This is a genomic window from Proteus sp. HMSC14B05 (genome assembly GCF_001808035.1).
Classification (GTDB): domain Bacteria; phylum Pseudomonadota; class Gammaproteobacteria; order Enterobacterales; family Enterobacteriaceae; genus Proteus; species Proteus mirabilis.
This window is the reverse complement of sequence record NZ_KV791979.1, coordinates 1-44,706: the sequence shown is the minus strand read 5'-3', so window position 1 is coordinate 44,706 and position 44,706 is coordinate 1. Positions and strand designations below refer to the sequence as shown.

The 44,706-nt window shown below is 38.6% G+C and carries 35 protein-coding genes, 1 tRNA gene and 2 riboswitches; of the genes, 16 read left to right on the top strand and 20 right to left on the bottom strand.

The genetic code is table 11. From position 1 onward, the window contains the following. The 3 genes from HMPREF3129_RS18845 to fliZ form a co-directional block, all read left to right on the top strand. The coding region (locus HMPREF3129_RS18845; protein WP_254668234.1) for a flagellin at positions 1-143 on the top strand (143 nt) is incomplete at its 5' end. A 442-nt stretch (positions 144-585) separates the two neighbouring features. Next, entirely contained in the window at positions 586-1,308 is a 723-nt protein-coding gene (locus tag HMPREF3129_RS04360; RefSeq protein WP_004248319.1) for an RNA polymerase sigma factor FliA, read from the top strand. Between the two features lie 58 nt (positions 1,309-1,366). Next, complete coding sequence (gene fliZ / locus HMPREF3129_RS04355; protein ID WP_004243493.1) at positions 1,367-1,897, top strand: flagella biosynthesis regulatory protein FliZ; 531 nt, start codon at positions 1,367-1,369, stop codon at positions 1,895-1,897. A 143-nt stretch (positions 1,898-2,040) separates the two neighbouring features. On the opposite strand, the gene putA is transcribed toward fliZ, so the two are convergent. Next, the gene (putA, locus tag HMPREF3129_RS04350; protein ID WP_036918532.1) at positions 2,041-6,009 is read right to left on the bottom strand and encodes a trifunctional transcriptional regulator/proline dehydrogenase/L-glutamate gamma-semialdehyde dehydrogenase; all 3,969 of its coding nucleotides are present in this window, start codon (positions 6,007-6,009) and stop codon (positions 2,041-2,043) included. A gap of 471 nt (positions 6,010-6,480) precedes the next feature. On the opposite strand from putA, the gene putP reads away from it, so the two are divergent. Further along, on the top strand, positions 6,481-7,965 hold the full coding sequence (gene putP / locus HMPREF3129_RS04345; protein ID WP_036918530.1) for a sodium/proline symporter PutP: 1,485 nt from the start codon (positions 6,481-6,483) through the stop codon (positions 7,963-7,965). Between the two features lie 408 nt (positions 7,966-8,373). Here putP and HMPREF3129_RS04340 read toward each other — a convergent pair. Beyond that, a tRNA-Lys gene (locus HMPREF3129_RS04340) sits at positions 8,374-8,449 on the bottom strand. Positions 8,450-8,707: 258 nt separating this feature from the next. Here HMPREF3129_RS04340 and cycA point away from each other — a divergent pair. From cycA to HMPREF3129_RS04325, 3 genes are all read left to right on the top strand, one after another. Next, complete coding sequence (gene cycA / locus HMPREF3129_RS04335) at positions 8,708-10,120, top strand: D-serine/D-alanine/glycine transporter (RefSeq protein WP_004243480.1); 1,413 nt, start codon at positions 8,708-8,710, stop codon at positions 10,118-10,120. Positions 10,121-10,441: 321 nt separating this feature from the next. After that, entirely contained in the window at positions 10,442-10,876 is a 435-nt protein-coding gene (locus tag HMPREF3129_RS04330) for a universal stress protein (protein ID WP_004243479.1), read from the top strand. 130 nt (positions 10,877-11,006) lie between these two features. Further along, positions 11,007-11,825 (top strand): MBL fold metallo-hydrolase, encoded by an 819-nt coding sequence (locus tag HMPREF3129_RS04325; protein WP_036918527.1) that lies wholly within the window; start codon positions 11,007-11,009, stop codon positions 11,823-11,825. A gap of 108 nt (positions 11,826-11,933) precedes the next feature. Here the strand turns inward: HMPREF3129_RS04325 and HMPREF3129_RS04320 are convergent, their stop codons facing one another. Further along, a complete protein-coding gene (locus tag HMPREF3129_RS04320) occupies positions 11,934-12,377 on the bottom strand; it encodes a universal stress protein (RefSeq protein ID WP_004248314.1) in 444 nt (147 codons plus the stop codon). A 241-nt stretch (positions 12,378-12,618) separates the two neighbouring features. Between HMPREF3129_RS04320 and psiE the strand changes: the two genes are divergently transcribed. Together psiE and rlmA are read left to right on the top strand one after the other, a co-directional pair. Next, complete coding sequence (gene psiE, locus HMPREF3129_RS04315) at positions 12,619-13,032, top strand: phosphate-starvation-inducible protein PsiE (protein ID WP_004248313.1); 414 nt, start codon at positions 12,619-12,621, stop codon at positions 13,030-13,032. 120 nt (positions 13,033-13,152) lie between these two features. Next, complete coding sequence (gene rlmA, locus HMPREF3129_RS04310) at positions 13,153-13,965, top strand: 23S rRNA (guanine(745)-N(1))-methyltransferase (protein WP_070486828.1); 813 nt, start codon at positions 13,153-13,155, stop codon at positions 13,963-13,965. Between the two features lie 53 nt (positions 13,966-14,018). Here rlmA and mntP read toward each other — a convergent pair whose 3' ends face one another. The 4 genes from mntP to pabB form a co-directional block, all read right to left on the bottom strand. Continuing rightward, positions 14,019-14,603, bottom strand: coding sequence for a manganese efflux pump MntP (mntP, locus tag HMPREF3129_RS04305; protein ID WP_004248311.1), 585 nt, complete (start codon positions 14,601-14,603; stop codon positions 14,019-14,021). Positions 14,604-14,663: 60 nt separating this feature from the next. After that, a riboswitch (yybP-ykoY riboswitch) is annotated at positions 14,664-14,802 on the bottom strand. A 456-nt stretch (positions 14,803-15,258) separates the two neighbouring features. Continuing rightward, complete coding sequence (locus tag HMPREF3129_RS04300) at positions 15,259-16,620, bottom strand: L-serine ammonia-lyase (RefSeq protein ID WP_004248310.1); 1,362 nt, start codon at positions 16,618-16,620, stop codon at positions 15,259-15,261. A 185-nt stretch (positions 16,621-16,805) separates the two neighbouring features. Beyond that, positions 16,806-17,366, bottom strand: coding sequence for a CoA pyrophosphatase (locus HMPREF3129_RS04295; RefSeq protein ID WP_004250809.1), 561 nt, complete (start codon positions 17,364-17,366; stop codon positions 16,806-16,808). Beyond that, complete coding sequence (pabB, locus tag HMPREF3129_RS04290; protein WP_017827495.1) at positions 17,353-18,747, bottom strand: aminodeoxychorismate synthase component 1; 1,395 nt, start codon at positions 18,745-18,747, stop codon at positions 17,353-17,355. Before pabB ends, HMPREF3129_RS04295 begins: the two co-directional genes overlap by 14 nt. 112 nt (positions 18,748-18,859) lie before the next feature. Between pabB and HMPREF3129_RS04285 the strand changes: the two genes are divergently transcribed. Both HMPREF3129_RS04285 and yebF read left to right on the top strand, forming a co-directional pair. After that, a complete protein-coding gene (locus tag HMPREF3129_RS04285) occupies positions 18,860-19,042 on the top strand; it encodes a YoaH family protein (RefSeq protein ID WP_004243469.1) in 183 nt (60 codons plus the stop codon). A gap of 97 nt (positions 19,043-19,139) precedes the next feature. Then, a complete protein-coding gene (gene yebF, locus HMPREF3129_RS04280; protein WP_004248304.1) occupies positions 19,140-19,535 on the top strand; it encodes a protein YebF in 396 nt (131 codons plus the stop codon). 116 nt (positions 19,536-19,651) lie between these two features. On the opposite strand, the gene HMPREF3129_RS04275 is transcribed toward yebF, so the two are convergent. Then, the gene (locus HMPREF3129_RS04275) at positions 19,652-19,876 is read right to left on the bottom strand and encodes a DNA polymerase III subunit theta (RefSeq protein ID WP_004243467.1); all 225 of its coding nucleotides are present in this window, start codon (positions 19,874-19,876) and stop codon (positions 19,652-19,654) included. Between the two features lie 1,346 nt (positions 19,877-21,222). Here HMPREF3129_RS04275 and HMPREF3129_RS04270 point away from each other — a divergent pair. Further along, on the top strand, positions 21,223-22,692 hold the full coding sequence (locus HMPREF3129_RS04270) for an alanine/glycine:cation symporter family protein (protein ID WP_004243466.1): 1,470 nt from the start codon (positions 21,223-21,225) through the stop codon (positions 22,690-22,692). Positions 22,693-22,822: 130 nt separating this feature from the next. Then, positions 22,823-23,707 (top strand): peptidoglycan recognition protein family protein, encoded by an 885-nt coding sequence (locus tag HMPREF3129_RS04265; protein WP_004250813.1) that lies wholly within the window; start codon positions 22,823-22,825, stop codon positions 23,705-23,707. Positions 23,708-23,774: 67 nt separating this feature from the next. On the opposite strand, the gene brnQ is transcribed toward HMPREF3129_RS04265, so the two are convergent. The 3 genes from brnQ to HMPREF3129_RS04250 form a co-directional block, all read right to left on the bottom strand. Then, complete coding sequence (gene brnQ, locus HMPREF3129_RS04260; protein ID WP_004243464.1) at positions 23,775-25,127, bottom strand: branched-chain amino acid transport system II carrier protein; 1,353 nt, start codon at positions 25,125-25,127, stop codon at positions 23,775-23,777. Positions 25,128-25,428: 301 nt separating this feature from the next. After that, positions 25,429-26,235 carry a sugar-phosphatase gene (gene yidA / locus HMPREF3129_RS04255; RefSeq protein ID WP_070486824.1) on the bottom strand — a complete coding sequence of 269 codons (807 nt, stop codon included), beginning with the start codon at positions 26,233-26,235 and terminating at the stop codon, positions 25,429-25,431. Between the two features lie 123 nt (positions 26,236-26,358). Continuing rightward, positions 26,359-26,745, bottom strand: a complete 387-nt coding sequence (locus tag HMPREF3129_RS04250; protein ID WP_020945857.1) for a helix-turn-helix domain-containing protein — start codon at positions 26,743-26,745, stop codon at positions 26,359-26,361. A 217-nt stretch (positions 26,746-26,962) separates the two neighbouring features. Here HMPREF3129_RS04250 and mgrB point away from each other — a divergent pair, with 217 nt between their 5' ends. After that, positions 26,963-27,259: a PhoP/PhoQ regulatory lipoprotein MgrB gene (gene mgrB / locus HMPREF3129_RS19115; RefSeq protein ID WP_004243459.1), complete on the top strand. Its 297-nt coding sequence runs from the start codon at positions 26,963-26,965 to the stop codon at positions 27,257-27,259. 146 nt (positions 27,260-27,405) lie between these two features. Beyond that, positions 27,406-28,788, top strand: a complete 1,383-nt coding sequence (locus HMPREF3129_RS04240) for an amino acid permease (RefSeq protein WP_004248300.1) — start codon at positions 27,406-27,408, stop codon at positions 28,786-28,788. A 101-nt stretch (positions 28,789-28,889) separates the two neighbouring features. Here the strand turns inward: HMPREF3129_RS04240 and pagP are convergent, their stop codons facing one another. Then, complete coding sequence (pagP, locus tag HMPREF3129_RS04235) at positions 28,890-29,528, bottom strand: lipid IV(A) palmitoyltransferase PagP (protein WP_004243456.1); 639 nt, start codon at positions 29,526-29,528, stop codon at positions 28,890-28,892. A gap of 519 nt (positions 29,529-30,047) precedes the next feature. Further along, positions 30,048-30,136: riboswitch (TPP riboswitch) on the top strand. Positions 30,137-30,186: 50 nt separating this feature from the next. Between pagP and thiD the strand changes: the two genes are divergently transcribed. Then, positions 30,187-30,984 carry a bifunctional hydroxymethylpyrimidine kinase/phosphomethylpyrimidine kinase gene (gene thiD, locus HMPREF3129_RS04230; RefSeq protein ID WP_004248297.1) on the top strand — a complete coding sequence of 266 codons (798 nt, stop codon included), beginning with the start codon at positions 30,187-30,189 and terminating at the stop codon, positions 30,982-30,984. A gap of 53 nt (positions 30,985-31,037) precedes the next feature. On the opposite strand, the gene fbaB is transcribed toward thiD, so the two are convergent. From fbaB to HMPREF3129_RS04190, 8 genes are all read right to left on the bottom strand, one after another. After that, positions 31,038-32,087: a class I fructose-bisphosphate aldolase gene (gene fbaB, locus HMPREF3129_RS04225; RefSeq protein WP_004243453.1), complete on the bottom strand. Its 1,050-nt coding sequence runs from the start codon at positions 32,085-32,087 to the stop codon at positions 31,038-31,040. 49 nt (positions 32,088-32,136) lie between these two features. Next, a complete protein-coding gene (yegS, locus tag HMPREF3129_RS04220; RefSeq protein ID WP_004243451.1) occupies positions 32,137-33,030 on the bottom strand; it encodes a lipid kinase YegS in 894 nt (297 codons plus the stop codon). Between the two features lie 308 nt (positions 33,031-33,338). Beyond that, entirely contained in the window at positions 33,339-34,718 is a 1,380-nt protein-coding gene (gene trhP / locus HMPREF3129_RS04215; RefSeq protein ID WP_004243450.1) for a prephenate-dependent tRNA uridine(34) hydroxylase TrhP, read from the bottom strand. Between the two features lie 119 nt (positions 34,719-34,837). After that, positions 34,838-35,545: an envelope stress response regulator BaeR gene (gene baeR, locus HMPREF3129_RS04210; RefSeq protein ID WP_036918522.1), complete on the bottom strand. Its 708-nt coding sequence runs from the start codon at positions 35,543-35,545 to the stop codon at positions 34,838-34,840. Positions 35,546-35,610: 65 nt separating this feature from the next. Then, the gene (gene baeS, locus HMPREF3129_RS04205) at positions 35,611-36,987 is read right to left on the bottom strand and encodes an envelope stress sensor histidine kinase BaeS (protein ID WP_004243448.1); all 1,377 of its coding nucleotides are present in this window, start codon (positions 36,985-36,987) and stop codon (positions 35,611-35,613) included. Beyond that, positions 36,984-40,067, bottom strand: a complete 3,084-nt coding sequence (gene mdtC, locus HMPREF3129_RS04200; protein ID WP_036918519.1) for a multidrug efflux RND transporter permease subunit MdtC — start codon at positions 40,065-40,067, stop codon at positions 36,984-36,986. The genes baeS and mdtC overlap by 4 nt, the downstream gene beginning before the upstream one ends. Continuing rightward, a complete protein-coding gene (locus tag HMPREF3129_RS04195; protein ID WP_004243446.1) occupies positions 40,064-43,195 on the bottom strand; it encodes an MdtB/MuxB family multidrug efflux RND transporter permease subunit in 3,132 nt (1,043 codons plus the stop codon). Before HMPREF3129_RS04195 ends, mdtC begins: the two co-directional genes overlap by 4 nt. After that, positions 43,195-44,430 (bottom strand): MdtA/MuxA family multidrug efflux RND transporter periplasmic adaptor subunit, encoded by a 1,236-nt coding sequence (locus HMPREF3129_RS04190; protein WP_004243444.1) that lies wholly within the window; start codon positions 44,428-44,430, stop codon positions 43,195-43,197. Before HMPREF3129_RS04190 ends, HMPREF3129_RS04195 begins: the two co-directional genes overlap by 1 nt. Positions 44,431-44,706: the final 276 nt, after the last annotated feature.

The following is a 44,706-nucleotide window of genomic DNA, read 5'->3' as shown; positions in this document are numbered from 1 at the left end:
CTTCACGTAGCCGTATCTTAGATGCTGACTATGCGACAGAAGTGTCCAATATGAGTAAAAATCAAATCTTGCAACAAGCAGGTACTGCTGTACTGGCTCAAGCAAACCAAGTACCACAAACTGTTCTGTCTCTGTTACGTTAATCCTTCATTAAACTCATCTTCAGATCCCACCCACAGCCATTTTGGTTGTGGGTGTTTTTTCATCAAAACAATTGTTTTTTTTATTAATTATGGATAGGTATTCCCATTGATGGGTTGTAGGTAAAAATAGATAAAAGATAAGTAATATGATTTATATGTTATTTTTTTATCAACAAAATACAGATTTGATGAATACATTTCTTTCAATAAGACAAAATATCAATTTATTTAACGGTTTTTCTGCGGATTAGTATGACCCATCTTAAGGTACAGTATGTACTTGTAATGCAATAACAAATTAAATTATCAATGAAAACCCAATTTTCGCTGAAAATTTAGCATAGGTGAAAAAGAGGGGCTTTTGCTTCACTGTTCAGCCGATTGCTAACACTATTTCGTCGGATAATGGTTTCCGGTCTTTTATCCAAAGGTGTCTTTTGTTGTGAGTGATTTGTATACCGCCGAAGGCGTGATGGACAAAAATAGCCTCTGGGAGCGATATGTCCCTTTGGTTCGCCATGAAGCATTACGATTACAGGTCAAGTTACCTGCGAGTGTTGAATTGGATGATCTTTTGCAAGCAGGGGGGATTGGCCTACTGAATGCCGTTGAGCGTTATGACTCAATGCAAGGTGCCGCCTTTACTACTTATGCTGTGCAACGTATTCGAGGCTCTATGTTAGATGAGCTACGAAGTCGTGATTGGGCGCCCCGCAGTGTGCGCCGTAATGCAAGAGAAGTGACACAATCCATTCATCAGTTAGAGCAGGATCTAGGACGACCACCATCAGAACAGGAAGTTGCTGATCATTTGCAGATTGAGTTAGCAGAATACCGGCAGATCCTATTGGATACAAATAACAGCCAGTTGTTCTCTTATGACGAATGGCATGAAATTTACGGTGAAAGCTGTGAACCGTCTCAAGACGAAGATCACGATGACAATCCTTTACAAATGTTATTGGAAAGTGATATTCGCCAAAGAGTCATAGACGCGATAGAATTGCTTCCCGAAAGGGAAAAAATGGTTCTTACCCTGTATTATCAGGAAGAACTTAATTTGAAAGAAATAGGCGCAGTGCTTAATGTCGGGGAATCCCGCGTAAGTCAGCTACACAGCCAAGCAATCAAAAGGCTGCGAGCACGCTTAAACCCAGAGAAATAGAAGTTTTGCTTATTTTTGTTTTTATTTATTAAGACTACAACACAGGGCTTTATCTCTTATGTCTGTTTCAACACAAAAGAAACGGCCGCTAAGCCGTTACATTAAAGACTATAAACACAGCCAAACTCATTGTTTGCATTGCCATAAGGCGCTTGATCGGATTTCTCTCGTATTCAATCGCCAAGTTATCAATAAAGAAGCCATTTCTGAAATGACAGATTTAATTGATGATGAAACATGGGAAACCTTGCAAGGAAAGTTTTCTGCGCTGTGCCGTTTTTGTAGTGAGATTTACTGTAATAGTGAAACTGATTACTTTGACATTATGTCTTTTAAGCAGTATTTGTTCGAACAAACGGAGATGAGCCACAGTACTGTTCGTGAGTATGTGGTTCGTTTACGTCGACTCGATGAATTGCTGACTTCCACTAATTTTCCTCGTCAAGAATTTACGACAGAGAAAATTCAGTCAGACTTGAGTAAAAAGCTCACTCCCTCCGCATTTAGTAACTACAACATTGCCCTACGTAAGTATGAGCAATATCTTGATTGGTGCCAAGCGCCAACCTCGATGAGTAGTGGTCACTAATCGCATTCAAGAGAGACCTAAAAAAAGGGGTAACATTATGTTGCTCCTTTTTATTTTTTATTCCAGAAATAAAAAAACCACCTTTAATAGATAAGTAAGTTAAAGGTGGTCTCAAAAATAAAGTGAGAAAGAGAACGCTGGGTTTAACTGATTGTCATTAAGCTGGCATTGCCTCCGGCAGCGGCGGTATTGACGCTTAATGCTCGTTCATGCAATAAACGCTCTAATAACAATGCTGTCTCACCACGTGAGAAGCCTTGTACTGAAATAATAGCCCCTTTACGTTGTGCAATTTGCTGACAAGTTTCTTTTAACTGATCACTATCGCCATGATAAATAACGGCATTAATGCTTAGTGACTCATCTTGCCAGTTGTCCGTGAGTGTGATTGCTTTTCTGATCATATCAGGCAATTCACGATAGGTTTTTTGCGAGAAAACAGCATTATGGACAATAGCATGGCATCCTGATGCAAAGACTCCCGCTAACTGAGTAAATATATCTTGCTCATTATCTGAGAGGCAAAGCACCTTACCACAAGGGACTAATTGATAGGTATTTCGCTCGCCAGTAGGCCCCGGCAATACGCGCAATGTGCCAGCTTGTGATGCATTGGCGTATTCTTCTAGCGCCTGATAATGTGCAGGTTCCGTTTTATTTGCTAACCACGTCATATAGTGATGATAGGTTTGTAATAAATTTTGTCGCATAGAGGCATCAAGGGGTAATGTTTCATCTTGACGTGCTAAGGTTTGTGTTATGGCATTTTCAGGACGTTTTGATAATAAACGATACAGATAAGCAGGGCCTCCAGCTTTTGGCCCCGTACCCGATAAACCTTCACCACCAAAAGGTTGTACCCCGACAACAGCACCTACCATATTGCGGTTTACATATAAATTTCCTACTTTTGCATGAGTCGCTACATAAGCGATAGTTTCATCAATACGGGTATGAACCCCCATCGTTAATCCATATCCAGTCGCATTAATTTCAGCTAATAAAGCAGGCAGATCTTGGCTTGAATAACGTACGACGTGCAGTACAGGGCCAAAAATCTCTTTTTTAAGTGAACTAATTTTATCTAACTCAATTAAGGTAGGAGGAACAAAAGTACTGTTATTTTCAGCCTGTTTAGTAAGTTGATTATAGGTTGCTTGATAAACGTCAAAACCCGCTGTGCGCATAGTTTGAATATGTTTTTCAATACCCGCTTTTGCCTCTTTATCAATTACAGGGCCGATATCTGTTGATAAGAGACTTGGATCACCTATTATGGCTTGTGCCATTGCACCTTTTAACATTTCAATCGTGCTATCAGCCACTTCTTCTTGAATACAGAGAATACGCAAAGCAGAACAACGTTGACCCGCACTATCATAAGCAGAGGCCATAACGTCAGTGACCACTTGTTCCGTTAAGGCAGAAGAGTCGACAATCATAGCGTTTAAGCCACCTGTTTCAGCAATTAAAGGAACAGGGCGACCTTCGCTATCGAGTCTACCCGCTAAGGTTTTTTGCAAAATGTGGGCAACTTCGGTAGAGCCTGTAAACATCACACCACGCACGCGTTCATCTGCCACTAATTGTGCACCAATGGTCTCCCCTTGACCCGGTAAGAGTTGTAATGCACTGCGAGGTACTCCTGCTTGATAAAATAGTTCTACGGCTTTAAAAGCAATCAGAGGGGTTTGCTCCGCAGGTTTGGCCAGTACGGTATTACCTGCCGCTAACGCCGCTGCAATTTGTCCACTAAAGATGGCTAATGGGAAGTTCCAAGGACTAATACAGACAACAGGGCCTAAAGGACGATGGGTATTATTATCAAAATCATTTGCCACTTGTGCTGAGTAATAATAAAGAAAATCAATCGCCTCACGCACTTCTGCAATAGCATTACTATAGGTTTTACCCGCTTCTCTGACTAAGACCCCCATTAATGGACCCATTTGCTGTTCCATCAGTTCTGCTGTGCGGACTAAAAACGCCGCTCTTTCCGCAGGTGGGGTTGCAAACCAAATTTCACCATTTTCTTGGGCAATATCTAAAGCAAAATTAGCTTCGGCGGCCGTTGTTTCACGTACTGTACCGACGACATCGGTGTGATTTGCCGGATTGAGTATAGATTGTGGTGCAATTACTTCTTCTGCACTATTACACTCACCACCAATGAGCGGATGGCTGTGAATTTTTTCCATCGCAGAGGTCAGTAATGCACTGGATAATGAGGCTAAACGATGCTCATTAGACATATCAATCCCCGGTGAATTTTTACGCTCATCACCATAAAGCTGCATTGGGAGCGGGATTTTAGGATGTGAAAGTCCGATTTGTCCTTCAGCTTGCGCAATTTTATTGATCTCTTTAACCGGATCGGCAACTAATTCATCTAAGGAGATGGTGGTGTCAGCGATACGATTTACAAACGAGGTATTTGCACCATTTTCTAATAATCGACGCACAAGGTAAGCCAGTAGGGTTTCATGAGTACCTACTGGCGCATAGATACGACAAGGGCGACCAAGTTTACCATCAGCAATTTTACCCACAACTTGTGCATAGAGGGGTTCACCCATACCGTGTAAGCATTGGAATTCATATTGACCAGGATAGTAATTTTGACCCGCTAGATGATAAATGGCTGATAAAGTATGGGCATTATGCGTGGCAAATTGCGGATAAATATAATTCGGTGAAGCGAGCAGTTTTTTCGCACACGCAAGGTAAGAGACATCAGTATACACTTTACGGGTATAAACAGGGTAATCTTCCAGTCCATCCATTTGCGCGCGTTTAATCTCACTATCCCAATAAGCCCCTTTTACTAAACGGATCATTAAACGGCGACGACTGCGGCGAGCTAAATCAATAATATAATCAATCACTAAAGGGCAGCGTTTCTGATAGGCTTGAATAACAAATCCTATACCATTCCAACCCGCTAATTCAGGCTCGAAGCAGAGTTTTTCTAATAAATCGAGGGATATTTCCAGTCTATCCGCTTCTTCTGCATCAATATTAATACCAATATCATATTGCTTGGCTTGTAGCGTTAAAGAGAGTAGGCGAGGGTAAAGCTCCGACATCACTCTATCATATTGAGCTCGACTATAACGGGGATGTAATGCTGAAAGTTTAATGGAGATCCCCGGTCCTTCATAAATACCTCGTCCATTAGAGGCTTTACCAATGGCATGGATGGCTTGTTGATAAGAGACTAAATAGTCTTGCGCATCTTTTTCCGTTAAGGCCGCTTCTCCTAGCATATCATAGGAATATCTAAAGCCTTTTTCTTCAAGTTTGCGTGCATTGGCTAACGCTTGGGAGATAGTTTCACCGGTGACAAATTGTTCCCCCATTAAACGCATCGCCATATCAACGCCTTTACGCACTAAAGGCTCACCACTTTTAGTTAAAATGCGATTTAGAGAATTAGATAATTTCTCTTCGTTATGGGTAGAGACGAGTTTGCCTGTAAACAGTAGACCCCAAGTGGCGGCATTGACAAACATAGATTGGCTTTGCCCTAAATGCGAGCGCCAATTGCCATGGCTAATTTTATCTCGGATCAGGGCATCACGGGTTGCTTTATCAGGAATACGCAATAAAGCTTCGGCTAAACACATTAAGGCAACCCCCTCTTGGGAAGAGAGAGAAAACTCTTGCAGTAAGCCTTGTACCAGACCTGAGCGTCCAACACCCTGTTTTTGTTTGCGTAATTTTTCTGCAATGGAGTAAGCCAGTTTATGCGTGGCTTGAGCCTCATGCTCAGGTAGTGTTGCCTGCTGTAGTAGCATAGGCACCGCTTGTGTTTCAGGTATACGATAAGCAGAAGTAATTGCCGAGCGTAACACCGATTGTGGGTGGATCTGCTCTGCAAATTCTAAAAACGGTTGATAATGTGCCGTTAGGGGGGCTGTGCTTTCTTCAATATCTTGCTCAGCCTGTGTGATAGGGGTTAGGGTGAGCTGATCATTTTCAATTTGTTCAAGATAATTGAAGATGGCTTGTTTAATTAGCCAATGAGATGTTCTATCTAATTTTTGTGCAGCATCTTTTAATCTATTACGGGTTTCTTCATCAAGTCTAACACCCATTGTTGTGCTACTCATGCAGTGCTCCTCATATCGTGCATCTTACTTATACGGCACATTGACCAGTTATTTTTCTTAATATCAGCCATGTTGCAACTTTGTGCAACATTGTTAACAATAAATTTATAAATAATGTGAAAGTTGTCAGGTTTTATAAATGGTTAAAAAATATTATCTTAGATGGATAAATAAATAATACTTATAATTCACTAGGTTATATATTTTTCTTCAATGAAGAGATAATATTAATCTCTTTCAACCGAAGCAAATAGTGTGAAGTTACATACAAAAATTAAACACCGATACGTTAATTTCTTGTTAAATGCTTATAACCTATTCTAGGATTGATATGAATGTTTTATTTGTTACAGTAAGAAATTATTTTAAATAAAAACTGATAAGGTCATTGGTGTGCAACGAAGTGCAACGTTCCTGCATAAGTTGAAAGCATAGCAATTGATCGTAACAGATATATGGAGAACTGCGATTATGGCTCTAAATTCGCCAATGCTAATTACCTTTACGATCTATATATTGGGGATGCTTTTTATCGGCTATCTAGCGTATCGATCAACAAAAAATTTTGATGATTATATTTTAGGGGGACGAAGGCTTGGTAGTGTAGTAACGGCACTTTCTGCGGGCGCTTCTGATATGAGTGGCTGGCTATTAATGGGATTACCAGGCGTGGTTTTTTTTGCGGGGATCTCCGAAAGTTGGATAGCCATTGGTTTATGTTTAGGTGCATGGCTTAACTGGCGTTTAGTTGCAGGGCGCTTACGTTTACAAACAGAAAAAAACAATAATGCACTGACTTTACCAGACTATTTAACTTCTCGCTTTGATGACAAAAGCAAAATGCTACGCATTATTTCTGCGTTAGTTATTCTTATTTTCTTCACTATTTATTGTGCATCAGGTGTCGTCGCAGGAGGTATGCTTTTTGAGTCTACCTTTGGCATTCCTTATCATGAAGCGATGATCTATGGTGCACTAGCAACCATTGCATATACTTTCCTAGGTGGTTTTTTAGCGGTAAGTTGGACGGATACGGTACAAGCCACATTAATGATTTTCGCACTTATTCTGACACCAATTATTGTTATTTTCTCAATTGGTGGAATTGACACCTCTATAGAGATCATTAAAGCGAAAGATCCTACTTATCTTGATATGTTTAAAGGGCTTGATTTTATTGCTATTGTTTCATTATTAGCTTGGGGATTAGGTTATTTTGGACAGCCTCATATTCTCGCGCGTTTTATGGCTGCAGATTCAAATCAAACTATTCGTAAAGCGCGCCGTATTGGTATGACTTGGATGATCCTCTGTTTAGGCGGAACGGTGGCGGTGGGCTTCTTTGGTATTGCTTATTTTGAAGTTAATCCGGCCGTTGCAGGTCCGGTTATGGCTAAAAATGAGCGTATCTTTATGGAATTAGCTTCGTTACTTTTTAACCCGTGGATAGCTGGTATTTTGTTATCTGCGATTTTAGCTGCGGTAATGAGTACGTTAAGCTGCCAATTATTAGTCTGCGCCAGTGCATTAACTGAAGATTTATATAAGCCTTTTATTCGTAAAAATGCCAGTCAAAAAGAGCTAGTTTGGGTTGGTCGTGGCATGGTGTTATTAGTTGCGGTTATCGCTATTTATTTAGCCCGTGATCCAGAAAATAAAGTACTTGATTTGGTGAGTAATGCTTGGGCAGGATTTGGTGCTGCATTTGGTCCGGTGATCCTTATCTCTGTCACTTGGAAACGTATGACTCGTAATGGTGCTTTTGCGGGAATGTTAATTGGTGCATTAACGGTACTGGTATGGATGCAATATAAATGGTTCGGTCTTTATGAAATTATTCCGGGCTTTATTTTCGCGTCCATAGCCATTGTTATTGTCAGTTTACTGGGTAAGTCACCAACGGCAGAAAATCAACAACGTTTTGATGAAGCAGAAGCGGAATATCGTAACACTTAATTATTAATAAGCAGTGAGATTTTATTTCATGAAATACCATCTATATAAGAATATAGGTGGTATTTTTTTGGCAAAATAACAGTAAATATTAACCATTAAAGGGTTTTGTTTAGCATGATATTAATAGCATTAAGATTGCTTAATCAAAGCGATATTTAACCCATCAAATTTCATTGATGCTGTTATTAGTCAATAATACTGATACTAATATTTTTATTGGTTTAATATTTTGTAATACACTTATTTTTTAATCACAATTTATAGGTTAAATATTAGTCAGCTATATAACGCAATTAATGAGCGTGATAATAGCTAGCTGTTATCGCCATTTTGTCGCCATTCTCTTCCAGATACAAAAAAGCCACTTATCTCTAAGTGGCCTATCTGCCTGATTACTCAGCGTAAATTTGGTGGGTTGTGGGGGGCTCGAACCCCCGACCAATTGATTAAGAGTCAACTGCTCTACCAACTGAGCTAACAACCCGATGCGCTAATTATTCTCCTCTCTTAAGGGCGGGTCAACCCTTAATTTGAAATTTTTTCCAAATGTATAAAATATCGTCTATTAAAATGAAGAAAGGATATTATTTGGTTATCAAATCGTCACTCATTTTACTAAAAGTGATCTTTTCATTACTTATTCTGAGATTTGTGTCACAATAATTTCGCAAACTTAGCCACGGCGAAAAAATAAAAAAGTGGCGTAACAACATCAAAAATATGAAAACATTTCAGGTATTGTATGGAAGAGCAAACAGAAGTTACTCAGCCCGTTAGAGTGAAAAATGCCACTCTACAACGCGGGCTAACCAATCGTCATATCCAATTAATCGCTATTGGTGGTGCTATCGGTACTGGTTTATTTATGGGGTCTGGGAAAACCATTTCGCTAGCTGGGCCATCGATTATTTTTGTTTACATGATAATCGGCTTTGTCCTGTTCTTTGTTATGCGAGCAATGGGAGAGCTATTATTATCAAATTTAGAATATAAATCATTTAGCGATTTTGCCGGGGATTTATTAGGGCCTTGGGCTGGCTTTTTTGTTGGATGGAGTTATTGGTTTTGCTGGGTTATCACCGGTATCGCTGATATTGTTGCCATTACCTCCTATATTAGTTATTGGGCGCCCAATTTTCCTGAATGGGGAACGTCTTTTATTTGTGTGCTGACACTACTTATTTTGAATTTAGCCACAGTAAAATTATTTGGGGAAATGGAATTTTGGTTTTCGATGATCAAAATTACCGCTATTGTCTCTTTAATTATTGTTGGTATCGTATTGATTAGCATAAATTTTCAATCTCCAGCCGGCCACACGGCAACTATTGAAAATATCTGGAATGATGGCGGTATGTTCCCTAAAGGGATCAGCGGATTTTTTGCTGGTTTTCAAATTGCTATCTTTGCTTTTGTGGGGATTGAGCTGGTAGGTACAGCAGCGGCTGAAACACGTGATCCTGAGAAATCATTACCTAAGGCGATTAACGCTATTCCTATTCGTATTATTACTTTTTATGTTTTGGCTTTGGCGATTATTATGTCAGTAACGCCGTGGCGTTCGATTTTGGCAGACAAAAGCCCGTTTGTAGAACTCTTTGTCATGATTGGTATTCCAGCCGCAGCCAGTTTAGTTAACTTTGTGGTATTAACGGCAGCCGCCTCTTCAGCAAATAGTGGTATCTTCTCAACCAGTCGTATGCTATTTGGTTTATCGAAAGAGGGGGAGGCACCAAAACAGTTTAGCCAGCTATCAAAACGTTCAGTACCTGCCAATGGTTTACTCTTTACGAGTCTCTGTTTATCTTGCGGTATTGTGCTAATTTATTTTATTCCAGATGTGATGCGGGTATTTACGTTAGTAACAACGGTCTCTGCGTTATTATTTATGTTTATTTGGAGTATGATCTTATGCTGCTATTTAGCATATCGTAAGAAACGTCCTCAATTACATCAACAATCTATTTATAAAATGCCATTAGGGATAGTGATGTCATGGCTATGCTTAGCATTTTTTGTGTTTATGGTCGTGTTATTGGCATTTGAACATGATACCCGTCAAGCACTGATGGTAACGCCCATTTGGTTTATTGCTTTAGGAATAGGGTATCATTTTGTGAAAAAGCGTAAACAAAAAGCACAATTAAAAAATTAATCTTTTTTAGTTAAATTGATGGTCATTGGATAAATATAACCCTATCTTTTTCGATAGGGTTATACTTTAATTTGAGTTAAACCATTAGTCAGAATATTTCGAATATAAATTTGTTATTTTATTTTTTAATTGAAAATTTAAAGCAATATATTATTTTAAAATAAATTTTATTTTCTCTAAGTATAATTTAATTCAAAAACTTTAAGTGCATGTGAATTATACATATCTATTATTATTAATCTATTTCTTAAATATGTTAACTATATCCGGTATTTTTTTCAAAATAGACTATCCTACAATTAAAAAATAATAGGAGGCGATATGTATAAGACTATTTTGGTTCCCATTGATATCGATGAAGATAACTTACTAAATAAAGCCATTACATTAGTGGAGAACATTGCCAAAAGAGAAGATCCCTATGTCCATTTTTTGTATGTTTTACCAAAGTTGCCACAATCTTCTTATTATCGCTTAGTGATGAATGGCGATCAACTTGACCAAGTATGTTTAAAAAAATCAGCAGAAAAAGAGTTAAAAAAAATTATTGCTCGATTTGATTTACCGGAAGATCGTATTGAAACGCATATCTGCATTGGTAAACCACGAGATGGCATATTGCAGATAGCCGATCAGGTTAATGCTGATTTAATTGTTGTTAGCTCACATAATCCTGAAGCAGACAGCTATCATTTAGGCTCAACAGCGGCAGATATTACCCGTTATGCGAAACGTTCAGTGATGGTAGCAAGATAGCCGACTCTTTATTTTATATAGTAATACCATTAAGCGGTTGATGGCGTCTTATCAACTGCTTTTTTAATTTGGCACTCTAGCTATTTTTAATTATCATGCATTATCCCCTATAAGATAATAATTAAAAATTATGCTTACTATTACGGCACTACTAGAAAATAAGACAAGCGATCCCGCCCTTAGCCATTATCCTGGCCTTTCACTGCTATTAGAAGACACTGAAAGCGAAAGTAAAATTTTATTTGATACTGGTAAAGATCTCACTTTTATCAATAATGCTAAAAAAATGGCGATTGATTTGACGTCATTAACGACAATTGTTATTTCCCATGGGCACTATGATCATTTTGGTGGATTAACTCATTTAAATGAGGATTTCTTTATTACTAAGCCACATATTATTGCCCATCCTGATTTATTTTCAGTACGTTATTCAGCACTTTTTATGGGGCGCCAGTCTATTAAATTTAAGCGTCTTACTCCATTTTTTAACCGACCGCAGCTAGAACAGCAGTTTTCATTTCAGTTAACAGCGACACCTAAAGCTATCGATAAAAGATTTATCTATTCTGGTCAAGTAACCGAGCGTCAAATACATAAACGTTATGGCGTTATTGTCAGTGAAAGTAGCGAAACGGATGATTATGTACTTGATGATAGTTTTCTGGTTTGGCAAGGTCAGCAAGGACTGGTGATTATTACGGGATGTAGCCATTCGGGTATTGATGCGATTATTCGCCATGCGAAAAAAATAACGGGAAATGGCAAGATCCAAGCTATTGTCGGAGGGCTACATCTTCGCTGTGCCTCACTGGCGACGTTAAAAAGAGCGAAAAAAGCAATAGGCCACCATGTTGAGGTTTATGGTTGCCATTGTACCGGTGCACTTGGCCGTAGCTATCTTAATGCCAAAGATTTTAATACAGGGCAAAAATTATTTTTTAAATGATATATCAATATGTTAATTAAAAATGGGATTGCTTATTTTAGTGTGAGATTAAAAAAAGGTTTTTGATTTTAATCCTAGCATTTTTTATTAACAATGTATCGTCAATTATCAACGGATCACTAAAACAGAACAATTGGTGTTGTTAACAATATAATCTGCAGTAGAGCCAAGCAATATATTATGTCTATTACGAGAGCTAGAGCCAATGACAATAGTGTCTACATTCATCTTATTGGCGAGTTCGAGAATATTATAATTTGGTGTCCCTATAAGGGCATGGCATTGGTACTGCTCTTTAGGTAATTGGAATTGTTGTTGAACACAGTGTGCTAGTTTTTCAGTTAACAAAATAACGGCTTGATGTTTTTTCTCTATAACTGAAGGGCTATCACAATCAAGCCCATAAGCTTCAAGAGAACGTAAATTAGGCATGACTGTGACAAAATGAAAATAGTGATCAGCTTTTCTTGCTAGAAATTGAATATCTTTAACCATACGGTGAATTCTATCATCTTCTAATAAGTCAATTGCTACCAGTATTGTTTTAGCCATAATTTACCTTCTGTAAAAAATTAACCTTTTCACTCGAGTAGTATAGGTAATTTAGTGGCTAAGCTGAAATTTAAAGATGAATATTGCGATTATGGCGCCATTATTTTGGGGTTTTTAGCCCTAAAAGATAAAAAATAGGTGTGGAAAAAAGATTGTTCTATTAAACTTGTGCCAAGTTAACGACAGGTAGTTTACTATCATTATTTGTTATCAATAAATGATAACATTAGGTTATAAAGCTATGAGAAAATCAAGCGAAGAATTATTAAAATGTATTGCAACAATATTACAATGGGTGCTGAATTGCGGATTACTTATTCTAGCCATCGTATTAGTCAGTTTTTTGATCAAAGAAACTTATGTTATCGCCTCTTTATTATTTAACTTAGCTGCTGAAGAATCTTCTTATCAGTTATTAGAAGGAATTTTGATCTACTTCCTTTATTTTGAGTTTATCGCATTGATTGTAAAATATTTTTTATCCGGTGGTCATTTTCCTTTAAGGTATTTTATTTATATAGGTATTACAGCTATTGTGCGTCTGATTATTGTTGAACATAAAGACTCGGTAGATACTTTGATTCAGTCCGGCGCCATTTTATTGCTCGTTATCGCGTTATTTATTGCAAATACCGAAAAATTAAAACGAAGCTAACCGAATAACAATATGTCAACAATGCATTGAAATGGTCTCTGTGCATTAAGGTTTTCCGCATGATTGGGGGAGATATGTTATTATCTCTCCCAATTTTATTTTGGAATATGTAAAAATATTATGTCTTATCAATGTCCACTTTGCTCCCAGCCACTTGCTCTTAAAGCCCATAGTTGGGTTTGTGACAATCACCATCAATTTGATTGCGCTAAAGAGGGGTATGTTAATTTACTCCCGGTACAATTTAAACGTTCTAAAGAGCCGGGGGATAGTGCAGAGATGATTAGTGCTCGGCGTGATTTTTTAGATGCGGGCTTTTATCAACCAATGCGAGACAAAGTGGCTCAATTAGTGGCTGAACATTTACCGGAAGATAATCCTCAGGTGTTAGATATTGGTTGTGGAGAAGGGTATTATACCTATCAGATATATCAACAACTAAAGTCAAAAAATCCACAAGTCTATGGCTTAGATGTGGCGAAGGTTGCCATTAAATATGCAGCAAAACGCTATGCTCCTATTCAGTTTTGCGTTGCGTCCAGCCAACGTCTGCCTTTTTGTGATGCTTCATTAAATGCAGTGGTACGTATTTATGCCCCTTGCAATGCCAGCGAATTAACACGAGTTATTGCTCAAGGTGGATATATTATTACGGTGACACCCGCACCGCGCCATCTTTATCAACTTAAAGCGTTGATTTATTCAACAGTGCATCTTCACCCACTAAAAGATGAGATATTTGCTGGGTTCAAGCAAATAGCACAGCATCAAGTTGCTTATAATATGGCGTTAACAGGTAAACAAGCGGTTGATTTATTACAAATGACGCCTTTTGCTTGGCGTGCGAGTGAAGAGGTAAAAGAGACATTAGATAAAACAGAGCAATTTGCTTGTGAAACTGATTTTTTAATTCGTGTTTATCAACGTGTTTAGAATAAAAAAGCTTAGGTTGTGTTCATACCTAAGCTTTTTCATATTATGACGACTTAATGTGCGTACATAAACAGATCAAGATGTTCAAAAAGAATATTAAAGCCGATAGCAATCAACACCATACCCCCGATAATTTCAGCTTTTTTGCCAAGCACAGGGCCAATATAGCGACCGATCAGCATACCCAGTGTTGCCATAATCATGGTCATCATACCGATGGTCATCGCGGTATGGACAATATCGACTTGTAGAAAGGCTAAGCCGACACCAATTGCCATCGCATCAAGGCTGGTGGCAATACCTGTCGCAATTAAAGAGAGTGAACCGTGACGTTGAGGAGCCTCTTCACAAATGCAATCATCACCACGCTTTAAACTCTGATAAATCATTCGTCCACCCAATATAACCAATAAACCAAAGGCGACCCAGTGATCCCACTGAATAATATATTGACTGGTATATAAACCTAATGCCCAACCAATAATCGGGGTGCTTGCTTCAATAATACCAAAGATAAAACCGGTGCGGAGGGCTTCACGAAAATGAGGTTTATGTAAGGTGGCGCCTTTACAGACAGCGACGGCAAATGCGTCCATAGAAAGAGCAAGGGCGAGAATAATTGTGGCGTAAAAACTCATAACAATAGCCTCGGTTGGGGTGTTTCCATATACACACAATTGACCCCCAACCAAAGAAGTACAATTATGTGTCTATGGTCTTGCCAACCAAATAATGGCGTCTGTACCACGCTAAATAAAAATAAGCGAGTATGTTGATACAGACTTCTTAAAATAATGAGATTTATTTTAAGACAGGCTACTCCCCAATGACTTGATGCAGAAGATATCATATTATTTATGAAAGGCAACATATTATTTCATATATTTAAAAGATGATATTGATAATAATTATCATTATTGTTTTTTCGTTTGAAAATATATTTTTTATATTATTATCATGTTAAAAAAATGATAAAATTCAATATGATGAAATATTAACCATATAATAAACAATGTGTTTATTTATTTTTATCTTATTTTTTAGATAAAATAAAAAATTAATACACACATAAATTATAAGTTATAAAAATGAGAATAAATTAAATGAAAGTTAAATAAACCTATATTTGGTAGGTATATAGTTATTAACTGACATTTTAAAATAGATAAGTAATTTATAGATAAATAATATAGGTGTTATTTATAGGGTTATTATTTTAAATCGATTTAACTATTATTGAAATAAAAAAAGTCCATTTATTATAAATGGACTTTAGAAATAAAATCAGGCTAATTAGTCACATTGAACTTTTATTGCTAATCCACCACGAGAGGTTTCGCGATATTTTGCGTTCATGTCTTTACCTGTTTCGTACATGGTTTCAATCACTTTATCAAGTGAAACTCGTGGTTCACTGGTACGACGTAATGCCATACGAGCAGCATTTACCGCTTTAACAGAGGCAATTGCATTACGTTCAATACAAGGAACTTGTACTTGTCCTGCAACAGGATCGCAAGTTAAACCTAAGTTATGCTCCATACCGATTTCAGCAGCAACACAGACTTGTTCAGGGCTAGCACCGAGTAATTCAGCAAGTCCTGCGGCAGCCATTGAGCAAGCAACGCCCACTTCGCCTTGACAACCCACTTCAGCGCCAGAAATAGAAGCATTCATTTTGTAAAGAATACCAATCGCTCCTGAGGCTAAGAAATAACGGGTATAAATTTCAGGCGTGACCTTTTCAATACAGCGATCGTAATAAGCCAATACAGCTGGAACAATACCACATGCACCATTCGTTGGTGCGGTGACCACTCGTCCACCAGCGGCATTTTCTTCATTCACTGCCAGTGCAAACATATTGATAAGATCAACGACTTTCATCGGATCGTTAGACAGGCTATTACTGGAAGTTAATAAACGATTTAGTGACGCAGCACGACGAGGAACACGAAGTGGTCCCGGTAATACGCCTTCGGTATTTAAACCATGCTCGATACACTCTTGCATGGTTTTATAAACATCAGCAAAATAGGCACTAATTTCGGCTTGAGTATGAAGATCTAGCTCATTTTTCATCATTAAGCTAGAGATTGATAATCCGGTTTCTTTACAATGTTTTAATAACTCTTCAGCGCTTGCATACGGATAAGAAACAGGTTGGCTGTCAAGCACAGATTTGCCGAAGTTTTCTTCATCAACAATAAATCCACCACCAATAGAGTAGTAGGTTTTACGATAAATTTCTTTGTCACCTGCAAAAGCATGAATTGTCATGCCATTTTCATGTAATGAAAGATTATCATTGCTAAAATGCATACTTTCAGCTGGAAAATCGACAACTTTTAATCCATTTGCTAATGGTAAACGGCCAGTTTCTTCAACTTCACGAATAAAACCGGGAATGCTGTCAATATCGACAGTAGCGGGTGCATTACCTGCTAAGCCCATAATAATTGCGATATCAGTGTGGTGACCTTTGCCTGTCAATGACAATGAGCCGTATACATCAACAGCTACGCGAGTGACAGACGCAATCAGATCCTGGCTGACTAAATCATCGACAAATTCTTTCCCCGCTTTCATGGGGCCTACGGTGTGAGAGCTAGATGGCCCAATGCCCACTTTAAACATGTCGAAAACGCTAATCACGTCAGACTCCTTAATAAGAGTGAGGGTTAAAAAAATAATAAAAATATAGTTATTTATAGTAAGGGGAGCGTTTTTACGATTATATCGTCCCGTTAATAGTCTAGTTTACAACATTTTTTTAAAATAGCTAAGTACAGTTGTAGTGGTGACGATAAAAAGATAGCGTTGGATAATAAAATAATAAATTAAGTAATATGCAACGCGAGGTTATGTAAAATAGCTGCGGTTAGTCCCCACACCAAATGCCCTTCATAAGGGTAAAAATAGATGCGATGCATTTTACCGGCACGACGAAAATCTAACGGTAAATAGCGCTGAGTATTGAGTACATAACTTAATGGCATTTCAAAGACAGAAGCGACTTCTGTGGGATTATGACGTAAAGATAAATTGGGGGGGATCACCCCGACAATGGGGGTTACTAAATAACCTTCTGAACTGCGTAATGGGGCTAATTGGCCGATCACAGAAACCATACTGGGCGGAATATCGACCTCTTCATAGGCTTCACGTAATGCCGTTTCAATGAGGCTTTTATCTTGTGGATCGCGTTTCCCTCCGGGGAGCGCAACTTGTCCGGCATGAGAGCGCAACGTTGATGCGCGCTCTGTTAAGAGGATCGTTGGATTAGGCTTATTGATAATCGGCAGTAAAACCGCTGCCGATTTTTTAGCATCAATAAGCTGATTTACCGGCTCGGGTAAAGTAAGTTGAAAGCGATTGATAAAGGTATCAATAAGTGTCATCGGGAGAAACTTCACTTAAAACAGTTAATATTTGACCAAGTTTATCAAAGGTTTCTTGGTACTCTTGTTCGGCAACGCTATCAGCGACAATTCCACCCCCCGCCCAACAGTAAATTTTATTTTTTTCCGTCAGTAGAGTTCTAATTGAGATATTAGTATCCATCGTACCACAAAAACTAATATAGCCAATGGCACCACAATATCCATGGCGACGATGTGGCTCTAGTTCTTCGATAATCTCCATTGCTCTAATTTTAGGTGCGCCAGTAATTGAACCACCGGGGAAGGCCGCACGTAATAAGTCAGTTGCGTTTAAATTTTCTGGAAGTTCAGCGGTAATGGTGCTGACTAAGTGGTGTACGGCGGGAAAGCGTTCAACAACGAATAATTCAGGTACTTTGACTGATCCTGTTGTGGCAACTTTACCAATATCATTGCGCATTAAATCGACAATCATTAAGTTTTCAGCACGATCTTTACGAGAATTTGCCAGCAATTGCGCTTGTTCATCATCTTCATCGGGATGCGCTTTACGGGGAAGGGTACCCTTTATTGGACGTGTTTCAATTTTATGATCACTTAAATGAATAAAACGTTCAGGAGAAATACTCATAACAAAATGATGAGGTAAATGCATAAAAGCAGAAAATGGTGCTTTATTCGCTTGATTTAGTGTTAAAAATGCATTCCATTCATCACCGCTATAATTAGCACAAAAACGTTGCGCTAAATTGACTTGATAGCAATCCCCTGAAAGTAAGTATTGATGAATTTTAGCAATTTTTTCATTGTATTCATCACTACTCATGTTTGATTGCCATGGAGAAGTTAAGACAAAAGGTTCTTTTTTTTCTATTGTGTTATTATCAGCGTGCTTTGCTAGCCATTGGAGACGTGCGTCAATATCTTGGTAGCTTATTAATGTGGCTTTTTTCAGTTGATGGTCAACAATTAGTGCCCAATCATAAATACCGATAGCCATATCAGCGAAATTAAGTTCATTTTTTGCTAATTCTGGTAATATTTCAATGCGACGACCTAAATCGTAACTCCATATACCTAATGCGCCACCTAGAAAAGGAAGCCTTTCATCACTGACTGGATGAAAATTAAAAGCGTCTAATGCTGTTTGGATAAGCGTAAAGGGATCTTTTTTAGAGCGTTTGACTCGACCGGTTTTCTCTTTAATAGTGGTAATTTGTTTGCGTGTTTCTAAGGTAATAGCAGGATCGGATACAACAATATCAAAACGATTATGGTGATGTTCGGCAAAACCTGAATGCAGTAAACTAGACCAAGACAAAGAGGCGATAGGCGCAAATACCCGTAATGCTAAATCAGGGGTATAAGTTAATTCACGTTGCTGTAATTGCATATCCATTTTATGACCATTTAAACAAGTATTCTGTATCATTTACACTATCAATCATTAGTTCAGTGATTGCATTATTGTAAAGACCAACATAGAAATCGATTAAGATAAGAGTAACATTATGTTTCTAGGAATGCCTACATTAACACATGAAGAACAACAAAAAGCAGTAGAAAAAATTCAACATCTGATGTCCGAAGGTATGAGTAGTGGTGAGGCGATCCAATTGGTCGCTCAAGAATTAAGAGAAAAACACACGACTCGTGAATCAGTCTCTATTGTGTTTGACGATGACAATGATTAAAACATTTTTTTAACAAATGTCACAAATACCCTGTTTTGCTTATGCTATGCTTAATAGAAACTCGTCCTGCTTTAAGGGATATTTTCGGGAGGTTATTATGAAATTAAGCAAATTAGTTGGTCAAACAGGGATACTTGGTGCAGGTCTTTTTCTTGCGGTTTCTTTTGGAGCCTCTGCAGAAAGTGTCACAAATGTGAATAATGATAATAATGTTGTGCGCTCAGCCCCTTTTGCTAGTTGTGTTAATCTTGATAAAGAGCAACTTGCCACTAGAGTGAAAAATGATTATTTACTCAATCGATTACCTCGCTGGCAGGATGATAAAAAAGCACTAGGACCAAAACCTGTGGCGAATATTAATGCGAACGATGTTATCAAAAGAGATAATAGCTATCATGTTATCTTGGATGTAAGAGGTGCTCGTACCGATCTACGTTACAATGTTGAAGTTAATTGTGATGAGAATAAAATTACCTATATATCAAGTAAATAGTATGATTTAACTGATAAGAAATAGCGATTTTTCGCCCATTTTTTATATCATTACTTGAAAATAAAAAAGAGATAAACGTAAATGTTTATCTCTTTTTTTAATACTGAGCACGGTATTTATTTCGACTCAAAAGGTAAGCGAGAATAGTGTTGGCTTCGTGCTCGATAAAAGGTCACTCTTTCTTGAAAATAGCTTTGTAAAGCTTGAGGTTGCTCTCTTGCTATCGCATCAGCCACTACTGGCATATTATAACGCTCTTTAAAGGCAACCCCTGAAGCGGCTAGGTTGACATTAATTTTATCTTTTTCTTCTTGTGTAAGTTCAGCAAGGTTATAACCCATCGTACTTTCTCCCTTGTTATATGAGAGTAAAGTAAAAGAGAGCGATGAGTAATGCAAGTAACTAAAAGAAATTATTTTAAAAAAAGAAATAGAAAGCAATTGTATAGATAATGGATAAAAAACTTTATTACTAATAGTTATTAGTAGTAAATAATATTGCCTTTAAATAAATTATTCTACTGGTACATTTTTTAGCTAGCCAAGGTAACATGTTTATTATATTGAATTAATTATATTTAAAATTAGTTTTTTTAATGTTTCTCTGAGTCAGTAACCAATTTTGACGAGTTTTATATTTGATCTAGATCAATTTTATTCATATCGATTATTTTTACATTATAGATAAAGTAATAATTAAATTTTAATAAAATGTTAATATTGTCTATTTTATGTTTTATTTTTTTAGTTAATTTTTATAAAAACGATTGAGTAATCACTAACAGAATGAAAAATAAGGATAAAAAAAAGCCCTGTTGGGGAAACAGGGCAAAAAATAATACAACACCAGGGAAAAATGTATTATAAATAAAATTAACTAAATGGTTAATAAGTAAATTTACGTGAATATTGATTTTTTTATTAATCAAAAAATAATCAACATTAAATTGTTATGGAAACAAAAGGGAAAAGGCGATAATAAATAAGCAGAAAATGGAAATAAGTAAAATAAAATTTAAGTAAAAACAAAGAAGATAGAGAAGAAAAACGGAGTACTTTAAAACATTTATTATTAATAGAGTTCGTAATAGTCCTGTCCCTAAAGTAAAGTTATTAATATTTTGTTAAAAAATAATAATTTCGTTCGTTAAAGTTATATTATTTTTTCACTATGCATTTCTTATAATGCGCTTTTCAAATTCTTATTAGCATTACTACTAAGAGAATATTTAATTAATAAATCCACTTATTTGATTTAAATCTCACTTTAAAATGGAAATTGTATATTTGACAATCAATTCTTATTGGTGTTTTTTTCATCTTTTAGCATGTTGTTAAATAATCAATTAACAATATTTTGTAGATCAGTAAATTTATTTTATTCTATAATATAGAATGTTTTAATTATTTATCTAAATGATATTTATAGGTTTTTTATTTTGTTATGCTAAAGTTTCTAGTTAATAAGATAATTAAATAGAATGATTAAATAATAAAAAAATAAACAAAAAATATACATATCGTATAATCTTGTGTTACATTTAAGTCGCTTTTTAGACAATCATTTTTGATATGAGATAAAGACATACATAAGCCATTTATTGGTTCAATTATAGGTGTTTATCTGTTTTTTATTTCAATAGCGATGTAAGGATAGGTTATATACGTTATTACATAAGGGGATTAATTTGACAGGGCTAATTAACTTTGCAAATAACATTTTATGGGGATATGTACTTATTTACTTACTCCTTGGCGTGGGTATTTATTTCACTATTCGAACAGGATTTATTCAAATCCGCCATTTTGGTCATATGTTTTCTATTTTAAAAAATAGTCATAAGTCAGATAAATCAGGTATCTCTTCATTCCAAGCTTTATGTACCAGTTTAGCTGCACGTGTTGGAACGGGTAACTTAACAGGTGTAGCAATTGCGCTGACCGCAGGTGGCCCTGGGGCCATTTTTTGGATGTGGGTAGTTGCAATTATAGGTATGGCGACTTCCTTAATAGAAAGTACATTAGCACAGTTGTATAAAACTAAAGATGATGAAGGTAACTATCGCGGTGGCCCTGCTTATTATATGACAAAAGGCCTCAATATGCGTTGGATGGGCGTATTATTCGCCATTTTCCTCATCATTGCCTTCGGACTTGTTTTTAATGCGGTACAAGCTAACTCAATAGCGCAAGCAGCTGCATCAGCATTTAATTTCGATCCATTATATGTTGGTATTGGACTGGTGGTGATGAGCGGCTTTATTATTTTTGGCGGTCTACGTTGGATTGCGCGTGTTGCTGAGCTGGTTGTACCCATTATGGCTATCGCCTATTTATTATTAGCATTTTGGGTTGTTGCAGATCATTTTGAACGTTTACCTGAAGTGTTTATGCTAATTTTTAAAAGCGCATTTGGTTTACAGGAAGCCGCAGCAGGGGCAATTGGCTATGGTATTAGTCAAGCGATGACCCAAGGTATTCAACGCGGCCTATTTTCTAATGAAGCAGGTATGGGCTCTGCACCTAATGCCGCCGCTTCTGCAACACCTTACCCACCTCATCCAGCATCGCAAGGTTATATTCAGATGTTAGGGGTATTTATGGATACCTTGGTGATTTGTAGTGCGACTGCAGTGATTATTTTATCCTCAGGTGTGTTAGATAATTATCAAGATGGTATTAATGGTATTCAGTTAACCCAGCTAGCATTATCGTCAACTGTCGGTGGTTGGGGGAGTACTTTTATTGCTGTTGCGATTTTTTTCTTTGCCTTTACATCGATTATTGCAAATTATGCCTATGCTGAAAGTAATATGATTTTTTTAGGCCGCAATCATATGACAGGGCTATTCTTACTCAGATCAGCCGTACTGGCGATGGTGATGTTTGGTGCTTTGGCTGAAATGCCGTTAGTGTGGAAAATGGCTGATCTCTCGATGGGATTGATGGCTGTCACTAACTTAATTGCCATTATTTTACTTTCAGGCGTCGCTTTGAAGTTAATTAAAGATTATAACCAACAGCGACAAGCTGGTGTATTACCCACTTTCAATATTCGCCAATACCCTGAATTACAAAATGATATAGAGCAAGGTATTTGGGATAAAGAGCCTTTACCTAATGAACCGTTAGTCCGCTGTGAAAAGGTGAGGCAATAATTGAGCAAGTACGGTATTCATTAAAAAATTATTAAAAAAAAACCAAAATACAAAACCCATATTTTTTAATATGGGTTTTTTGTCTACAATTTAGCCTTAAATTTATAGTCTAATGTATTCAGGATGGATAATGATCTTTAGTCGCTACAGTCTCTTTTTACTTGTTACTTTGGGGTTGCTTTCAGGTTGTGTTCAGCAACCTCAGCTTATTGATAGGGGGGATTATTTTGCACAAGTTGTTCCCAATAATCCTGGGCAAGATAATCGCGTAAAATTTTTAGTTATGCACTACACCGCCGTTGACGATAAAGAATCGTTAAAAACGTTAACTTCGGGAAATGTAAGCAGTCATTATTTAATTCCTACCAAACCAAATTATGTTGATGGTAAGCCGGTTGTGTTTGCTTTAGTGAGTGAAGATAAAAGAGCATGGCATGCGGGGCTAAGTCAGTGGGGAAATAGTGCAGGTTTAAATGATGGTTCAATTGGTATTGAGATAGTGAATTATGGTTATAAAGATCAGGGTACATTAAGAGAGTGGTTACCTTATACCGCAGAACAACTCTCAACCATTACTATGATGATGAAAGATATTATTCAACGCTATGGTATTGAACCACAAAATGTGGTCGGGCATAGTGATATTGCTCCACAACGCAAAGTTGATCCGGGACCACTTTTCCCATGGGCTGAATTAGCGAAACAAGGAATAGGCGCTTGGCCAGATGATGAAACAGTTACTTTCTATTTAGCGGGAAGAGCTGCATCGGAGCCTGTTGATATTGCTAATTTTCAAACCTTGTTAGCGAAGTATGGTTATCAAACACCAACAACAGGGATATTAGATCCTGAAACGCAAAAAGTGGTTAGCGCATTTCAAATGCATTTTAGACCAAGTGATATTAAAGGTATTCCTGATGCGCAGTCAGAAGCTATTTTAATGGCGTTAATTGATAAATATCGAACTAAGTGGATACAGCCATCAACTGAGTCAATAAAACATTCAGATAATTGATAGTTATTAAGGATAAAAACTAGCCCCAAAGTGACTATTTACTTTGGGGCTAGTTGCAATAATAGATTTATTTTACTGTATTAGGTGTAGCAATTTCTGTGTCGGTTTCTTTAAAACTGAGACTAATTAGTAATGAAATTGCGAATGCAATAATACCCGGTAATAACCAACCTAGGCCATACTCAGACAGTGGAATGTAACTAAATAGTTGTAATAAATCTCCATTTAGCCATTTTAACTGTTTTAATGTGTCAAGTAGGCTCATTAAAACAATGACACAGATTGTAAAGCGGTAAGTAAAACGCGGTGATTTTAGTTTATGGCGAACAAATTGTAGTAAGACTAGTGTCACCGATGTTGGATAAATCATTAATAATGCAGGAATAGTGACACGTAATAAGGTATCAAGACCAAAAGTAGAGACTAACGTCGTTAACAGTGTAAATACTACAACCCAGAAGCGATAGCCTAAACGATGATGGAATGTCGCAAAGTAGTCTGCCGCAGCACTAGTAACCCCGACTAAGGTTGTCATACTGGCTAATAAAACAATCCCGCCCATCAACCAAGTACCGACAGAGCCAAATAAAGCGTCTACGTAACGTGAGAAGATTTGGCCACCGTTAGTGGCATTTAGTGCTGGATCAGCAAAAACAGATACCGCGTGACTTGTGGCACCTAAATAGAATAAACATAAATAAAGGGCGGCTAAGAGTAAAACCGAAATCATCCCCGCTTTTATGGTGATAAAACCAATTTGTTTAGGATTGGTGATCCCTTTGGTATATAACGCACGAGCGACGATCCCGCCAAAAGCCATAGCAGATAGCACATCCATGGTTTGATAACCGTCAATAATACCGGAGAAGAAGCCATTTACCGCATAAAGGCCGGTAGGCTCTTCAATAGGGGAAAGCGGTTTAGCCACCACAGCAATACCAACGACAACCAGGAGTATTAAGAGCGCTGGGGTCATGAATTTACCGATGGCACTGATCATCGTACCTTGTTTAAGCATAAAGAACATACTTAATAGGTTAAATATTAATGCGAAAGTCAGATGGGTCGTAGTATTTTTTTCAATAAGACCAAGAGGTAAAAATCCCATCTCATAGGCGGTGTTCGTGACCCGAGGCATTGCAAAGGTAGAACCGACAATCAGGTAAAGTGCAATCCAAAATAACACCGCAAACCATGATGGCAAGTCGATAGAAAGGCGTTCACCACGTCCACGAATAGCTACGGTGACTAAGGTTAAAAAAGGGAGTAAGACACCCGTAACCAAAAATCCTAATGACGTACTAAACCATTGGTTTCCAGATTGGAAACCTGCCATTGGAGGGAAAATAATATTACCAGCGCCAAGGAAAAGAGCAAAAACCATCATTCCAAGGACTAGCATGTCTTTTGTTGAAAGCATAACTAATACTACCTGTCTGAGAGAGAATATATTAATAATTTATACTTGTTATTCTATATTTAGCCTAATTACTAGGTAATTATCTTGTAAAAATAGTGTTTGAATAACGAAAAGAGAATTGATAGTAACAAATTCTGACGGAGATGTAAGAAGAAATAGGTGTTTAATCCTGATCCAGCAGGAAAAGGAGCATAATAAATGGCTATAAAGCAGGGGGGCAAGCAGTGTGATCCTCTAGCTAGGATCACAATTGCTATATAATTTTGTAGACATTAGTGATAAAACACAAAAAATATCGTGTTTAAATAAATTTATTGATAGCGACGGCAACACCGTGTTCTTTATTAGATAATGTAATAAATTTCGCCACTTTTTTGATCTCTTCAGGGGCGTTTCCCATCGCAACACCCAATCCTGCATACTGTAACATCGCTAAATCATTATCTTGATCGCCAATACACATTATTTTCTCTGGAGTGATTTTTAAATGTTCTGCTATTTTTTGTACCGCGTTTCCTTTATTGACATCGGTATTTAATATCTCAATAAAATAAGGAGCACTACGTAATATGCTGTATTGTTGATAGATATTAGCAGGTAAATATTGCATTGCGTTATCTAATACCGTAGGTGTACCAACGAGCATAAATTTACTAAAGCGCATATCTCTTTGCATTTCGCTTAAGGGGCGATAATAGAGAGGTGTCCACGTTAAGAATGCTTCACGACAAGTAAAATGGCTAATATGGCGATTGGTGGTATAAATTTTATTATCACTTAAAACATGAAAGTGAACACCTATCTCACGGGAGAGATCTTCAAAATAGAGGTAATCTTCAAAATTGAGCAAGTCTTCGGTGATAATTTCACCATTTTCTGCTTGGTGAATTTGGCTACCATTATTGCTAATGCAAAAGTTATCAGATGTATCAAGATTAAGTGCTTTTAAGTAGGGAGAGATGCCGTTAAAAGATCGCCCAGATGCAAGAACAATGTGCACTCCAGAATTTTTAGCATGTTGGATCGCTTGATGTACTTCAGGTGTGATCTCATGTTGTTCGTTTAGTAACGTTCCATCTAAATCAATAACGATAAGCTTAATACTCATTATCATCCCCATATTAAAGTAAAGCAGTTAATGGTTGGTAAGGGCGAGGCATTATCATCACATAACTGGGGCTTTATTTATGTGACACGAAAGAGAATATCTCTATGCCACATAAAAGTCAGTCTAATCACAACAAAGTGATTGCAAATGTAAGGGCTGTTTTGTCTCTAACTCGATATCTTGATTTTGCCTAAAGTCAAATGGAGTGATGCCATACTCTTTACGAAACATATACGTAAAGTGTGATTGCGAGCCAAAGCCGAAATCTAATGCAATATCAAATATTGAGCGGTCACTGGTGCGTAAAAGATGGATAGCCCCCGCTAAACGGCGTTGGCGAATATACTTTCCTAAAGAGGTGCCCGTGACTTCTTTAAAAATTTTCTGCATATGCCAAAGGGAATAGCCGGAGTAAGCCGCTAGCTCTTCAAGGTGTATTACGCGACCTAAATGCTCCTCAATCCATTTACTTAGCGCGCAAACTAATGCGAGATGATTATCTTGTGGCATTACAGTTCCATTCTATCGATGAAGTTAAGGTAAAAAACAAAATTAACTCCTTAATATTATACAAAAAGTGGCAAACAGAGAAATCCATATTAGTTGATTGCTGTTTCTATGTGTTGGCAAAATGTGTAATTAAAATAAAAATGCCTATTTTGCGTACAATTAAGAAAAAATAGTGCCAATTATCTGTTTTCTGTCGAGGAAGCATTTAACTTTCTTTATGAAAACTATGCTAAATTTAATCTTAGAGATAACTTATTGCGAATTTTATAACAACAGTGATAGGCGTTGTTATCGTATTAAAGCGAATGCCTATTTTGTAATAAGTACTATAAACAAAATGTATTTAAAGGATTTTAATTTGAACGCAAAGAAAATAATTATTAGCTTAATAATTATATTAGCTATCAGCTTGGGGTTGTACCTTGTGGCGTTAGATAATTTTTGCGATCAAGGCGAAGATTTTCAGCAAGGTATCTGTCGCTTTACCATCTTATTTCCCTCTAAGCAGCCGTAAAAAACCCGCTTTCTATGCTTTTTCCCCTCTATCACAAAATGTATTTGTTATTCAAGTCAGATTAGTGTTTTAATGGTGGCTTGAAATAAACAAAATCGTAAACATTGATTTACACTTTTACCTGATAGATGAAGAAAAGAGGATGTATGGCGAAAGAGTCGCAACAAGCAGAATTAAAGCGCGGTCTTAAAAATCGACATATCCAGCTGATTGCGCTGGGTGGGGCTGTCGGCGCTGGTCTGTTTCTTGGTATCGCGCAAACCATTAATATGACTGGGCCATCAGTTATATTAGGCTATGCGATTGGTGGTTTTATTGCGTTTATGATCATGCGCCAACTTGGTGAAATGGTTGCCGAAGAGCCGGTTGCGGGTTCATTTAGTCACTTTGCCAATAAGTATTGGGGGCCATTTGCTGGCTTTTTATCAGGTTGGAACTACTGGGTTATGTTTATTCTTGTCGGTATGGCTGAATTAACCGCCGCAGGAAAATATATTAATTATTGGTTACCTGATATTCCGGTGTGGGTTTCGGTAGCGGTGTTTTTTGTTGCTATTAATTTAATTAACCTAATTAATGTCAGAATGTATGGTGAAACCGAGTTTTGGTTTGCCATTATAAAAGTTTTGGCGATCGTTGGTATGATTTTATTTGGTAGCTATTTATTGGTCAGTGGTAATGGTGGTCCACAAGCTTCTGTGAGCAATTTATGGGAGCTAGGTTTCTTCCCTCATGGCTTTACTGGGTTTATGTCTGCATTAGCTATTGTGATGTTCTCATTTGGGGGACTTGAGCTGGTGGGGATCACCGCCGCAGAAGCAGAAAATCCTAAAGTAAGTATTCCCAAAGCAACTAACCAAGTTGTTTATCGTATTTTGATTTTCTATATTGGTTCATTGATTGTACTGCTTTCTCTTTATCCTTGGACCCAAGTGGTGAAAGGAGAAAGTCCTTTCGTACTTATTTTCCATAATTTAGATAATTTTGTTGTTGCCCATATTTTAAATGCGGTGGTTTTAACCGCGGCATTATCTGTCTATAACAGTGGCGTTTATTCTAATAGCCGGATGCTGTACGGTTTAGCCAAACAAGGCAATGCACCGCATTCATTATCTAAGGTTAATAAACGTGGTGTACCTGTTATTTCTTTGGGGTTATCTGCGATAGCCACATCACTCGGGATTTTGGTTAACTATTTACTCCCTGATCAAGCTTTAGAGCTATTAATGGCATTAGTGGTAACAACATTAGTGCTTAACTGGATCATGATCTGTTTAGCAAACTTAAAATTCCGTGCAGCTAAAATTAAAGAGGGTGTAGAGCCTTCATTTAAAGCACTTTGGTATCCTTATGGTAACTATCTGTGTTTAGCCTTTTTATGTATGATTTTGGTCATTATTCTAATGATGCCAAAAATTAATATTTCCGTTATTTTGATGCCATTTTGGGTAGGCTTGCTCTGGATAGGTTTTAAGATCTCAAGAACTAAAAAATCGCTGACAACCACACAAGCAAGGCAAGATAGTTAAATTATCTTGGCTAAGTTAGCCTAAGCGAAAGATAAGAAAAACGCGATATTAAAAAAGTGACTCTAAAAAGGGTCACTTTATTTTTTTATTAGGGCAATCGATCACTGCCAACGTAACCAAGCAAATAAAACATTACCGTTATTATAGGTTCCTGGTACATAAGTCGCCTGTAATGATAAGTGTCCATAACCGACTGACACTAGCGGTAGAGGTAATGGCATAGGAATATAGTTATACTCATGACGAGCAGTCACACTTAAGGTAAAGCCCGCCCCCATGCGAAAACCCTCTCTATCTCCACCGGGATACCACATTTTTTCAAAACCATAGCCCATAATAGGTTGTACACGATTATTGGAATCCATAAAGGCCATAGCATATAAGCCATGCCAATCACCCTCATTATCATAACGATATTTACCCATACCAAATCCCCAAGGCGTTTCGTTATAACGATTGGTTTTTTCTTTATCGTAAGTAAAACGGTTATGCCAAGTCCATACCGGTAAATAGTAGTTATATTGGTCATTATCCCAAGTTTGGGTAAGATTACGTTTAAATTTTCCCCAATAGCTTTCCTCATTTTTTTCTGAGAAAGTGTTCTCTGCTGGCTGAGGTTTTTTTGTCGTAATAGTCTGAGGTGTGTTTTGCGTATTTTCAGAAGCAAAAGCAGGTGCTGTTAACGTAACTGAAAACAGTGTAGCTGCTAATAGGCTAGAGTGAAAATAGGTAGATGACATATATAACTCCGAATACGGCATTGCGGTGGTTCTGGTAATGTTAAAAAAATTTGTGTCATAGTGTTATTTAATTAGTGAAATATTCAGATAAGAGCTATCCGAAATTGAACTATTTTAATAACATTATATTTAATTTCAAATGGTTACAAAGAGATGCATCTCAGTTGCTCCCATTTAAAAGATAATTATTTATAGTATTAGTTAATATAATTGAGGATTTATTAAGCTTAATAATGATACATAATTTATTAGATTTTAGAATAAAAAAAACTAAGTAAGATAATAACGATTAAATATTATCTAAAAAACATTATAACATAATATAACGATTACATATCCATCGGTTTTTTTATCGCATATTGAAATATTAATATAACGTTAATAATGAATAGTGTTTGTTATATGGGCAAAAATAGAAAAGTTAACTTAAAGCACGTTAAGTGAGCTGATAAAGGTTGTCATTATCAAGCTAGCTTCTTTATCTTCTGCATGCGATACTCTTGTGGCTTATATCATATAAGCTTTGGCTCGGGGCGCCTATTGGCTGAGATGAACCCGTATAACCTGATCTGGATAATGCCAGCGTAGGGAAGTCAAGGTCACTGTGCTGATTAACAGAGCCCGACTTTTCTGTAACTGGTAAAGGAGGAGTTAATTAGTGAGATATAACGCGTTGTCTATCGCCGGCACCGATCCGAGTGGTGGGGCGGGGATACAGGCTGATCTGAAAACATTTTCCGCACTGGGTGTATATGGCACAACAGTCATGACTGCACTGGTAGCGCAAAATACCTGTGGTGTACACTCTGTCTATGATTTATCCCCTGATTTTGTCGCAGCACAATTAGATGCGGTACTTTCTGATGTCAGAATAGATAGCGCTAAAATTGGTATGCTTTCTAATGCCAGTATTATTGATGTCGTTTGCGATAAACTGCAGCAATATCCCATTCCTTTTGTCGTACTTGATACTGTTATGCTTGCCAAAAGTGGCGATCCACTGTTACAACCTGATGCTATTGATAAAATGTTCACTCAGTTATTACCCCGCGTTGATTTGATCACGCCAAATCTGCCTGAGGCGGCAGCACTATTAGGTTGTGATATCGCGACAGATGAAACAACTATGAAACAACAAGGTGAAGCATTACTTTATCAAGGTTGTCAGGCGGTATTGATGAAAGGGGGCCATTTAAGCGAGAAAGAAAGTCCTGATTGGTTATTGACCCAAGATGGGCAATGGCGATTTACTTCACCGCGCATCAATACAAAAAATACTCACGGTACGGGATGCACACTTTCAGCCGCTTTAGCTGCTATTCGTCCTCAAGTTTCTGATTGGCAAAGTTGTGTTGAACAAGCAAAAGCCTATTTACAGCAAGCGTTAGAACAGGCAGACAGTTTAGAGGTGGGACAAGGTTTCGGCCCTGTACATCATTTTCATCGCTGGTGGTGATATCAAAAAGCCCCTATTAAAGGGGCTTCAATGCGTAATTTAATCGTAAAAAATTAAGCAATAGTCACAGATTTATCTAAATAGACATCTTGTACGGCATTAATTAGAGCAACACCGTCTTTCATGGATTTCTTAAAGGCTTTACGACCTAAGATAAGCCCCATGCCCCCAGCACGTTTATTAATGACTGCAGTACGTACTGCATCAGCAAGATCATTATTACCCGATGCTCCACCTGAGTTAATTAATCCTGCACGTCCCATATAGCAGTTAGCTAATTGGTAACGCACTAAATCAATGGGGTTTTCGCTCGTCAGTTTAGTGTAAACACGCTCATCAGTATGACCAAAACCAATCGCTTTAAAGCCACCGTTATTTTCAGCCATTTTCTGTTTAACAATATCGGCACCAATGGTTGATGCTAAATGGTTGGCTTGACCTGTTAAATCAGCACTTGCATGGTAATCAACCCCATCTTTCTTAAAGGCTGGATTACGTAAATATGCCCATAATACGGTAACCATGCCTAATTCATGGGCACGTTCAAATGCCATCGAGATCTCTTCGATTTGGCGGCGGCTTTCTGGAGAACCAAAATAGATAGTCGCACCTACAGCAACAGCCCCCATTTCAAAGGCTTGTTCAACACTGGCATACAGCGTTTGGTCGTATTGAGTTGGATAGCTTAATGTTTCGTTATGATTAAGTTTTACCAAAAATGGGATTTTGTGTGCATAACGACGAGAAACAGAAGCTAGAACACCATAGGTGGAAGCAACACAGTTACATCCGGCTTCAATGGCAAGCTCAACAATATTTTTGGGATCAAAATAGAGTGGGTTCGCGGCAAATGAGGCAGCGGCAGAGTGTTCAACACCCTGATCGACAGGTAAAATAGAAAGATAACCCGTTCCTGCTAAACGACCATGGTTAAACAGGGTTTGCATAGAACGCAATACGGTATTAGGGCGATTGTTATCAATCATCACACGATCAACAAAGTCAGAACCTGGCAGGTAGAGATTTTCGCTTGGGATGGTTTGGCAGCGATGTTCCAATAATGAGTTAGCATCAGCACCTAACAAACTTACTATATCAGTCATTACTTACTCCAGTTCACGATGAGATGACAGTGATTGTCATTTATCTACATTAAGATAACAAGTCACATTGGGGCGGTAACCGGCAGTGGATCGCTTCAGGTAGTACAATAAATTCAAATTTATCCCCTAAAAGGGGTTCACCATCTAAATTAAATACCATTTCATGAGCCGCACTAATAGTGACCCAATCACTTTCTCGCTCAATAATTTTGTCATTTTTCTTACGATCGAACAGACTGGTTAATAGAGAAGGAAGCAATTCACGGGCTTCAACAAGGGTAATATTGAGTTTATTGTCATTAATCAGTGCTTCGGGGCAAAGTTGTTGTCCACCTCCCGCTTGGCGTCCATTACCAATACCGATAATTAAAGCTTCACCTTTCCAATGAAAATTTTCAGCTTCAACGGTGCATTGATCCGCTTTTAAGGTATCAATACGCAATAAACCATTAATAAAATATGCAGCACCACCTAAGGCGGATTTTAGTGCTTCAGGGGTTTCAGTGGTGATCTTGGTGCCAAAGCCACCTGAGGCCATATTGATAAAGTAATGTGTTTTGTTCACATTAATAATATCGACAGGAACGGCGCGACCTTTAATCGCTAAACTGAGCGCTTTGTCCATCTCTAATGGGATTTGTGCACTGGTGGCAAAATCATTTGCAGTCCCTAAAGGGATAATGCCTAACGCGGGGGGCGAAGAGGGGGCTAAACGAACCAGCTCAGAGGCGACATTGTTGATCGTACCATCACCCCCTGCGGCGATAATGGTTTGCGCTTGAATATGTAGTGCTTCTTGCACAAAGCGTTGAATATCACTTGATTCCCATGTCACTCTGACTTGGATATCATTACCTTCCTTGCGTTGTTGATAAACCGCTTGTCGCAGAGCCTCATTGCCTGAGTTTTTTCCATTGATAATCAGCAAACTGATTTGGCCCATCAATATGACTCCTTAATTAATATGACTTATTTAAAGATAATGGATATTAGGCGAATTACCATTTTTTTTACAAAGTATCACCAAAGCCAAAAGCAATTTACGTTACTCAAAAAATAATAATAAAAATAGCGGGGGATAAAAAAAGAAAAGGCAAATCCAAGGGAGATTGGATTTGCCAAGGAGGTGGTTCCTAGTCTTACTGTATTCATTCTAGTTCTTTATTTTTCGAAATAGATGATACGGCAAATGAATAGGTATTGATGTGATCTATCTTTGAAATTGACCACATCAAATCAGATAATGATGATTTACTTCACTTCTACCGCATCAATTTTATGAGGTTGACGGGTTGTCGTTCCTGGCAGATTACGAATAAGCAGTGCAAAGTTTAAATCAACATCGTCAGGAACAGGTAAATAAACCACATGGCCATTACCCGGAGCGACATCTGTCGGCTGTTGTTTTTTATTAAATAACGCATCTAAAGTGAATTGAATATTTCCTGTTGGTGTCATTAGCTCTAAGCTATCACCTAAGATAAATTTATTTTTAACATCCACTTCAGCTAAACCGTTAACACGTTTACCTGTAAATTCCCCTACAAACTGTTGTGTATCTGATACCGAATAGCCGTATTCATAGGTTTGGTAGGCATCATGGGTATGGCGACGTAAAAAACCTTCGGTATAACCGCGGTGTGCCAAACCTTCTAGCGTTGTCAGCAGTGTCGGATCGAAAGGCTTACCTGCAACAGCATCATCAATAGCACGGCGATACATCTGTGCTGTGCGTGCGCAATAATAGAAAGATTTAGTACGACCTTCAATTTTCAATGAATGTACACCCATCTTAGTTAACTGCTCAACGTGTTCGATAGCGCGCAGATCTTTTGAGTTCATAATATAAGTACCGTGTTCATCTTCGAACGCCGTCATATATTCACCCGGACGTTTAGCTTCTTCAATTAAGAACACTTTATCAGTGGGGGCACCTACACCTAACGTTGGCTCAACATTTTTTACCGGGATAGGTTGGTACTTCTCGACGATATTCCCCACTTCATCTTCTTTGCCTTCTTCAACTTTGTATTCCCAACGGCAGGCATTTGTGCATGTACCTTGGTTTGGATCACGTTTATTGATATAGCCTGATAATAAGCAACGACCCGAATAAGCCATACACAAGGCCCCGTGAACGAAGACTTCAAGCTCCATATCAGGGACTTGTTTACGAATTTCTGCAATTTCGTCAATAGATAGCTCACGAGAAAGAATAACGCGAGTTAAGCCCATTTGACGCCAGAATTTTACGGTAGCCCAGTTAACGGCGTTAGCTTGTACTGAAAGGTGGATATCCATATCAGGGAAAGCTTCACGCACCATCATGATCAAACCCGGATCAGACATAATCAGCGCATCAGGCCCCATATCAATAACTGGTTTTAAGTCACGGATAAAGGTTTTTAATTTTGCATTATGGGGGGCGATGTTAACCACAACATAGAAGCGTTTACCTAATTCATGCGCTTCTTGTATTCCTTTAGCAAGGTTTTCGTGATTAAACTCATTATTACGTACGCGTAAACTATAGCGAGGCTGACCTGCATAGACCGCGTCTGCGCCATAAGCGAATGCATAGCGCATATTTTTTAATGAGCCTGCAGGAGAGAGCAATTCGGGTGTAAACATGATTAATTTCCTGGTTCTGATTTCAAGTCAGTCCCCTACACAAAAGGTAAGGGTATATCATAAAGGGGAGGATTCTAGCGCTTAACTGTAGCGAGGTTCAATGTATTCCTGAAAAAATATCATCGAAAACGATAGGCTGCGGTTTCCCAACGATAGCCTTGTCCATAAATTGAACGAATAAATTCAATTCGATCGTTAAGTTGCTCAAGTTTGCGCCGTAAGTTTTTTATATGGCTATCAATAGTACGGTCGGTTACGATGCGATAATCATCATACAGATGATCCATTAACTGGTCACGGCTTAACACTTTGCCCGGTTGTGTAGCTAATGCTTTAATAAGACGAAATTCAGCGGTAGTTAAATCAAGAATTTTATTATGATATTGAATTTGGTAAGCCTGCTCATCAATAATAACTAAGGCGCTATTTTGCACAATATCCTGTGGCCGATAATAGCGACGCAATAATGTTTTTACACGGGCAACCACTTCTCGAGGGCTATAAGGTTTGCAAATATAATCATCAGCACCAATTTCCAACCCTAATAGTCGGTCTACTTCTTCTGTTTTTGCGGTGACCATAATAATAGGAATATCGGAGAACTGACGTAACTCTTTGCATAGGGTAATACCATCTTTACCCGGTAGCATCAGATCAAGCAGGACTAAATCGTAATGAGATTGTTTGATATGTTGTATAACCTCAGTACCATCTGCCAGCCACTGCGTTTGATAATCGGATGCTTGAAGATAATCAATAAGTAATTGTGCCAATTTCGGCTCATCTTCAACGATTAAAATTGAATATGTAGATGTGGTCGTGGTCATTGTCTATATGGCTCAATAGTTATCAATTAGGACAATAATATTTAGTATAATCAATAGAGCAAAATTTAATTATCTTCAGAATAGACAGGTAATACGATAAGTATTTTTACTCCACCGATAGCGGATGGCATAGCCGTAATTTTACCATTATGAGCTTCGACAATATTTTCGCAAATAGCAAGCCCCAAACCAGAGCCACCGCTGGAACGATTACGAGAGCTTTCGGCCCGATAAAAACGTTGGAATACCGCTTCATATTGTGCTTTATCTAGCCCCGGGGCACTATCTTCCCACACAATCAACACATTATTATGTTCTCTTTTGCTACTAATATGCAATTGACCACCAGAATTGGTATAACGAACACTGTTTTCTAATAGATTATGAAAAAGTTGGATCAACCTATCCGGATCAGCTTGTACAATCAGTTTGACGTTATCATCTAAATCAGTCTGTAAAGCAATCTCTTTGGCTTGATAAATATGCCGATAAGAGGCGACAGCTAACAAAATAATTTCATTAATATCAATAAAATCCTTACGATAGGTCAAAGAGCCTCTATCAGATAATGATAGCTGATGTAGATCGTTTACCAGTTTAGTTAAATTTGTTACTTCAAAGAGTAATGAATTTAAAGTTTCTGCAGTTGGCTTTCTTACACCATCTTGTAACGCTTCAAGCTCTCCTTTTAAGATAGCCAATGGCGTACGTAACTCATGGGAGATATCTGCCATATAATCACGGCGAATTTGCTCATTTTTTTCCAGTGTACTGGCAAGTTGATTAAAATCCGTTGCTAACTGGCTGATTTCATCTTTATTGGTTGGGGTCACGCGAACAGCAAAATCGCCAGCGGCTAATTTATGGGTTGCCTCCACTAATCGCTTTACTGGGCGGATCATGCTGCGTGACAGTATTAACGTAATTAATAGCGCAAAAAGCACCGTTAAGCCAGCAATGATCCAACTGGTGCGTAACTGTTGCTTATCAAAGCTAATATCTGCTTCGTTGCTGATTTTATCCGCTGCACTGACAATCACCCAGCCGACAATTTCATCATGGTAAGTAATAGGTTTTTTAAAGGTTTCTGCGGGAAATTGATTATCATGGCCAAATAAGCGTTTCATCTGTTTATCGACGATCCAAAACTGAGTACGCCATCCTCGAGGGGCAGGGCCTTCACCACTTTGACTTATTTGGTCAATGGTTCTTAGTATCTGATAAATAGAGCGATCATCTCGATTAAGAAAACGCCAATCTCCAGTTAATTGATATTGATCGCTTAATGCTTCGGCTAACAAGGTTGCCCGTTGTTCACTGTTCTTCTTGATATAGCCAATAAACCCCTGCTGGAAGCTACTACGAATACCGATATGCATAGCAAATACCACTATCATGCAAGTCGCGAAGATCACCAAAAATAGCTTACTTCTTAATTTCATGCATTTGCCTCTTTTTTGTTATGGCGTCGCTGTTGCCAACGTTGGCGAGCACCATCAAAAAACAGATAGATAATCGGAGTGGTATACAGGGTTAATAATTGGCTCATAAGCAAGCCACCCACAATGGTAATGCCTAATGGCTGCCTTAATTCCGCACCATCACCACTACTTAGCATCAGAGGTAAAGCGCCAAAGAGCGCGGCTAAGGTAGTCATAATAATAGGGCGGAAACGCAATAAACTGGCTTGAATAATCGCTTCTTGAGCGGATAGTTTTCCTTCTCGTTGAGCCGTAATCGCAAAATCCACCATAATAATGGCATTTTTCTTCACAATACCAATTAACAACATAATGCCAATAAGAGCAATTAAGCTAAAGGGGGTATCAAACAAGCGCAGTGCTAATAATGCGCCAACACCGGCAGAAGGCAATGTGGATAAAATAGTCAATGGATGAATATAGCTCTCATAAAGCACACCAAGGACAATATAGACGGTGACAATAGCCGCTAAGATCAAGATAAGCTGTGACTTAATGGTTTCTTGAAAAATTTGCGCTGTACCCGCAAAGGTGCCTCGTACCGTGTTAGGCACACCTAACTCTGTCATGGTTCGCTCAATGGCATTAATGGCATCAGATAAGGTATAGCCCTCTGGCACATTAAAAGCGATGGTAGAGGCGGCAGATAACCCTTGGTGATTAACACTTAAAGGTGCATTAGCTGGATACCAACTGGCAAATGCAGATAATGGAATACGTTCACCTTGTGTATTCATCACATACATTTTATCTAGTGCAGAGACATCTTGCGTATATTGTTCAGACACTTCCATCACGACTTTATACTGATTTAGCGGGGCATAAATGGTAGAGATCTGCCGCTGCCCAAAGGCGTTATTTAATAAATTATTGGCATCACTGACATTAATGCCTAATTGCGACATAGTATCGCGATCATAAGTGAGTGCCATTTCGGCACCTTTATCTTCTTTATCTGAGTTGACATCAACCAGCTCAGGTAATTCGCCTAACGCTTTACGTATTAATGGCTCCCATTTACGTAATTCACTTAAATCATCAGCGAGTAAAGTAAACTGATAACTGGCATTGGCTTGGCGTCCTCCTGCACGCACATCTTGTACAGGCATTAAAAATAGTGTTGCACCGGGTTCATTAGCCAGTTTGATACGAAGGCGATTGATCACTTGATTTGCACTATCTGTGCGCTCTGAGAGCGGATTAAGTGAAATAAACATAAATCCACTATTAATACGTCCTCCTCCCGTAAATCCCGTGACGCTATCAACATCCTTATCCGCATTAATCTCCTGCATAAAACGGGTCATTTTTTCTTTCATCGATTGGAATGAAATACTTTGGTCTGCACGTACAAATCCCATTAAACGACCGGTATCTTGATCTGGAAAGAAGGTTTTTGGCGCACTGATATATAAATAAGCATTCAGTCCTAAGGTGGTAATAAAAATAGCCATGATCCAGCGTTTATGCCGTAATGCCGCTTGTAGTGTGACACTGTAACCTTGTTGTAAGCGAAAAATTAACTTACCAAATCCGCGTAAATGTGACTGTGCTTTGGGTTTTATGCCTTTTAATAAATGGGCACACATCATTGGGGTTAATGTTAAGGAGACAAATAAAGAGATCCCAATCGCGGTGGTTAAGGTAATGGCAAACTCTTTAAAAAGTCGTCCGACAAGGCCATCCATCAACAAGAGAGGAATAAATACCGCCACCAATGAAATACTCATTGAAAGTACCGTAAAGCCCACTTCGCTAACCCCTTTTAGGGCGGCTTGTTTAGGTTTTAAGCCATTTTCGATATGGCGAGAGATATTTTCGAGTACGACAATCGCATCATCCACGACAAAGCCGGTTGCAACCGTTAATGCCATTAATGATAGATTGTTTAAGCTAAAGCCACATAAATACATGGCTGAAAAAGTACCAATTAATGAAACGGGTACGGCAACAGCGGGGATCAAGGTAGCACGCCCTGAACGTAGAAATAAGAATACCACTAAAATAACCAGTGCCACGGCAATCGCTAATGCGCGTTCAACTTCTGCTAACGAGGCACGAATAGTGGGGGTTCTATCTTGAGCTACCTTTAAATTGACACTGGCAGGGAGTAGCTCACGTAATTCGGGGAGTTCATCACGAATGCGGTTGACAGTTTCGATGATATTGGCGCCTGCTTCACGGCGAATAACCAGTAAAATAGCCGGTTCACCACCACTCATTCCTGCCGCCCGTGCGTTTTGTACAGAGTCTGTCACTTGGGCAACATCACTTAAACGCACGATAGCATCTTGATTATAATGCACAATAATTGGGCGATAATCTTGAGCTTTGCTTAACTCATCGTTAGTTTGTATCTGCCAACGATTTTCATCATTATGAATAAAGCCTTGTGGTCTTCTGACATTGGATTGACTAATGGCTTTGCGTACATCATCAAGACTGACATTTTGATTAAATAGCGCATCAGGATTGAGTGCAACACGCACAGCCGGCAATGAACCTCCCCCTACGGAAACTTCACTTACTCCTTCAATTTGCGAAATTTTTTGTGCCAAGCGTGTTGATGCGAGATCATAAAGCTCACCGGTATTTTGTGTCTCTGAGGTCAGCGTTAAGATCATAATCGGTGCATCAGAAGGATTTGATTTGTAATAACGCGGGCGACTTGGCATACCTGAAGGTAATAGGCTTTGTGAGGCATTTAACGCAGCCTGTACATCTCTAGCTGCGGTATTAATATCTTTATTTAAGTCAAATACTAATGTGATACTGGTACTACCTAAAGCACTACTTGACGTCATCTCATCAATCCCCGCAATACGCCCTAAGGAGCGTTCAAGGGGAGTGGCAACAGAAGAAGCCATCGTTTCAGGTGATGCCCCCGGTAATGAGGCATAAATATTAATGACCGGATAATCAACTTGTGGCAGTGGTGCGACAGGCAACAACATAAAACCTAACGCACCACAAAGAGAAATGGCTAGGCTAAGTAGTGTAGTAGCAACAGGGCGTTGAATAAATAGAGCAAACAGCTTCATGACACCGCTCCATTATCATGTTCAACGCGTTTATGGCGATTAAGGTAAAGTGATAACTTATCAAACAGCAAATAGATAACAGGGGTGGTAAATAAGGTGAGTATTTGACTCATAATTAAGCCTCCCACCATACATACACCTAATGGTTGGCGTAATTCAGCCCCTACGCCAGTGCTTAGCATTAAAGGTAATGCACCTAATAACGCAGCCATAGTGGTCATTAAAATAGGGCGAAAACGTAGCAGACAAGCTTGATAAATTGCTTCGTAAGGAGATAGTCCTTGTTCTCTTTCAGCGGCCAGTGCGAAATCGATCATCATGATGGCATTTTTCTTAACAATACCAATCAACAAAATGATGCCAATAATCGCAATAATATCTAGCTCATTACCGGCTGCCATCAGTGCCAATAATGCACCGACACCTGCAGTAGGTAGGGTAGATAAAATAGTAATTGGGTGAATAAAACTTTCGTATAACACGCCTAATACAATATACATAGCAACGATGGCCGCAATGATAAGCCACAGCGTGCTGGAAAGGGCGCTTTCAAAAGCTAATGTAGCCCCTTGAAACTGTGTCGTAATATCTTTTGGCATCGCAATTTGCTCTTCTGCTTGCTTAACGGCATTAACAGCGGCTTCAAGAGATGCGTCTTTAGCGACATTAAATGAGAATGTGGTAGCAGGAAATTGCTCTTGGTGATTGATAGATAAAGGCGCGAGACGTTGCTCCACAGAGGCAATAGATAAGAGTGGCACCATAGCACCCTCTTTGCCGGTTAAATGAACTGCAGAAAGTGCCTGTAGTCCTTCACTATTGTGCATATTTTGTTCTAAGACAACACGATACTGATTTGCTTGGGTGTAAATCGTTGAAATAAGTCGCTGTCCAAAGGCATTATACAGCGCATTATCAATGGCACTCATTGAGATCCCTAAGCGACTGGCTGAATCTCTATCTACATTGATATAGGCCATCATCCCATCAGCTTGCCAATCACTGCTGATGTCGGTAAGTTCCGGACTCTCTTGTAGTGCCTGTGATAATTTAGGCACCCAATAGGCAAGCTCATCGAGCGAGGTTGCTTGCAAGGTAAATTGATATTGAGTACGGGAAACTTGTGTATCAATAGTTAAGTCTTGTGTGGGTTGTAAATAGAGTGTAATACCTGCAATAGATGCGACTCGTGCTTGTAAACGAGGAATAATTTCATCAATGCGTGAATCACGTTGATCGAGGGGTTTTAAGGTAATTTGCAAGCGACCTGTATTGAGGGTGGCATTACTGCCATCGATACCCACAAAACTCGCAATATTCTCAACGGCCGGATCGTCAATCAGTTTCTCAACCACTTGTTGTTGTTTTTCAACCATCGCTTGATAAGAGATGGATTGTGAGGTTTCTATTGTACCTTGTAGTAACCCATTATCTTGTAAAGGGAAAAAGCCTTTAGGGATAAATAGATAGAGCAAAACTGTTAGTGCTAATGTACTGAGGGCAACACCTAATGTTATCCATTGATGATTTAATACACGTTTTAACCAAACCGCATACACGGCGATCATCTTTTCAAAAAAGCGCTCACAAGCCATTTCAAAACGATTGTGCTTAATTTGACTTTCTGGTTTAAGTAAGCGCGCGCACATCATTGGCGTTAAGGTTAAAGAGACTACCGCGGAAATTAAAATCGCCACGGCTAAGGTAATGGCAAACTCTCTAAATAAACGACCAACAATATCTCCCATAAATAACAGAGGGATCAGTACGGCAATTAAAGAAAATGTCAGTGAGATAATAGTAAAGCCGATTTCTCCCGCCCCTTTTAAGGCTGCGGTTAACGGCTTATCTCCTCGCTCTAGATAACGGGAGATATTTTCTATCACCACAATGGCGTCATCAACCACAAAGCCTGTCGCAATGGTAAGTGCCATTAAGGTGAGGTTATTGACAGAAAAACCGCAAAAATACATCACCGCAAAAGTACCCACTAAGGAGAGGGGGACGGCAATGCTAGGAATAAGAGTGGCAACACCATTACGTAAAAATAGATAGATAACCATGACCACAAGTGCAATCGCCAAGCCCAGTTCAAACTGGACATCTTTCACTGATGCCCGAATGGTCGTGGTTCTATCGGTTAAGATCTCAACATTTACCGACTTAGGCAAATTAGACACTAAATCCGGTAATAAATTACGAATATTATCTGTTGTTTCAATAACATTAACACCCGGTTGGCGTTGCACATTGATAATAATGGCTTGTTGATTATTGGCCCAAGCACCAAGCTGGTTATTTTCTGGGGCTTGTTCAATGGTGGCAATATCGGCAAGGCGGATGGGGGCGCCATTTTTATAGCTAACAATCAGTTTGCGATAATCATCTAATGATTTCATTTGATCGTTGGCGGATAACGTTACCGAGCGAGTGGGGCCATCAAGGCTACCTTTGGCAGAGTTAACATTGGCATTATTAATAGCCACGCGGATTGTTTCACTATCTAACCCATAAGAGGCGGCTGCTTGGGCATTCAATTTTACGCGCACAGCAGGGCGTTGTCCGCCGGCTAAAGAGACTAAACCAACGCCGTTAACTTGCGATATTTTCTGCGATATTCGCGTTTCTACCATATCCTGTAGCTGTGTCATCGGCAATACAGAACTGGTGACGGCTAAGGTTAGCACTGGCGGATCAGCCGGATTTACTTTGCTGTAAATGGGCGGATAAGGTAAATCAGTAGGTAATAAGTTAGTTGCTGCATTAATGGCCGCTTGTACTTCTTGCTCTGCGACATCTAACGGTAATGTGAGTTGGAACATCAATGTAATGACTGATGCCCCACCTGAACTTTGTGAGGACATCTGTTTTAAGCCTGACATCTGTCCAAATTGACGCTCTAACGGTGCTGTTACCGCAGAGGTCATCACCTCGGGGTTTGCCCCAGGATAGAGTGTGACGACTTGAATGGTCGGATAATCAACTTCAGGTAATGCAGACACTGGCAGCATACGATAACCGACAATTCCTGCTAATAAAATCGCGACCATAAACAGCGTTGTTGCCACTGGACGTAAAATAAATAAACGAGATGGCCCACCACCTGTAGCGGGGATTTTTTCGCTCATTATGCTTTCTCCGCAACAACGGGATCTGTGGTTTTAGCTTTAGGTGCCAGCGGTGTTACAATCTCGACTTTGGCACCTTGCGTTAATCTATCCACACCATCGGTGACAACACGTTGATTAGCGGATAACCCTGAGGCAATGACAACTTTATCTGCATTTTGTGATGCAACCTCAACAGCGAGTTTGCTGACTTTGTTTTCCTCATCAACAACCCAAACAAAGTGTCCTTCATTTCCCATTTGTAATGCTGCATTGGGGATCACTACCGCTTTTTCTAATGTAGTGACATATAAACGAATATTGACAAATTGATTGGGAAATAGCGTACTTTCTTGTTGAGGAAAACGGGCTTTTAATTTGATAGTCCCTGTAGTGGCATCAATTTGATTATCAACACTAAATAGAGTCCCTTGTGCTAATTCAATTTTATTATTTCTGTCTAATGCAATAACAGGTAATGTAGGGCTATTTTTACGGGCTAAGATAACCTGTGAAAGATCTTGCTCTGGTAATGTAAAGAGTACATCAACAGGATCCATCTGGTTAATAACGACAATTGGCGTAGATGAGCCACCAGAAATATAGTTACCGACATCAACCTGCTTTAATCCCACCCGTCCTGAAATAGGGGCCGTTATTTTGCTATAGGTTAATTGTAATTGTGCATTATTAATTGCTGCTTTATCGATACTAATACTGGCTTCAGACTGTTTGACTAAAGCCGCTTGGTTGTCTAATTCTTGTTGTGAAACCAAATGGGTCTTTGCCAGTTTTTGGTAGCGAGCTAAATCAAGGCGCGCATTTGCCAGTGTGGCCTGATCTTTTGCCAATTGCCCTTTAGCTTGCGCTAATTGCACTTCAAAAGGACGTGGGTCGATTTCTGCTAACAAATCGCCTTGATTCACTTGTTGGCCTTCGGTGAAATGCAACGCCATTAATTGCCCTTCCACACGGCTTGTCACGGTCACACTATTGACGGCTTTCACTGTACCTAAAGCAGTTAAAAATTGCGGCACATCTTCTTGTGCAGATGTCGCCACTTGTACAGGAGGCATCGGTGGTCGTCTTGAGCCAGCTGTACTTCTATTTGGTGTATTCGCAGTAGGGGTATCTTTACTCACAGGAGGTGCGCTGTTGTTTGAAGAGTATTGCCAATAGGCGATAGCGCCAGCGATAACAATAAGCAGGGTGATAATAAGAGAAAATCTTTTTTTGGTCTTTTTGTTGTTATTCATTGCGTTGGTGATCCTACTGACAACTCGCTAATTGAGAAAAAATGAAATGACACAATCAATTATGACATTCTACCTATTTCTTTAGGGGTAAAAATGGAGGAAATATGAAAATTGAGTCAAGGAATGTGTTTATTGATTATATTCTAATCAGTTGTTGTCACTTAGCAATAATATGCTGGAGTTATCTCTTTTTTATAAAGAGAAAAACGATTTCTAGCTAGCTATCTCGGCGCACTTTATTTTTATCCAAAGCACCGTAAAACTCCGTCCTTCAGG

Coding starts and splice junctions, on each gene's coding strand:
- HMPREF3129_RS04325 (WP_036918527.1), top strand. CDS start 11,007: ATGCTTACTATTACGGCACTACTAGAAAATAAGACAAGCGATCCCGCC.
- HMPREF3129_RS04195 (WP_004243446.1), bottom strand. CDS start 43,195: ATGAGCGAAAAAATCCCCGCTACAGGTGGTGGGCCATCTCGTTTATTT.
- brnQ (WP_004243464.1), bottom strand. CDS start 25,127: ATGCTTTCAACAAAAGACATGCTAGTCCTTGGAATGATGGTTTTTGCT.
- HMPREF3129_RS04285 (WP_004243469.1), top strand. CDS start 18,860: ATGTTTCTAGGAATGCCTACATTAACACATGAAGAACAACAAAAAGCA.
- yidA (WP_070486824.1), bottom strand. CDS start 26,235: ATGAGTATTAAGCTTATCGTTATTGATTTAGATGGAACGTTACTAAAC.
- cycA (WP_004243480.1), top strand. CDS start 8,708: ATGGAAGAGCAAACAGAAGTTACTCAGCCCGTTAGAGTGAAAAATGCC.
- baeS (WP_004243448.1), bottom strand. CDS start 36,987: ATGAAATTAAGAAGTAAGCTATTTTTGGTGATCTTCGCGACTTGCATG.
- yebF (WP_004248304.1), top strand. CDS start 19,140: ATGAAATTAAGCAAATTAGTTGGTCAAACAGGGATACTTGGTGCAGGT.
- rlmA (WP_070486828.1), top strand. CDS start 13,153: ATGTCTTATCAATGTCCACTTTGCTCCCAGCCACTTGCTCTTAAAGCC.
- putA (WP_036918532.1), bottom strand. CDS start 6,009: ATGAGTAGCACAACAATGGGTGTTAGACTTGATGAAGAAACCCGTAAT.
- mgrB (WP_004243459.1), top strand. CDS start 26,963: ATGAAAACTATGCTAAATTTAATCTTAGAGATAACTTATTGCGAATTT.
- fliZ (WP_004243493.1), top strand. CDS start 1,367: ATGTCTGTTTCAACACAAAAGAAACGGCCGCTAAGCCGTTACATTAAA.
- yegS (WP_004243451.1), bottom strand. CDS start 33,030: ATGGGCCAAATCAGTTTGCTGATTATCAATGGAAAAAACTCAGGCAAT.
- mdtC (WP_036918519.1), bottom strand. CDS start 40,067: ATGAAGCTGTTTGCTCTATTTATTCAACGCCCTGTTGCTACTACACTA.
- fbaB (WP_004243453.1), bottom strand. CDS start 32,087: ATGACTGATATAGTAAGTTTGTTAGGTGCTGATGCTAACTCATTATTG.
- pagP (WP_004243456.1), bottom strand. CDS start 29,528: ATGTCATCTACCTATTTTCACTCTAGCCTATTAGCAGCTACACTGTTT.
- mntP (WP_004248311.1), bottom strand. CDS start 14,603: ATGAGTTTTTACGCCACAATTATTCTCGCCCTTGCTCTTTCTATGGAC.
- HMPREF3129_RS04190 (WP_004243444.1), bottom strand. CDS start 44,430: ATGAATAACAACAAAAAGACCAAAAAAAGATTTTCTCTTATTATCACC.
- baeR (WP_036918522.1), bottom strand. CDS start 35,545: ATGACCACGACCACATCTACATATTCAATTTTAATCGTTGAAGATGAG.
- HMPREF3129_RS04275 (WP_004243467.1), bottom strand. CDS start 19,876: ATGGGTTATAACCTTGCTGAACTTACACAAGAAGAAAAAGATAAAATT.
- HMPREF3129_RS04240 (WP_004248300.1), top strand. CDS start 27,406: ATGGCGAAAGAGTCGCAACAAGCAGAATTAAAGCGCGGTCTTAAAAAT.
- pabB (WP_017827495.1), bottom strand. CDS start 18,747: ATGGATATGCAATTACAGCAACGTGAATTAACTTATACCCCTGATTTA.
- HMPREF3129_RS04250 (WP_020945857.1), bottom strand. CDS start 26,745: ATGCCACAAGATAATCATCTCGCATTAGTTTGCGCGCTAAGTAAATGG.
- HMPREF3129_RS04320 (WP_004248314.1), bottom strand. CDS start 12,377: ATGGCTAAAACAATACTGGTAGCAATTGACTTATTAGAAGATGATAGA.
- HMPREF3129_RS04330 (WP_004243479.1), top strand. CDS start 10,442: ATGTATAAGACTATTTTGGTTCCCATTGATATCGATGAAGATAACTTA.
- HMPREF3129_RS04265 (WP_004250813.1), top strand. CDS start 22,823: ATGATCTTTAGTCGCTACAGTCTCTTTTTACTTGTTACTTTGGGGTTG.
- psiE (WP_004248313.1), top strand. CDS start 12,619: ATGAGAAAATCAAGCGAAGAATTATTAAAATGTATTGCAACAATATTA.
- trhP (WP_004243450.1), bottom strand. CDS start 34,718: ATGTTTACACCCGAATTGCTCTCTCCTGCAGGCTCATTAAAAAATATG.
- HMPREF3129_RS04295 (WP_004250809.1), bottom strand. CDS start 17,366: ATGACACTTATTGATACCTTTATCAATCGCTTTCAACTTACTTTACCC.
- putP (WP_036918530.1), top strand. CDS start 6,481: ATGGCTCTAAATTCGCCAATGCTAATTACCTTTACGATCTATATATTG.